Raw genomic sequence first — 55571 nt, 5'->3', positions numbered from 1 at the left:
ACCAGGAAACCCTGCTGATCGACCATAAGAACTGCGAGTTCAAGGCCGCTAGCACGGCCCTTAGCCTGATCGCCAAGTACAATACCCACCTCGACCTGATCAACATGATGTCGCGCCTGGCTCGTGAGGAACTGGTTCACCACGAGCAGGTCCTGCGCCTGATGAAACGTCGGGGCGTGCCGTTGCGTCCGGTTTCGGCAGGGCGCTACGCGTCGGGCCTGCGCCGCGTGGTGAGGGCGCACGAGCCGGTGAAGTTGGTGGATACCCTGGTGGTCGGAGCTTTCATCGAGGCGCGCAGTTGTGAGCGCTTCGCGGCACTGGTGCCGCACCTGGACGAGGAGCTCGGCACCTTCTACCACGGCTTGCTGAACAGCGAGGCGCGTCACTATCAGGGCTACCTGAAGCTCGCCCACCAGTACGGTGAAGAGGCGGACATCGCGCGTGTCGTTGAAAAGGTGCGGGAAGTGGAGGCGCAACTGATCAGTTCGCCAGACATGGAAATGCGCTTCCACAGCGGTATTCCGATGGCCCAGGCAGCCTGAGCCATCGGTCATCCCTTAGGGGCGGCGCCCCAGCAACAACCCGACCACCAGCCCCAGGCCTGCGCTAAGGGCCACGGTCTGCCAGGGGTGACCGCCGATGTAATGTTCCGTGGCCTCCACCACCGGTTGCGCCTTGGCGCCTAGCCTGCTGGTGGCCTGGCGTGCTTGGCGCAGCTTTAGTCCCAGTTGGGCGCGTAAGGTATCGGCCTCTTCGCCTACCAGTGCGGCGCTGTCGTTGAGCAGTTTCTCGGATTCCTCGATCAAGGCCTGCAATTCGCTGAATACCTGGTCCTTGATTTGGTCACTGTCGGCAAGCGTGGCGGATTTCCTGGCCATGAACACATCCTCGTAGGTGGGGTGACTTGTACTGTGGATACCGGCGTGCCGCGAAAGTTGCAGCGGCGTACCGGCTGCCCGCCGCTACAGTGTAAGATAGCGATCATTTTTTCAGCCGCAGGAACCACCCATGAGTTTCAATCTGGCCAACAGAGACTTCGCCGAACGTGCGCAGATCGAGGGGGAAAAGGCCCGGCTGTTCGAGCTCTGGCAGAACAATCTTGGCAAGGCGAAGGCTGAGGCTGGTCGCCTGATCGCCGAGAAGTCCCGGCGCAAGGGCAAGTGGGCCGAGTGGGTGCGCGCGGAACTGGACGGTATGTCGCCGCCCGAGTACGCCAACATGGTGCGCAGTGAAGTCAACAAAATGATGGCGGCAGCCAGCAACAATCGCTGACAACCTTGCCCTCAGTGCTGGCGTACCAGCCATTCCTCACGTGTGATTTCCCAGACTTCCCTGTCCAGCCGGCCACTGACGAAATTGTCCTGGTCGCGGCGCACCAGGCGCATGCCGCCACGCTGCGAGACTCGCCGTGAAGCACCGTTGAGTGCCGCCTTGGGCACACGCATCAGCGGTTTGGCGAGGCTCACGAACCAGAAAGCGTCCACCGCCGCGCACGCTTCGCTGATGTACCCCTGGCCTTGCCATGCAGGCGCCAGCCAGAAGCCTCGGTGGTTGTCCGGCTGGTCCATCAAGCTGATGCTGCCGATCATCGTCTGCGGCGCATCGGCGAGGCAGATCGCCCAGTGCCATTCCTTGCCTGCCGCGACCGCGGGTAGGCAGATATCGCGCAGGTAGCTAAGGGCGCCGTCGTCGGGGTAGGGCCACGGGACCCGGGCGTTGAGGTAGCGCACGACCTCCCAATGGGGGAACAATCGCTGGATGGCTTCGGCGTCGTCAAGGGACAGCGGCCGTAACAACAGGCGAGACGTCTTCAATGTGGGGGCGGGCGTCATCGGTAGGTCCTTTACCTGTGCATGCGTTACCAGTTTGCCGTGCCCGCCTGGGGCAGGTCCAGCTTGCCTTTGTCAGTGAAGCGTACGGTTCCCAGTGGGCCGCCCGCCAGCTTGCCACGCAGCACGTAAGGCAACCCCTGCAGAGACTCCAGCCGGCTCAGGCCATAGGCCTGGCGCAGAAAGGCAAAGGCGGTGATGCTCACCGGCACCATGATCACTTCCTCGTCATAGCGGCCAATATGGCCACGCTGGTCGCTGACACCGGCCGCCAGGGGTTGGTCGTTGACCTCCAGATTCAGGGCGATGCCGTTGAAATCCACCGCCGTGTCGTTGGGGTTCTGCACGCGGATCTTCACCGCCATGCGCAGCTCAAGGTCCTGGCCGGGCAACGGCTCGATGCCGATCACGCTGATGTTCAGCGGGTCGCGGGGCTGGAGCAGGGCGCAGGCGCTCAGGGCGCAGGCCAGCAGCAAGGAAAGGCAGAGTCGCAGGAAGTGGGTGGTCATTGGGGTGGCCTTGGCGGCGAGTGGCCTTTGAGTGTGGCAAATGCGACAGCGCTTGTCAGCGCCGGCGCTGTCGTGGGCAAGCCCGCCCTACAGCGGGGGAAATGCGGCCAGCAGGTCTTGGATGAAGGCGTGCTGCGCTTCGCTGGGCGCCTGGCCGCGATGGCGGGCCAGGGTGAACGGCACCACGAAATCCAGGGTCGGGTCCAGTGGCCGCAGCAGCCCACCGGCCTCCCAGCTTTCGGCGCAGTGGCAGGGCAGGTAACCGATGTGATGGCCCGAGAGGATCAGGGTCAGGGCGCTGTCGATCTGCTCGGCCAGCGCCGAACTGTGCCGGCTCCGGAACGGTTCTCCCTGTTTGAGGAAACGGTACGGGTGGTGCACCTGGTCGGCCTCCAGCAACTGTTCTCGGGTGATGTGCGGCGATGCGAACAACGCGTGACGTTGCCCGCAATACAGCCGCTGGCGTTCTTCGAACAGTGCCTGGTAATCGAACGCCGCCTGCTTACCGGAGAAGTAGCTGATCGCCAGGTCCAGCCGCTGCTCCAACAGCAGGCGCTCCAACTCCGCTGGAGGCGCGCTGACCAGTTCCAGTTGCACGGACTCGTCGCGCTGGCGAAATCGCGCAATAGCATCGGCCAGGCGCAAGGTGATGGTGCTGTCCTGGTTCTCCGCGACGCCGATACGCACCGTGCCCAGCAAGCGCCCGGCCACGCCGTTGGCCTGCTGGCGGAACTGCTCGATCTGCAGTAACAGCTCACGCGCCGCCTTGAGCAGGCGCTCGCCCTTCTCGGTCAGGTGAAAGCCGCCCTTGCCGCGGCTGCACAGGCGATAGCCCAGGCGTGTCTCCAGGCGCGCCATCTGCTGGCTGATGCTCGGCTGGCTCAACCCCAGCACGCCCTGGGCGGCACTGAAACCGCCGGCCTCGACTACAGTGACGAACAGCCGCAGCAGGTGCAGGTCCGGGTCGTGCAATTGTCCGAGCATCACATTGCTCCTGGTGAATGTCAGCTTTGCAAACTTGCCATTTTTGCAATGTAACCCGACAGGCATGCTGGCGGCATCCACCCATTTGCCGAGGTGTCCGTCATGCGTCGAACGCTGTGTCTGCTCAGTCTGGTCCTGGCTTTGCCCGTGCAAGCCGAGGAAAAGGTCGTCAACCTGTACAGTTGGGCCGACTACATCGCCCCGCAAACCTTGGAGCGTTTCGAAAAGGAAACCGGCTACAAGGTGCGCTACGACACCTTCGACACCACCGAGGTGCTGGAGACCAAGCTGTTGACCGGTGCCAGCGGCTACGACGTGGTGGTGCCATCCTCCACGGTACTGGCCAGGGCGCTCAAGGCCGGGGCGTTGCAGGTGCTGGACCCGCAGTCCATGCACGGCTACGGCAACCTCGACGCGGACCTGCTGGCCAAACTCGCCGAGGTCGACCCCGGTAACCGCCATGCCGTCCCCTATACCTGGGGCACGCTGGGCCTTGGGGTGAACGTCGAGGCCGTGCGCCAGCGCCTGGGCGACGTGCCCCTGGACAGTCTCGACCTGCTGTTCAAGCCCGAATACGCCAGCCGCCTGAAGGATTGCGGGATTGCCATGCCCGACTCGCCCCAGGAGGTGATCGGCGTGGCCCTGAATTACCTCGGCAAGGACCCCTACAGTCAGGACAAGGCCGACCTGGACGCCGCTCAGGCGCTGCTGCGTCAGTTGCAACCGTCGATCAGCTACGTTGCCAACGGCCGACAGATCAGCGACCTGGCCAATGGCAGTGTGTGCCTGGCCCTGACCTACAACGGCGACGCCGCCATGGCCGCCGACCAGGCCCGCCGCGCCGGCAAGCCGTTCGAGTTGATCTACCGCATCCCCCGCGAGGGCACCTTGGTCTGGCAGGACAACCTGGTCATTCCCAAGGACGCCCCGCACCCCGAGGCCGCCCGGGCTTTCATCGCGTTCATGCTGCGCCCCGAGTCGGTGGCGGCGCTGACCAACACGTTGTTCTTCGCCAACGCCAACCAGGCCGCGACCGCACTGGTGGACGATGCCGTGCGCAACGACCCGGACATCTACCCTTCGGCCGAGGTGCGCCAGCGCCTGTACGCCGACCGCAGCATGGCGCTGTCCGACCTGCGCCAGCGCAACCGCCTGTGGACCGCGTTCCGTAGCCGGCAATGACCTATAACTCGAAACCAGGAGCAGCACCGTGGAACAAGCCCTGAACAACGACCAGGCCATGACCCGTGACAGCCTCTACGGCACCGCCGCGGAAAGCACCTACGCTGGCATTACCAGTTTCTCGCGGCGCCGTTACAGCCGTGACCTGCGCGGCGTCGATGTGGTGGTCAGCGGCGTGCCGTTCGACACCGCCACCAGCAACCGCCCCGGCGCGCGCTTCGGGCCGCGCGCGATCCGCGCGGCCTCGGTGCTGCAGGCCTGGGCCCGGCACTGGCCGTGGACGTTCGACCCGTTCGATCATCTGGCGGTGATCGACTATGGCGACTGCGCCTTCGACGGCGGTACCCCCGAATCGGTACCGGAGAGCATCGAGGCCCATGCAACGCGCATCCTCGACGCCGATTGCGCGATGCTCACCTTGGGTGGCGACCATTTCATCAGTTACCCGCTGCTCAAGGCGCACGCCCGGCGCCACGGGCCATTGGCGTTGATCCACTTCGACGCGCACAGCGACACCTGGCCGGACGAGGAGGGCAAGCGCATCGACCACGGCACCATGTTCTGGCATGCCGCTCGTGAAGGCCTGGTGGACCCGGCCAGTTCGGTGCAGATCGGCCTGCGCACCACCAATGACGACAGCCAGGGCTTCGCAATCCTCGATGCCCGCCAGGTGCATCGGCAGGGTACCGAGGCGGTGATCGCGGCAATTCGCCAGCGGGTGGGCGAGCGCCCGGTGTACTTGACGTTCGACATCGACTGCCTCGATCCGGCCTACGCCCCCGGTACCGGCACGCCGGTGTGCGGTGGGCTGAGCACGGTGCAAGCGCTGGAGATTCTCGGTGGGCTACGCGGTATCAACCTGGTGGGCATGGACCTGGTGGAGGTCGCGCCGGCCTATGACCATGCCGACATTACCGCGCTGGCCGGGGCGACGCTGGCGATGGAGATGCTGTGCCTGTATGCGGCGCGACACAAGGTGGACAGGGCGGGATGAGGCATTAAGGGGCAAATCGGATCGCCGCACCGCCGCTCCTACAGGTACAGCGTTGCTCCCGAGAACCGTAACATCAGGAATCAACTCCGGCAGCTTTCACGCTTTTGCCGCGAACCTGTCGCGCCTTAGGCTATCCAAAGCTTGGGCGCGACTTTTCGTACCGGAGATAATGATGAATCCTACCCTGCCAATCTTGGCGCTCGGCCTGCTGCTGTGCCTACCCGTGCAGGCGGCGCCCCCCCAGCCCTTGCTCGCCGCCAGTAACAACAATCCCTATAACAGCCCTACCCAGCGCGCCAACCCCAATAGCCGCCAGGGCAGCGTGCCCGCCACCCCGCCGGTGCGCGGACCCTCGACCCAGCCCAACCCCCGCCCGCCGACCCTGGACAACCGCGGGATTGGCAACGGCGACAACCTGCGCCGTCAGCAACAGACCCCTAACCTGGAACCCACCCGGCCCGCGCGCGATTCCCAACGCGCGCCCTGAGTCGCCCACTGGAAGGAAGCCCGCATGACCTCACGCACTTGGTTGACCACCCTGGCCGCCGCCGCGCTGTTTCCACTCATGGCCCAGGCCGCGCAAGAGCGGCAATTGCCCAGCGAGGAGGGGCAATTGACCGTCAGCACCATCGCCGACGGCCTGCGCAACCCCTGGGCCCTGGCCTTCCTGCCGGGCGGCAAGGACATGCTGGTGACCGAGCGCCCAGGCAACCTGCGCATCGTCACCGCCGACGGCAAGGTCGGGCCCCCGCTGGCTGGCGTGCCCAAGGTCTGGGCGCAAGGGCAGGGCGGGTTGCTGGATGTGGTGCTGTCACCGGAGTTCGCCAAAGACCGCACCGTGTACCTGTCGTTCGCCGAGGAGGGCAAGGATGGCAAGGCCGGTACCGCGGTCGGCCGTGGCCAGTTGTCCCAGGACCGCGCGCGGCTGGAGAACTTCGACGTGATCTTCCGCCAGCAGCCCAAGCTTTCCGAAGGCAACCACTTCGGCTCGCGGTTGGTGTTCGACCGTGACGGCTACCTGTTCATCGCCTTGGGCGAGAACAACCAGCGCGCCACTTCCCAGGACCTGGACAAGCTGCAAGGCAAGATCGTGCGCATCCTGCCCGATGGCGAGGTGCCCAAGGACAACCCCTTCGTCGGCCGCGACAACGTGCGCCCGGAGATCTGGTCGTTCGGCCACCGCAACCAGCAGGGCGCGGCGCTCAACCCCTGGACTGGCAAGCTCTGGACCCACGAGCATGGCCCGCGTGGCGGCGACGAGATCAATATCCCGGCGCCGGGCAAGAACTACGGCTGGCCGATCGCGACCCATGGCATCAACTACTCGCTGCTGCCGATCCCCGAGGCCAAGGGCAAGCATGTCGAGGGCATGGTCGACCCGCATCACGTCTGGGAAAAGTCCCCGGCCATCAGTGGTATGGCGTTCTATGACAGCCCGACCTTCAAAGCCTGGGACCACAACCTGTTCATCGGTGCGCTGGCCAGCCAGGAGTTGATTCGTTTGCAACTCGATGGCGACAAGATCGTGCACGAGGAGCGGTTGCTGGGTGAGCTCAAGGCGCGGATCCGCGATGTGCGGGTGGGGCCGGACGGGTACTTGTATGTACTGACCGATGCGACCGATGGCGCGTTGTTGAAAGTGGGGTTGGGGGAGGGGTGAGGTTATCGCTGTCCGGGCCAGCGCTATCGCGGGTGCAAGCCCATACACAGGGACAGCGCCGCTCCGCAAAGAGCGCTGTACCTGTGGGGGGCTTGCCCGCTGGTGTTAGCATGACATTTTGACCCAGCCCCTTTCCCATGCCCCTCGACCCCCAGACCCTCTACCGCCAGGCCCTCGACCAGCAGGGTTTCGTCCCCGACCCCGCGCAGGCCCAGGCGGTGTCGGCCTTGCAGGCCTGCTTCGAGGCGCTGCACACGGCTCGTCCGTCCCAGGGTGTCTACCTCTGGGGCCCGGTCGGTCGTGGCAAGACCTGGTTGATGGATCAGTTTCACCAATGTCTGCGGGTGCCATCCCGGCGCCAGCACTTCCACCACTTCATGGCGTGGGTTCACCAGCGCCTGTTCCAGCTCAGCGGCACCGCCGACCCGCTCGAGGCCTTGGCACGTGAGTTGGCTGGCGCTATCGGTGTGCTGTGCTTCGACGAGCTGTTCGTCAGCGATATCGGAGATGCGATCATCCTGGGTCGGCTGTTCCAGGTCCTGTTCGACCACGGTGTGGTGATCATCGCCACGTCCAACCAGCCGCCAGGGCAACTCTACAGCGACGGCTTCAACCGCCAACGCTTCCTGCCGGCCATCGCCGCCATCGAGCGGCACATGCGGGTGCTGGCGGTGGCAGGGGAGCAGGACCACCGCCTGCACCCTGGTGTCGCGCAGCAGCGCTACTGGTTGGCCGAGCCCGGACGGGCCAGCGCCCTGGCGACGGTCTTCGACCAGCTCAGCCCGAACGAGGCGTGGAGCGAAGAACCGTTGGCTATCGGCTCGCGACAGGTCCAGGTGGTGCGGCGCAGTGCGCACGTGGTGTGGTGCCGCTTCGCCGATCTGTGCGAGCAACCCCTGGCGGCCCTGGAGTTCATGGGCCTGTGCGACCGTTTCGCGGCCGTCCTGATGAGCGGCGTTCCGGCCTTGGGCGGCGAGCAGCGCGCCGGGCGCATCGCCCGCGGCACCGAGGACGCGGCCAGCCGGGTGGTGGCTGGCGACCGCGAGTTGCCGGCGCTTTCACCCAGGGACGACAGCGTGCGGCGCTTCATCGCGCTGGTCGACGAATGCTACGACCGTCGAGTCGCGTTGTACCTGGAAGCCGAGGTTGTGCTGGAAGCGCTCTACACTCAAGGGTATCTGGCGTTCCCGTTCCGACGGACCCTGAGCCGCCTGCGGGAGATGCAACTGCAACGCTTCGCCTGAAGGAGCCGACCATGGAGCCGCTGTCGCAGCATCTGCTGACCCAGGCCTACAACAATGGCTGGGCCAATCACCGCCTGTACAAGGCCTGCCTGCAACTGACCCAGGACGAGTTCGTCGCCCCCCGTTGCAGTTTCTTCCCGTCGATCAAGGCCACCCTCAACCACCTGTTGACGGTGGACTGGTTCTACCTGAATGCGCTGGAGTGCGAACAACGCGGCGAGGCGCCGGACCCGGACGGCGAGCGATTCTTCCTGCCCGAGCAACCGTTCGCCACCTGCACCGACCTGCAGGCACAACAGGCCCAGGCGGATCAGCGGCTGATCGCCTACTGCCGACAGCTGCGCGACGACCAACTGGCGCGCTATGTGAGCATCGTGCGGCCGGGCCGGGTGCAGCGCGAGCAGCGCTTGCGCTTGTTGTCGCACCTGTTCGAGCACCAGATCCATCACCGTGGGCAGGTGCATGCGATGCTCAGCGATACGGCGGTGCGGCCACCGCAACTGGATGAGTTCTTCTGCGAGGAGGAGGCGGGGTTGCGGGCGGATGATTTCGCCGAGTTGGGCTGGACCGAGGGGCAGGTCTGGGGGCGATCGTAGGCTTGCCCCGCGATCGGGCCCCTGATTGCTACAACCAGGCCAGCGTAATCGCCGCCACCACGATGTACCGTCCAGCCTTGGCCAGCGTCACCAACACCACGAACCGCCAGAACGGCTCACGCATGATCCCGGCGATCAGCGTCAGCGGGTCGCCGATCACCGGCATCCAGCTCAGCAGCAGCGACCATTGCCCCCAACGCTGATAGCGCTGCTGGGCCCGCTCCAACTGCGCGGCGCTGAACGGAAACCAGCGCTTGTCGCGCAGATGCTCGATGGCTCGGCCCAGTACCCAGTTGACGATCGAACCCAGCACGTTGCCCAGTGTCGCCACCAGCAACAGCAGCAGCCAGGCGTCCGGGTCGCGCAGCAGCAGGCCGACCAGCACCGCCTCCGATTGCAGTGGCAGCAGGGTGGCGGCGCCGAAGGCGCTGAGGAACAGCGCCCAGAGGCTGAGCATCAGTAGCGCGCGACCACTTCGTCCTTGCCATCATGGGTCAAGCCGATGACCGCGTAGGGGTCCTTGCGCTCACCCATCTCCATGCCTGGCGAGCCGATCGGCATGCCCGGCACGGCAAGGCCCTTGAGGTCGTCGCGCTTGGCCAGTACGCGTATCTGTTCGGCTGGCACGTGGCCCTCGACGAACTTGCCGTCGACTACCCCGGTGTGGCACGACGCCAGGCGCGGCGCCACGCCCAGGCGTTCCTTGACCGCACTCATGTTGGGCTCGACATGGTCGTTGACGGTGAATCCGTTGTCGCGCAGGTGGCTGATCCACTGCTTGCAGCAGCCGCAGTTGGGGTCGCGGTACACGTCGATGACGTCGGCGGCCTGGGCCAGGCCGGTGAAGGCCAGCAGGCCACAGGCGATCAGGTGTTTGCGCAGCATGTTCGAAGTCCTCTAGAAACGCAGGCGGATACCGGCGACAACGCGGGTCTGGGTGCGGTCCTCACCCTCTTCGCGAGCCTGGTCGGCACGACTGCCGTACAAGCGGTTGAAACTGACCCCGACATAGGGCGCGAAGCCTCGGGTGATTTCATAGCGCAGGCGCAGACCGATCTCGCTGTCGGCCAGCCCTGCAGCTTGTTCGCGGCCTGGGTCGTCACGCCCGTACAGGTTGGCTTCGACCTTGGGCTCCAGTATCCAACGGTTGGTCAGCAGCATAGCGTAACTGGCCTCCAGGCGCAGCGCGGTCTGTTGCCGCTCGCCCGCATAGGCCGTGGCCTCCAGCTCCAGGCCATAGAGCGGTGTGCCCTGAATGCCGAAGGCCGCCCAGGTTTGCCCGCTGGCGGGCTTGAAGTCCTGGCGCAGGCCGCCGACCAGCTCCCACCAGGGGTTGATGGCGTGCCCCCAAAGCGCCTGCAGCTCGGCCTCGTGGGTCTTGCCCTGTTCACGCTCGCCCTCGCTGCGCAGCCACAGTCGGTCGATGTCGCCGCCGACCCAGGCGGTGGCGTTCCAGCTCAGCGCGCTGCTGCTATCGAAGTTCTGGTACTCCAGTTGGTCGATCACCACCGCCCAGTTGATCGCCCGGTCATGCACAGAGTGGCCAGGCAGAGGCGCGAAGGCGGCGCGGCGGTCGGCCTCGGTGATCGCCGGCAAGGGCGTGCGCGGCGGTTTGGTGGCGGCCGGTGTGGTGCCGTGGCTCATGCCAGCGTGGTCCATGGGCATGGCACCGTGGCCCATTGCCGCGTGGTCCATCGGCGCCTCGGTCGCAGCGCTGGTCTTCTCGCTGACCAGCAAAACCAGCAGGGTGACGCTGGCCAGTACCCAGCGGCTGTTGAGCTCATTCATCGACCCGTACCTCGCGGAACATGCCGGTCTCCATGTGATAGAGCAAGTGGCAGTGGTAGGCCCAGCGGCCCAGGGCGTCGGCGGTCACCCGGTAGCTGCGGCGGCTGCCGGGCGGAATATCGACGGTGTGCTTGCGCACCAGGAATTGCCCCTGCTCGTCCTCCAGGTCACTCCACATACCGTGCAGGTGGATCGGGTGGGTCATCATGGTGTCGTTGACCAGGGTGATGCGCACGCGCTCGCCGTAGGTCAGCCGCAAGGGCTGGGCATCGCTGAACTTGATGCCGTCGAACGACCACGCGAAGCGCTCCATGTGGCCGGTCAGGTGCAGCTCGATCTCGCGTGAGGGGGCCCGACCGTCGGGGTCCTCGAAGCGGCTGCGCAGGTCGGCATAGGTCAGCACTCGGCGGCCATTGGTGCGCAGGCCGATACCGGGGTCGGCGAGGTTGGGGCGTGGGGCCATGGTCTGCATGTCCACCAGCGGGTTGTCGGTTTCGCTGCTGGGGTGGGCCTGCATAGAAGCCATGCCGGGCATGCTGGCGTGGTTCATCGTGCTGTGGTCCATGCCCGCCATGCCGCCATGGCCCATGTCCTCCATGCTCAGCACCGGGCGGGGGTCGGGGGTGGGGACCGGCGCTTGCATTCCAGGCGCCTGGGCCAGGGTGCCGCGAGCGTAACCGCTGCGATCCATGCTCTGGGCGAACAGGGTATAAGCAGGTTGGTCGCCGACCTCCACCAGCACGTCGTAGGTCTCGGCCACGGCGATGCGCAGCTCGTCCACCTTCACCGGTACCACGGGCAAGCCGTCGGCGGCGATCACCGTGAGCTTCAGGCCTGGGATGCGGAAGTCGAAGTAAGTCATCGCCGAAGCGTTGACCAAGCGCAGGCGCACGGTCTCGCCGGGGCGGAACAGGCAGGTGAAGTTGCCGTCTGGCGGTTGGCCGTTGAGTAGATAGGTGTACGTGGCTGCGCTGATGTCGGCCAGGTCCGTCGGGCTCATGCGCATGCGCGCCCAGGCCATGCGTTCGTCGACGGTGCTACTCCAGCCTTTGTCGGCCACGTCGCTGATGAAGTCGCCAAGGGTGCGCTTGTGCTGGTTGAACGCGTCGGACTGCTTCTTGAGCGTCGTGAGCAGGTCCTGCGGGGCCTCGTCGCTCCAGTCGCTGAACAGCAGCACATGGTCGCGCTGGTAGGTATGCGGCTCCGGCTCGCGCGGCTCGATGACGATGGCGCCGTACACCCCGGCCTGCTCCTGCAGCCCGGAGTGGCTGTGGTACCAGTAGGTGCCGCTCTGGCGCAGGGTGAAGTGGTAGAGGTAGTCGCCGCCCGCGGCGATGCCGGCGAAGCTCAGGCCGGGTACGCCGTCCATGTTGGCTGGCAGGAGGATGCCGTGCCAGTGGATCGAGGTCGGCTCGGCCAGGCGGTTGCGTACGCGCAGGGTCACGCGGTCGCCTTCGCGCCAGCGCAGTACCGGGCCCGGTAGGCTGTTGTTGACGGTCAGGGCGGTGCGTGGGCGGCCAGTGATGTTGATCGGGGTCTGGCCGATGTACAGCTCGAAGTCCTGGCCTTGCAGCGCTTGGCCGCGGCTATGACCCGCGTCGGCGTTGGCCAGTGGGCGCCACAGGCCCAGGCCAGCGAGGGCGGTGGCGGCGCCCAGGCCTTTGACGAAGGTACGGCGAGAGGAGCGAGGGGACATGCTGAGGCCTCTACGGGTGGTGTGTCGGTGCCGGCCCTATCGCGGGGCACTGACATGACACAAAAGACAGTCGCTCCCACGGGGATCCGGGGGGCACTGACGCCAATGCTCACCCGCCACGGCTGTCAGTCACCTGAGGCGTGCATTACAGGTCTGTCAGGTCGCGCATCAGCAGGCCGTACTCCAGGCCCACCTGCTCGGGATGTGGGCATCCCCTGGCGCCACCACGAGGCTGGGTGGCGCGAAGATGAGGCAAAAGGCCCAGGTGCTAAGGCCTCGGCGTGCGGACGGTTGTTGATGTCGATCAAGGCCGTTACGGCACTTTTGCCGGTTCGCCGCGCACTAACCTTTTGAGCCCTCGAGGAAGCCCCATGAATCAAACCGCATTGCAGAACAAGGCGCTGGCAACCCTGCTCGCGCTGGTGACCATCGCCTTCTTCTGGATTCTCCTGCCTTACTACGGCGCCGTGTTCTGGGCCGTGATCCTGGCCATTCTCTTCGCACCGTTGCAGCGCCACCTGGTGGTGCGCCTGGGGCGGCGGCGCAACCTGGCGGCGGGGGTGACCCTGGCCACCTGCCTGCTGATCGCCGTGCTGCCGGTAATCGTCATTGGCGCATTGCTGGTGCAAGAGGGCGCCAGGCTCTACCAGCGTATCGAAAGCGGTCAGTTGGATATCGCCGGCTATATCGAGCGCGGCAAGGACATGCTGCCGGCCTTCGCCCAGCGCGGTTTGGACAACCTGGGCATGGGCAACCTGGATGGCCTGCGCGAGAAGATCACCGAATGGGCGACCCAGGGCAGTCAGTTCCTCGCCGGCCAGGCCTTCAGCTTCGGCCAGGGCACGTTCGAGGTCCTGGTGAGCTTCGGCATCATGCTCTACCTGTTGTTCTTCTTCCTGCGCGAAGGCGCCGAGCTGGCGCGCAAGGTACGCCTGGCGGTGCCGCTGCCGGAGGACCAGAAGCGCCGCTTGCAGTTGAAGTTCAGCCGGGTGGTGCGCGCCACGGTGAAGGGCAACCTGCTGGTGGCGATCACCCAAGGTGCGCTGGGTGGGTTGATCTTCTGGGTGCTGGGCATTCCCAGCGTGCTGGTGTGGGCGGTACTGATGGCGTTTCTTTCACTGCTGCCGGCGGTGGGCGCGGGGATCGTCTGGGCGCCGGTGGCGGCGTATTTCCTGCTGACCGGGGCGATCTGGAAGGGCGTGGTGCTGACGGCGTTCGGCGTGCTGGTGATCGGCCTGGTGGACAACCTGCTGCGGCCGATCCTGGTGGGCAAGGACACACGCATGCCCGACTACCTGATCCTGATTTCGACCTTGGGGGGGCTGGCGGTGTTCGGGCTCAACGGGTTCGTGATCGGGCCGTTGATCGCGGCGTTGTTCGTGTCCAGTTGGACGATCTTCACCGAGACCAAGCCGCAGGTGCAGTTGCCGTGAGGCTGTCACCCGCTCAGGTTCGTCGCAGACGATAGAACTGGAAGAGTTCATCCGTGCCCAGGACACTGCCCAGGCTGCCAGCGACTTGCAGGCCTTGCCGTCGTGCTTCCACTTCCACCTCGAAGAGCACGGGTGTATGCCCGAACAGGATGATCATCCCGCCTGGCTTAACGAGCCTGCAAAGGCCATGGAACAGGGCGACCGCTTCGCGGCGTAGCATCATTTCGGCGTTCAGGAAACGCAGGATCAATACGTCGCAGGACGCAGCGGGTAGGGCTGGCTGGTTGGCGTCGGCGACGGTGAAGTGCAGGTTGTGCCGCTGATGGTGCCGCGTGGCGTGGCTGATCATCGGGGCGCAGCGGTCGGCTCCCAGGCAGCGTGCTTGCGGCAGCGCGCGTGCCAGGGTGCCAATGAATGTGCCGGTTGAACAGGCGGGGTCATGAATCAGCGCGTTGGCTTGCAGGTGCTTCGAGAGCGTTGTGCGACAGACGTTGCGAAAATGCGCTTCCTGCTCGTCCAGGCGGTCGGCCAAGTAAAGCGTATCCTCCCAATACCCGTCGGGCACCGTCAGTTCCCTGGCGCTCTGGTCGAGCACAGGGAAGGGAAAGTGTATCCGGTTGTGCGCAGAGGCGAGGGCCTGGCTGAACACCGCTTGGCGGCATCGCAGTGAGAGAGGGCGATAGCGGCAAGTCAGGTGTTGCGCGGTCAGGCTACTGTCAAGCAAAACGCCAAGCATCATGCGTGGCGTCAGGCGGCTGCCCAGACGTCTGCCGTCGAGGTCCGCAGGTTTGTACCCCAGGTACTCGACCCCGGCGACGCGCAGCAGGAACAGCTCGTTGAGCTGCGGGCCGACGGGAACACGCAGTTGTGCGCTCATGGGCTCAGGCCTCCACCCGTCGAGTAAGGCGAACGCCTCGGGGACCGGGGCAAACAACGTTGCCATTGGTGACCAAGTGGAAGCGTTCCAGGCCGGGCACTATCACGTTGACCAGGCTCAGGCCCTCCCGACCGCTGAACACTTCGCAAACACCTGGCATGTAGCCATGCGCGTGCAAGTCGGTGGTAAGCCGCTCAAGCTGATCGCGGACGGACTTTCCCGTTTCCGGCGCCGACAGGTCGGCACTGGCCTGAGGGCATTCGATCAGCGACATCAGGTCGAGTTGCAGGCAGCGCAGCAGTTTGGGGAAGGGGTGCAACAACCTTTCCTGGTGCGCGAGTACTTTGCGTGCCGCGTCGTCTTGAGCATTCAGTTGCACCTGAACCAATTCACTGACAGCGCGGTGTGCGGCATGCCAGGGGTCCAGGGAGGTACCGGCACCGAACAGCGAACCATGGGGTTTGTCGAGCACATCCATGCGCAAGGCGAGGTAGGTGCGGCTGGCAAATTCGGTACTGATGTCCAGTACATGGATCGGAGCCTGCAGCGTCTGCTCCGCGTGCCGCCAAAGTTGGCCCAGTGGCGTGCCAGCGCTGGGTTTGTCGAGCCAGGTAACGGTGTCCTGATGCTGATGGTAGAAATGACGCAGCAGGAACAGTGACGTCGCGTCTCGCTCCAGGGTCTGGTTTAGTGCATGCAGTACGGCTTCGTCACGCGTCGCGCCAATAGCCGACCCATCGTTGCTGCTGTAGCGCCGCAATGCGCGGTGATCGAAGGTGTCGCCTGGCAGGGGGGCGTCCGCGTAGTTTGGGTGCGTGAGGCCGGTAGGGTAGTCGAACAACCAGTGCCTCTGGAGATCGTGATAGGCCTGGCAGGCCAGAGCCCGGCCAGGCTGTGCCTGTAGCCAAGGCATGAGCAGGTCGTCGTGCAGGGCGGTGTTCGCAGCCAGTGTGTCCGTCAGGCGCAAGTGCTGGCGCCGTGGCAGATGCCTGTCCAGATGATGCTCCAGTGCTTCGTAGTGCGCGCCCACCAAGGCTTGGGCCCGATACCCTTTGCCCCAGCCCTGGCTGGTCTGGTGCGATCCGGAGTACAAGCGGACCTGAGCGACGCCAAGCTCCGCTCCGCGCCAGGTGACTTCTGCGCGCAGCGAGAGTAGTTCGAGCTGCTCGCAGATGCGTTGCCTGGCGGCTTCCAGGGTCAGCTCGCGTTCGGGTTCCAACATAGGGTGCATGTGAACTCCTCGAGGCATGGCGACGGTCAGGTCGCCATGCCGGCGACATCAGTTGCCGTTCAGTTCCTGCTGCTCATGCTCGGCCAGTTGCAGATCATCGATCGCACCGCCTGCGGACTCGTCCAGAGCACTCGCAGCGACCTCTTGATCCAGCTCATTCGCCTTGTTGGAAAGACCACGAAAGTATCCCATGGTGAAACTCCTCTTGTTGTTGAAAGGCAGCGATGCGCTGCCTGCTCAGTATTCGGAGGAAAAAGAGCACCGTTCAATACCTGGCACGCGGGCACCTTTGCGTTTTGTGGGGGGCCAGGGCGAATACTTGAGGTTGCCGCTAAGACGGGGTACTAGTCTTTTTAAATCAAAGAGTTGTGAGTTTTCCAGGACGGCCGGGAAGCGGGCATGTCGCTACTGGGAATGTGAAATACCTACGTGGTGCGTAGGTACCTATGACCGAAAAGGCAGCGTCTTGCGTGCCATGGGCCTGGGTCGCGCCGAGGATGACGACGATTCCCAGGCAACGGGGAGTGTATTCAACCGCTTGGAGGCGCGATGGATGACTGCACCGGGTCTATTCGCCAACAGCCACGCCCCTGCCATGCCGGTGGTTCGAGGACGCGCGCCGTGGGATGGGAGCCGATTACCTGAAACTGTACGACACCCCTGCGTACACCCCGAACCCTTCACCGGGTGTCGAACGGGCGATGTCCTGTCCGCCATCGTCATAGCCCGGCGTCACCGTCGCGGCATAGCGCCGGTTGGTCAGGTTGCGCAGGTCCAGCCAGGTCTGCCAGTCGCGCTTGGGTGAATCCCACCCCAGGCGTGCGCCAAGCAGGGCGTAGGCGTCGGTCTGATAGCTATTGGCATAGTCGACCTGCACCTTGGACGCCAGTTGTGTGTTGACCCCGGCATGGAAACCACTGGGCCAGTCGTAGCGCAGCTCGGCCTGGTAATAGTGCATCGGGATGCCCGGCAGGCGGTTGTCGCCAAAGCGCTCGTCGTCGCGGTAGTGGAAGTCGCTGAAGGTATAGGCCTGGCGCAGGCTCAACTTGCCAGTGCCGGAACGCTCCCACAGGGTGCTGTCCAGCCCGGCCTCGACGCCTTGGTGCACGGTGGCGCTGGCATTGAATTCCTTGGGCAATGCGCCTTGCACGATCTCCACCGCCAGCAGTTCGTGGCGAACCTGGGCGTAGTACCAGGCCAGGTCCCAGCGGCCCAAGGCCGAGTCGCCGCGGGTGCCAAGCTCCAGCGTGGTGGCCGTCTGATTCCGCATCTCTATCGGCTGGGTCGCCTGGGTCGAGCTCCAGATCAGCGACCACGGGTGCGGTGGCTCGACCGAGCGGCTGAGGTTGCCATACACCTGCAACGCGGGGCTGATGTCGTAGCGCAGGCCCAGGCGAGGCGCGTAGTCCCAGTCATGCTGGCTGACCTTGCCACCGTTGGCCGGGTAGCTGACGTCGCTCTCGCGGCGCGTGTAGATCATCGCCAGCCCCGTGGTCAGCCACAGGTCGGGAGCCAGCTCCAGATCGTTGCCGGCGTGCAGCACGGTGTCCGAGCCCTGGTAGCTGAAGTCACGGCTGCGTGCGCCTATGACATCCCGATCACGCACGAACTGCGAGGCGCCGCTGTTGGGCAGGTGTTTGGTGGTGCGCCAGCCGAGGGTGGTCTTGCTGTCGAGGCCGAACAGGGTGTCGCGGCGGAGGTAGTTCAGGGTGCCGCTGACGTCGGTGTAGGCGACCTTCAGGCGCATCGGGCCCTCGCGCAGGTCCATCGGGTAGTCGTGGTAGACCAGGCCGGCTTCCAGGCGCGCGTCGTCGTCGAGGTAGAACGTGGTCTTGTTGCCGACCCAGGTGCTGCCCGGTTGCGGGCGGCTGTCGTCGCGCGCCAGGTAGGCTGGATTGGCGGTGCGTGGGTGGTGCTTGATCTGGTCCTTGGTCAGGCGCCCGGCCAGGTCGTTCTCGGTTTCCCGGTAGCGCAGGTAGAAGCGCGTCTCGAGGTTGGGGTTGAAGCGGTAGCCGACATTGGCGGCGATGCCCTTGGCGCTGCCGCTGCTGTGCGCCTGGTAGCCGTCGTATTCGGCGTCGGTCAGCGCCACGTAGTAGTCGAGGTTGCCCAGCACCTGGCCAGAGCTGATGTGCCGGCGCTGGTAGCCGCGGCTGCCGAGCTCGTAGCGCAGTTGCAGCGGCGCGGCATCGTAGCCGGTGTGGGTGACGTAGTTGAGCGCGCCGCCCAGGGCCAGGGCGCCCCGGTCGAAGCCATTGGCGCCGCGCAGCATTTCGGCGCGGCTCAGCCACAGTGGTTCGAACAGCTCGTAGGGCGTGCCACCCGGGCCGGTCAGCGGCAGGCCGTCGAGCATCGTGTAGACCCCGGAACCGTGGGCACCCGGCGCGCGGTTGATACCCGAGCCGCGGATCGACAGCTTGATGCCGTCGTTGCCCGCCGACTGGGCGAACACGCCGGGTTGGTAGGCCAGCACGTCCTGGTTGCTGGCGACCCGGCCCTGGCCGACCTTGTCCATGTCCACCAGGTTGCTGGCGCCGGGAATGTCGCGCAGCTGTTCGGCGGCGGCGTCCAGTTCGCTTTGCTGCTGGCCGTCGATCAGTACTTGGCTGAGTTCGACGCGGCCAGCGGCATGGGTGGTGCTGGCGACGAGCAGGGCCAGCAGCGAGTAGGGGAGAGTGGAGCGCATGGGCGGGGTTCCAGAGCGGGGGGCGGGAGTCTGACGTTGCAAAGGGCAGACGAAGCACAGCTTTCGTTCTGTACTGTTTTTGCCGCCCATCGCGGGGCAAACCCGCTCTTAGATGATTTCCAGACAAAAAGAAACCCCGCCGAAGCGGGGTTTCTTGTGAAGCTTGAAACCGATCAGCCGATCAGTTGCAGGCCAGCCTGCTGGACCATTTCCAGCAGCGGCTGCGGGTACACACCCAGCACGAAGGCGAGGATGGCGATGGCCAGCAGCATCACGCCGCCGGTACGCTGTTCCCACTTCAGCGGGGCGTCGTGGCGACGCAGGTTCGGCTCGACCAGGTACAGGGTGACCATTACCCGCAGGTAGTAGTACACGCCGATGGCGCTGCCGATCACCAGGGCACCGACCAGCCACCACAGGTGCGACTCGACGCCGGTGGCGATGATGTAGAACTTGCCGATGAAGCCCGCGGTCAGCGGAATACCGGCCAGCGACAGCATCATCACGGTCAGCACCGCGGTCAGGTACGGACGGCGCCAGAACAGGCCGCGGTACTCGTACAGGGCATCGGCGTCACGGCCGCCATATGGCGAGGACATCAGGGTGATCACGCCGAAGGCGCCCAGGCTGGTGATCACGTAGGTCACCAGGTACACGCCCATGGCTTCCAGCGCCAGGCCCTTGCTGGCGATCAGGGCGATCAGCAGGTAGCCGAAGTGGGCGATGGACGAGTAACCCAGCAGACGCTTGAGGTTGCTCTGGGTCAGTGCCAGCAGGTTGCCGACCAGGATCGAAGCCACCGCGATCACCGCCAGGACGGTGCTCAGCACGCCGCTGCTGGCGGCGGGAGAGAGCATGAACAGGCGCACGACCACGGCGAACACCGCGACCTTGCTGGCGGTGGCCAGGAAGGCGGCGACCGGCGCCGGGGCGCCTTCGTAGACGTCCGGGGTCCACAGGTGGAACGGTACCAGCGACAGTTTGAACGCCAGGCCCACCAGCATCATGCCCAGGCCCAGCTGGGCGAGCAGGCTCGGCATCTGGGTGCTGGCCAGGGCCTTGCCGATCAGGTCGAAGCTCAGGCTGCCGGCGTCGGCGTACAGCAGGGCCATGCCGAACAGCAGGAAGGCGGAGCCGGCGGCCGACAGCACCATGTACTTGATGCCGGCTTCCAGCGAGCGCTTGTTGAAGAACGCGTACGCCACCAGTCCATAGACCGGCACCGACAGCAGCTCCAGGCCGATGAACAGGCCGGCCAGGTGGTTGGCGCTGACCAGCACCAGGCCACCGAGGGCCGACATCAGCAGCAGCAGGTACAGCTCTTCACGGTTGCCCGGGTAGCCCTTGGAGCCCTCGCCCAGGTAGGCGTGGGCCAGGGTGACGCAGGCCAACGTGGCGACCAGGATGATCGCCATGTACAGGCAGGCGAACTTGTCGATGGTAATCAGCGGTGTGACCGCCAGCGGCGCGACCTTCAGCGCCGGCAGGATCGACAGCAGGGCCAGGTTCAGGCCCACGGTGGACAGCAGGAAGGTCTGCGAGTGGTTGCGCTTCCAGGCGATCGCCAGCATCACCACCACCGTGGTCACGGTGGTGATGAGCATCGGCGCCAATGCGATGAAGTGTTGAGTGGTGAATTCCATAGCGCTCTTACCGGGCCGAAGCGAGTTGAGTGAAAGCGGAACCGAGCCACTGCTGCACACCGCTCATGGTGGCGGCAGAGGTGTCCAGGAACGGCTGCGGGTACACGCCGAGCACGATCAGCAACACGGCCAGGCCCAGCACCATGATCAGCTCGCGACCGTCCATGCCGGCCAGCACGGTGTCGGCCTTGGCCGGGCCGAAGTAGGCGCGGTGGATCATGATCAGCGAGTAGACCGAGCCGAACACCAGGCCCGTGGTGGCGATCACGGTGATCCATGGCACGTGGGCGAAGCTGCCGATCAGGATCAGGAACTCGCCGACGAAGTTGCCGGTGCCGGGCAGGCCCAGCGAGGCGGCGGCGAAGAACAGGCTGATGGCCGGCAGGTAGGCGATGCGGTGCCACAGACCACCCATTTGACGCATGTCGCGGGTGTGCAGGCGCTCGTACAGCTGGCCGGACAGGATGAACAGCGCGGCGGCCGACAGGCCGTGGGCCAGCATCTGGATCACCGCGCCCTGCAGGGCCTGCTGGCTGCCGGAGTAGATACCGATCAGCACGAAGCCCATGTGCGAGACGCTGGAGAAGGCGATCAGGCGCTTGATGTCGGTTTGCGCGAAGGCCAGGAAGGCGCCGTAGAAGATGCCGATCAGGCCCAGGGTCATGGCGATCGGCGCGAACTCCGCCGAGGCGTTCGGGAACAGCGGCAGGGCGAAGCGCAGCAGGCCGTAGGCCGCGGTCTTCAGCAGGATGCCCGCCAGGTCCACGGAGCCTGCGGTCGGGGCCTGGGCGTGGGCGTCAGGCAGCCAGGAGTGGAACGGCACCACCGGCAGCTTCACCGCGAAGGCGATGAAGAAGCCCAGCATCAGCAGGTACTCGGTGCCGGCCGGCAATTGGGCCTTGAGCAAGTCGCTGTAGTTGAAGGTGATGACGCCGGTGTTGCCGTAGTTCACCAGTACCAGGGCCAGGATCGCCACCAGCATGATCAGGCCGCTGGCCTGGGTGAAGATGAAGAACTTGGTCGCGGCGTAGATCCGGGTCTTCTTGCCATCCGCCGAGCTGTGACCCCAGAGCGCGATGAGGAAGTACATCGGCACCAGCATCATTTCCCAGAAGAAGAAGAACAGGAACAGGTCCAGGGCCAGGAACACACCGACCACGCCACCGAGGATCCACATCAGGTTGAGGTGGAAGAAGCCGACGTGGCGCTGGATCTCTTTCCACGAGCACAGCACCGACAGCACGCCGAGCAGGCCGGTCAGCAGGATCATCAGCAGCGACAGGCCGTCGAGGGCCAGGTGGATGCTGATGCCGAAGCGCTTGATCCACTCGACCTTGTATTCGAGGGTCCAGGCAGGTTCCGCGCCCGGGGCAGGGGCCAGGGTGTAGTCGCCGTTGCCCCACAGCCACAGGCCGATACCGAGCAGCAGGGACATGGTCAGCAGCGCGATCCAGCGTGGCAGGGTGGCGCCGAAGCGCTCACCCAGCCAGCACAGGAGGCCGCCGATGAAGGGGATCAGGATCAGCCAAGGCAAAATCATGACGGGTTCGTTTCCTTTCGCAGAGTCGCAAGGTTCGCGAGGTTCGCACTATTCAGGGTCATACCGCGGCCACTACCACGGCGCCGAGCACCAGTACGGCACCCACGGCGATAGAGGCGGTGTACCAACGCAACTGGCCGGTCTCGGTCTTGCTCATGGCGACGTGGCCGCCACGGGCCATCCGAGGGATCAGGCCGATGCCGCGGTCAACCGGGTCCTTGCGCAGGATGTGGCTGATCAGCAGGTAAGGTTTGACGAACAGCTTGTCGTAGATCCAATCGAAGCCCCAGGCGGCGAACCACCAGGCCGACAGGACGCGACCGATGCCACTGTTGGCGATCGCGGTGACCAGACGACGCTTGCCCAGGAACAGAACCGCCGCCAGCAGGATACCGGCGATGGCGATGGCGCCCGAGGCGATTTCCAGCGAGTGCTTGGCTTCGCCACCGGCGTGGCCGGCGCTTTCAGGCAGCACACCGGCCAGCGGTGGGTGGATCCAGGCGCCGACGAAGGTCGACAGCACGATCAGCACGCCCAGTGGCAGCCAGTGGCTGATGCCGTGGCCAGCGTGGGCTTCGGTCTTCGCTTCGCCGTGGAAGGCGATGAAGATCAGGCGGAAGGTGTACAGCGAGGTCATGAACGCACCCACCAGGCCCGCGTACAGCAGGTTGGTGTTGCCGCTGGCGAAGGCTTCCCAGAGGATCTCGTCCTTGGAGTAGAAGCCCACGGTCAGGATCGGCAGGGCCGCCAGGGCAGCGCCACCGACCACGAAGCTGGCGTAGGCCAGCGGCAGCTTCTTCCACAGGCCGCCCATCTTGAAGATGTTCTGCTCGTGGTGGCAGGCGACGATCACCGCACCGGAGGCCAGGAACAGCAGGGCCTTGAAGAAGGCGTGGGTCATCAGGTGGAAGATCGCCGCATCCCAGGCGCCAACGCCCAGGGCCAGGAACATGTAGCCGATCTGGCTCATGGTCGAGTAGGCGAGGATACGCTTGATGTCGGTCTGCACCAGCGCGGCGAAGCCGGCCAGTACCAGGGTGACGCCACCGACCACGCCGACCAGGTGCAGGATGTCCGGCGCCAGGGTGAACAGGCCGTGGGTACGGGCGATCAGGTAGACGCCCGCGGTCACCATGGTCGCGGCGTGGATCAGTGCCGAAACCGGGGTCGGGCCGGCCATCGCGTCGGCCAGCCAGGTCTGCAGCGGCAACTGGGCGGATTTACCGACCGCGCCACCGAGCAGCATCAGGGTGGCCAGGACCATCCAGGTGTCGCCGGCCTGGAACTTCTGCGGTGCCAGCACCAGCAGTTCCTGCACGTTCAGGGTACCCAGCTGGACGAACAGGATGAACAGGCCGATGGCCATGAACACGTCGCCGATGCGGGTGACGATGAAGGCCTTCAGTGCCGCGTTACCGTTGTTGCGGTTGCTGTAGTAGAAACCGATCAACAGGTAGGAGCACAGGCCCACGCCTTCCCAGCCGAAGTAGATGAACAGCAGATTATCGCCCAGGATCAGGAACAGCATGCTGGCGATGAACAGGTTGGTGTACGAGAAGAAGCGCGAGTAGCCCGCTTCGCCGCGCATGTACCAGGAGGCGAACAGGTGGATCAGGAAGCCCACGCCGGTGACCACGCCGAGCATGGTGACCGACAGGCCGTCCAGGTACAGGGTGAAGTTCGGCGCGAAGCCGTCCACCGACATCCACTGCCACAGCAACTGGCTGTACGCGCCGCCTTCAGGCGGGGCGACGTTGAATTGCCAGATGACGTAGGCGGCCGTGGCGGCCGAGAGGCCGACCGAGCCGACGCCGATCAGCGCGGACAGGTTCTCCGAGAACCGCCCACGCGAGAACGACAGCAGCAGGAAGCCGATCAGGGGGAAGACGAAAGTCAGGAAGAGAAGGTTCATCCGCGCATCTCACTGGCAGCATCGATGTCGAGAGTGTGGAAGCGGCGATACAGCTGCAGCAGGATCGCCAGGCCAATGCTGGCCTCGGCGGCTGCCAGGCTGATCACCAGAATGAACATCACCTGGCCGTCGGGTTGCACCCAACGGGCACCGGCGACGATGAACGCCAGGGCAGCGGCGTTCATCATGACTTCCAGGCTCATGAGCACGAAGAGAATGTTGCGGCGGACCATCAGGCCAACCAGACCTAAGCAGAACAGGATGCCGGCGACCGCCAGACCATGCTCGAGAGGGATAGCACCCATGATTTACTCCTTCGCCTCGTTGCGGCCCAGGTGGAAGGCGGTGACGGCCGCGGCCAGCAGCAGCATCGAGGCCAGCTCGACCACCAGCAGGTAGGGGCCGAACAGGCTGATGCCGACGGCCTTGGCGTCGACGGTGGTGCCGCTGATGCCGGCGCCGCTCGGGGCGACGAACAGCACGTACAGCAGCTCCAGCAGCAGCAGGGCGGCGAGGATCACCGGCCCCGCCCAGATGCCTGGCTTGAGCCAGCCGCGTTCCTGGGCGACCGAAGCCGGCCCGAGGTTGAGCATCATCACCACGAAGACGAACAGCACCATGATGGCGCCAGCGTAGGCGATCACTTCCAGGGCGCCGGCGAACGGCGCACCCAGGGCGAAGAAGATCATCGCCACGGAAATCAGCGAAATGATCAGGTAGAGCAGGGCGTGCACGGGGTTGGTGCCGGTCACCACGCGAAGGGTGGAGACCACGGCGATCCCGGATGCGAAGTAGAAAGCGAATTCCATCTTTCTGTCCTTATGGGAGCAAGCTCTTCACGTTGATCGGCTCGGCTTCGTTCTGCGCGGAGCCTTTCGGCTTGCCAGCGATCGCCATACCCGCAACACGGTAGAAGTTGTAGTCAGGGTTCTTGCCGGGGCCGGAGATCAGCAGATCTTCTTTCTCGTACACCAGGTCCTGACGCTTGAACTCGGCCATTTCGAAATCCGGGGTCAACTGGATCGCGGTGGTCGGGCACGCCTCTTCACACAGGCCGCAGAAGATGCAGCGCGAGAAGTTGATGCGGAAGAACTCCGGGTACCAGCGGCCGTCCTCGGTCTCGGCCTTCTGCAGCGAGATGCAGCCGACCGGGCAGGCCACCGCGCAGAGGTTGCACGCCACGCAGCGCTCCTCGCCGTCGGGGTCGCGGGTGAGGACGATACGGCCGCGGTAGCGCGGCGGCAGGTACACGGGCTCTTCGGGGTATTGCAGGGTGTCGCGCTTGCGGAACCCGTGGGAGAACACCATCACCAGGCTGCGCAGCTGGGTGCCGGTGCCCTTAACGATGTCGCCGATATATTTGAACATGGGTCAAATCCTCACTGGGCCGCGACGGCTGGCGTGTTGTAGAGCACAACCGCAGCGGTCACCAGCAAATTGATCAGGGTCAGCGGCAGACAGAACTTCCAGCTGAAGTCCATCACCTGGTCATAGCGTGGGCGCGGGATCGAGGCGCGCAGCAGGATGAACAGCATGATGAAGAACGCGGTCTTCAGGGCGAACCACAGGAACGGTACCTGTGGCAGCAGGCCGAACGGGCCGTGCCAGCCGCCGAAGAACAGGGTCACCAGCAGCGCCGAGACCAGGATGATGCCGATGTACTCACCGACGAAGAACATGCCCCATTTCATGCCGGCGTATTCGATGTGGTAGCCGTCGGCCAGTTCCTGTTCCGCTTCCGGCTGGTCGAACGGGTGACGGTGGGTCACGGCGACGCCAGCGATGAAGAAGGTGCAGAAGCCGAAGAACTGCGGAATGATGAACCACAGGTTCTGGGCCTGGTATTCAACGATGTCGCGCATGTTGAACGAGCCCACCTGCACCACCACGCCCATCAGCGCCAGGCCCAGGAACACCTCGTACGACACGGTCTGCGCCGAGGCCCGCAGGCTGCCGAGCAGGGCGTACTTGTTGTTCGACGACCAGCCAGCGAACAGCACCGCGTAGACCGACAGACCGGCCATGGCGAAGAAGAACAGCAGGCCGATGTTCAGGTCGGCGACGCCCCACACCGGGGTGATCGGGATGACCACGAAGGCGATCAGCAGGGCGCTCATGGCCACGACGGGCGCCAGGGTGAAGATCATGCGGTCGACGAAGGGTGGGTTCCAGTCTTCCTTGAAGAACATCTTCAGCATGTCGGCGGCGATCTGGAACATGCCGAACGGGCCGACACGGTTCGGACCGTAGCGGTCTTGCCACCAGCCCAGCAGGCGGCGCTCGACGAAGCTGAGCAGCGCGCCGCAGACCACCACCGCGAGCAGGACCACGATGGCCCGGACCACGGTGAGGATCACATCGATCACTTCGGGGGTGAACCAGCTCATTGTGCTGCCTCCTGCAGGCCTTCGACGGTGGCACCGAAGATGGCGGGCGGGATGCCGGCCAGGCCTTTCGGCAGGGCGACCAGGCCTGCGCCCAGTTCCTCGTTGATACGCAGCGGCAGGCGCAGCGACACACCGGCCACGTTCAGGCTGAGCAGGGCACCGTCGTTGACGCCCAGGCGGTCCGCCTCGGACTTGGCCAGGGCCACGTAGGCGGCCGGGATGCGCTCTTGCACCGGGGCGGCGCGGGAGGAGCTCTCCTCGCTGCCGAACAGGTGGAAGAACGGCACGGCGGTCCAGGTGCCACGGGCCGGGTTGAAAGCACCCGGGATGGCGCTGAACCACTCCAGGCGATCGCCCTGGGACTCGATCAGGCGGATGCCTGGGTCGCCGGCGCGCAGGTGGCCGCCGACCTCGTCCTGGAACTTGTTCCAGGCTTGCGGCGAGTTCCAGCCCGGCGACCAGGCGAACGGCACCTGCTGGCGCGGTTCGGCCGAGCCCGAGTAGCCTTCCATGGAGAAGGCGAAGGCGGTGTCCTTGTCTTGCGGGGTACGTGGCTCGTGCACGCTGATATTGGCGCGCATGGCGGTGCGGCCGGAGTAGCGCAGTGGCTCACGGGCGAGCTTCATGCCCTTGATGCGGAAGGCCGCGCTGGGCGCCGCGTTGACGATGCCGGCCAGTTGCGGGGCGGCTTCGGCGCAGGCGCTGGTGACGTGGTCCAGTTGCGTCCAGTCGACCGGCTTGTTCAGCAGGGTGGCACGCAGGGCGTGCATCCAGCGCCAGCCTTCGTGGACTTGGATGCTGCTGTCCAGGTACTGCGGGTCGAACACCTGGAAGAAGCGCTGGGCGCGGCCTTCCTGGCTGACCAGGGTACCGTCGCCTTCGGCGAACGAGGCGGCCGGCAGCACCAGGTGGGCGCGGTCGGTGGTCGGGGTCTTGGAGTGGTCGGCGACGATCACTACCTTGGCCGCAGCCAGGGCAGCGTCGACCTTGGCGGCCGGCAGGCGGGCGTACAGGTCGTTCTCCAGCACCACGATGGCGTCGGCTTTGCCGCTGATGACCGCGTCCAGCGCGGCATCGGCGGATTCGCCGCCCATCATGGCCAGGCCGATGCTGTTGGCTTCCGGCACCACCAGGCTCAGCGAGCCGTTCTTCTCGCGCAGCTTCAGGGCCTTGGCGATGTTGGCGGCGGCTTCGATCAGGGCCGGGTCGGCCAGGGAAGTACCGGCGACCACCAGTGGGCGCTGGGCCGCGACCAGGGCGTCGGCGATGCGTTGGGCCAAGGCTTGCGCGTCCTGGTCCAGGCCGGCGACGGCCGGGGCGCTCGGATCGATGGCGTGGGCCACGGCGAAACCAATGCGCGCCAGGTCGGCAGGGGCGGCGTGCACGCACTCTTCGGCAACGTCGTCGAGCTTGGTTTCTGCCAGCGAGGCGATGAACAGCGGGTACAGCGCGTGCTGGCCGATGTTCTTCACCGCAGCGTCGAGCCACGGTTGCACGCGCAGGGCGTCGGCCATGGCTTCAGCCTTGCCCTTGGTGGCCTGGCGCACGGCCAGGGCGACACGGGCGGCGGTCTGGGTGAGGTCTTCGCCGAGGACGAACACGGCGTCGTGGTCCTCGATGTCACGCAGGGTCGGCACCGGCAGCGGGCTGTTGTTCAGCACGCTCAGGGCCAGGCGCACGCGGGCCAGCTCACCGGCTTCCATACCCGAGTGGAAGTACTCGGCGCTGACCAGTTCGCGCAGGCCGTAGTTGCTTTCGAGGCTGGCGCGGGGCGAGCCGATGCCGACGATGGTGCGGCCGCGCAGCAGGTCGGCGGCCTTGTCCAGTGCGGCGTCCAGGCTCAGCTTGGTGCCATCGGCGAGGATCGGCTGGCGTGGGCGGTCGGCGCGGTTGACGTAGCCGTAGCCGAAGCGGCCGCGGTCACACAGGAAGTACTGGTTCACCGAGCCGTTGAAACGGTTCTCGATGCGGCGCAGTTCGCCGTAGCGCTCGCCGGGGCTGATGTTGCAGCCGCTGGAGCAACCGTGGCAGATGCTCGGGGCGAACTGCATGTCCCACTTGCGGTTGTAGCGCTCGGAGTGGGTCTTGTCGGTGAACACGCCGGTCGGGCAGACCTCGGTGAGGTTGCCGGAGAACTCGCTTTCCAGCACGCCGTCTTCAACGCGACCGAAGTACACGTTGTCGTGGGCGCCGTATACGCCCAGGTCGGTGCCGCCCGCGTAGTCCTTGTAGTAGCGCACGCAGCGGTAGCAGGCGATGCAGCGGTTCATCTCGTGGGCGATGAACGGGCCGAGGTCCTGGTTCTGGTGGGTACGCTTGGTGAAACGGTAGCGGCGCTCGTTGTGGCCGGTCATTACCGTCATGTCCTGCAGGTGGCAGTGACCGCCTTCCTCGCACACCGGGCAGTCGTGCGGGTGGTTGGTCATCAGCCATTCGACGACGCTGGCGCGGAACGCCTTGGACTCTTCATCGTCGATGGAGATCCAGGTGCCGTCGGAGGCAGGGGTCATGCAGGACATGACGATGCGACCGCGCGTGTCGTTCTCGTCGGTGTACTGCTTGACCGCGCATTGCCGGCAGGCGCCGACGCTTCCGAGCGCCGGGTGCCAGCAGAAATAGGGGATGTCGAGGCCGAGCGACAGACAAGCCTGTAACAGGTTGTCCGCACCGTTGACTTCGAGCGCTTTGCCGTCTACGTGGATAGTGGCCATGGTTCAAAGTTCTTCGTTGGCCCGCGTGAGCAGGCGTGGCTAATGGAAATCGGTGAGCCTGCGGCCGGCCGCGAATCGTTCGGGCCGGCCTGCAGGCTGGCGGGTGGCACGGACCACCCGCGTTTCATCTTGTTATGCGCCGACCGTAATCGGCTTGGCCAAGTTCGGGCGCAGGGTGTCGGCAGCGCTTGCTGGCGCGACACCGGCCTCGAACTCGGACCGGAAGTACTTGATGGCGCTGCCCAGAGGCTCCACGGCACCCGGTGCGTGAGCACAGAAGGTGCGGCCTGGGCCGAGGAAGTTGACCAGACCCAGCAGGGTCTCGATGTCTTCGGCGCGGCCTTGGCCTTTCTCCAGGGCGCGCAGCATCTTCACGCTCCACGGCAAGCCGTCGCGGCAGGGGGTGCACCAGCCGCACGATTCGCGGGCGAAGAACTCTTCCATGTTGCGCAGCAGCGAAACCATGCTGATGCTGTCGTCGACCGCCATGGCCAGGCCCGTACCCATGCGGGTGCCGACCTTGGCGATGCCACCGGCGTACATCTGCGCATCCAGGTGTTCTGGCAGCAGGAAACCGGTGCCGGCACCGCCGGGTTGCCAGCACTTGAGCTTGAAGCCGTCGCGCATGCCACCGGCGTAGTCTTCGAACAGCTCGCGGGCGGTTACGCCGAACGGCAATTCCCACAGGCCCGGGTTCTTCACCTTGCCGGAGAAGCCCATCAGCTTGGTGCCATGGTCCTCGCTGCCTTCGCGGGCCAGCGACTTGTACCAGTCGTTGCCGTTGGCGACGATGGCCGGGACGTTGCACAGGGTCTCGACGTTGTTCACGCAGGTCGGCTTGCCCCACACGCCGACGGCGGCAGGGAAGGGCGGCTTGGAGCGTGGGTTGGCGCGGCGGCCTTCCAGCGAGTTGATCAGCGCGGTTTCCTCACCGCAGATGTAGCGGCCGGCACCGGTGTGCACGAACAGCTCGAAGTCGAAACCAGAGCCGAGGATGTTCTTGCCCAACAGGCCTGCGGCCTTGGCTTCATCGATGGCGCGATTGAGGTTCTTCGCCGCGGTGGTGTACTCGCCGCGCAGGAAGATGTAGCCACGGTAGGCCTTCAGCGCGCGGGCGCTGATCAGCATGCCCTCGACCAGCAGATGGGGCTGTTGCTCCATCAGCATGCGGTCTTTCCAGGTGTTGGGCTCCATTTCGTCCGCGTTGCACAGCAGGTAGCGGATGTTCATGGACTCGTCTTTGGGCATCAGGCCCCACTTCACGCCAGTGGGGAAGCCTGCGCCGCCACGGCCCTTGAGGCCGGAGTCCTTGACGCTCTGCACGATGTCATCGGCGGACATGTCGGCCAGGGCCTTGCGAGCCGCGGCGTAGCCGTTCTTGGACTCGTACTCGGCCAGCCAGACCGGCTCGCCGTCGTCACGCAGGCGCCAGGTCAGCGGGTGGGTTTCAGCCGAACGCGCGATGCGGTTGGCCGGGCCGAAGGAAGTGATGGTCATACGTAACCCTCCAGCAGCTTGGAGACGCCAGCAGGCAGCACGTCGCCAAAGGTGTCGTCGTCGATCATCAGGGCCGGGGCCTTGTCGCAGTTGCCCAGGCAGCACACCGGCAGCAGGGTGAAGCGCCCGTCCGCGGTGGTTTGGCCGAGGCCAATGCCCAGCTCGCTCTGGATCTGGCTGACGACCGACTCATGGCCGCCGATGTAGCAGACCATGCTGTCGCAGACGCGGATGATGTGGCGACCGACCGGCTGGCGGAAGATCTGGCTGTAGAAGGTGGCCACGCCCTCGACGTCGCTGGCGGGGATGCCCAGCACTTCGCCGATCGCGTAGATGGCGCCGTCCGGCACCCAGCCGCGTTCCTTCTGGACGATCTTCAAGGCTTCGATGGACGCCGCGCGCGGGTCCTCGTAGTGATGCATCTCGTGCTCGATGGCCGAGCGCTCGGTTTCGCTCAGGGCGAAACGGTCGGTTTGGATAAGCGTGCTGTTCATGCTTAGCGGTCCACGTCAGCCATAACGAAGTCGATACTGCCCAGGTACGCGATGAGGTCGGCGACCATGCTGCCTTTGATCACCGAAGGGATCTGCTGCAGGTGCGGGTAGCTCGGGGTACGGATCCGGGTGCGGTAGCTCATGGTGCCGCCATCGCTCGTCAGGTAGTAACTGTTGATGCCCTTGGTCGCCTCGATCATCTGGAACGACTCGTTGGCCGGCATGACCGGGCCCCACGAGACTTGCAGGAAGTGGGTGATCAGGGTCTCGATGTGCTGCAGGGTGCGCTCTTTCGGTGGCGGCGTGGTCAGCGGGTGGTCCGCCTTGTACGGGCCTTCCGGCATGTTGCGCAGGCACTGGTCGATGATGCGGATACTCTGGCGCATCTCCTCGACGCGGACCATGCAGCGATCGTAGGCATCGCCGTTGTGGGCCAGCGGTACTTCGAACTCGAAGTTCTCGTAGCCGGAGTAGGGGCGGGCTTTACGCAGGTCGAAGTCGCAACCGGTGGAACGCAGGCCCGCACCGGTGGTGCCCCACGACAGGGCTTCCTGGGTGTTGTACGCGGCGACGCCGATGGTACGGCCCTTGAGGATGCTGTTCTGCAGGGCGGCCTTGGTGTATTCGTCCAGGCGCTTGGGCAGCCACTCGACGAAGTCCTTGACCAGCTTGTCCCAGCCGCGCGGCAGGTCGTGGGCGACGCCCCCGATGCGGTACCAGGCCGGGTGCAGGCGGAAACCGGTGATCGCCTCGATCACGGTGTAGGCGCGCTGGCGGTCGGTGAAGGTGAAGAACACCGGGGTCATGGCGCCCACGTCCTGGATATAGGTACCCAGGAACAGCAGGTGGCTGGTGATGCGGAAGAATTCGGCGAGCATCACGCGGATGGTGTCGACCTTCTGCGGCACCTGGATGCCGGCCAGCTTCTCGACCGCCAGTACGTACGGCAGGTTGTTCATCACCCCGCCGAGGTAATCGATGCGGTCGGTGTAGGGGATGAAGCTGTGCCACGACTGGCGCTCGGCCATCTTCTCGGCGCCACGGTGGTGGTAGCCGATGTCCGGGACGCAGTCGACGATCTCTTCGCCGTCCAGTTGCAGGACGATACGGAAGGCGCCGTGGGCGGATGGGTGGTTCGGGCCGAGGTTGAGGAACATGTAGTCCTCGTTGGCACCGTGGCGCTTCATGCCCCAGGCTTCGGGGTTGAAGCGCGCCGATTCTTCTTCCAGCTGCTGCTTGGCGAGGTTCAGGCTGTAGGGGTCGAACTCGGTGGCGCGTGCCGGGAAGTCCTTGCGCAGCGGGTGGCCTTCCCAGGTCGGCGGCATGAGGATGCGCGACAGGTGCGGGTGGCCGGCGAAGTCGATACCGAACATGTCCCAGACTTCGCGCTCGTACCAGTTGGCGTTGGGCCAGATACCGGTGACCGAAGGCAGGTTCAGGTCGCCTTCGCTGAGCGCGACCTTGATCATCACGTCGCTGTTACGCTCGACCGACAGCAGGTGGTAGAACACGCTGAAGTCGGCGGCCGGCAGGCCACGGCGCTGGGTGCGCAGGCGCTCGTCGACGCCGTGCAGGTCGTACAGCATGCTGTACGGCTTGGCGACGTTGCGCAGGAACGTGAGGATGTCTTTGAGCTGGGCGCGGTTCACCCACAGTACCGGCATGCCGGTGCGGGTTTCCTGGGCGACGAAAGCGTCGGCGCCAAAACGGTTGTGCAGTTCGACGACCACATCCTGGTCGTCAGCCTTGTAAGGCGGAATATAAATAGCGGTGTCCGCTGTCATGGTCTCGGTCGCTTTGAGTCAACGTAGAGAATGAAGCCAGGCCGCCGGCTCCTTCGGGAGCGGGCGGCAGGTCGCTGGATCAGACTTCGTCGGGGCTGCGCAGGTTGGTTACCGCGATACGCTGTTCGCGACGCAGGTCTTTCTGGGCGGGCATCTCGGCACGGTAAATGCCTTGATCACCGACGACCCAGGAAAGCGGGCGTCGCTCCTGGCCGATCGACTCCTGCAGCAGCATCAGGCCCTGCAGGAAGGCTTCGGGGCGAGGCGGGCAGCCAGGCACGTACACGTCCACGGGGAGGAACTTGTCGACCCCTTGAACGACCGAGTAAATGTCGTACATGCCACCGGAGTTGGCGCACGAACCCATGGAGATGACCCACTTGGGTTCGAGCATCTGCTCGTACAGGCGCTGGATGATCGGCGCCATCTTGATGAAGCAGGTACCGGCGACGACCATGAAGTCGGCCTGGCGCGGCGAGGCCCGAATGACTTCGGCGCCGAAGCGCGCGATGTCGTGGGGCGCCGTGAAGGCCGTGGTCATCTCCACGTAGCAGCAGGACAGGCCGAAGTTGTACGGCCAGAGGGAGTTCTTGCGACCCCAGTTGACCGCGCCACGCAGCACATCTTCGAGCTTGCCCATGAAGATGTTCTTGTGGACCTGGTCCTCTAGCAGCTGATCGGTGACGGTTTCCCGGTCACCGACAGGATACTGCTCGTTGGGCGCATCCGGATCGATTCTGGTGAGATTGTATTGCATGCCAAAGCCTCATTGTTTCAGCTTCGCTTGCCGCTTGCGGCGACCTTCGGGAGCCCAATCAAGTGCCCCGACGCGCCAAAGGTAGACAAGACCTGCCAACAGAATTGCTATGAAAACGAGTGCTTCGACGAATCCGGTCCAGCCGCTTTCGCGGACGGACACAGACCATGCAAAGAGAAAGAGGGCTTCGATATCGAAGATCACGAACAGCATCGCGACCAGATAGAATTTGGCGGACAGGCGCAGGCGGGCGCTGCCGACGGGCAGCATGCCGGATTCGAAGGGTTCGTTCTTGGCGCGGCCCCAGGCCTTGCTACCGAGCAGGCTGGACAGGCCGAGCATGAAGGCACACAGGCCGACGACACCCAGGAGGAAGATGGCAAGGCCCCAGTTGTGGGCGATCAGTCCTACCGAATCGGACATGCTAGAAATCCTTATACAGAGACCCAGCTCTGCAGTCTGAAATAAGTAGAGCGGCGACCTGCGTCGCAGATGCAGTGACCAAATGTCGCAGCTGAATCAATCGCGCTGATTTTATGGGTAAACCCTTTCCAAGTAAAATTTCTATGGCAAATTTATTCGTAGGATTAAGAACAAAAATCTTTCGTAAATGGCTGAAACCCTTGAGCTTCGGGCATTGCGCGTGGTTTTGTTAATTATGTTTCTTGCTTCGCGTAACGACCCGCTAAGTTCGTAATGATAATTAATATCATCTAACCCGCGCCGCGCTCTTTTACTCTTCCTGCTCCTTGGATAGTTCGTTTCAGCGTGCACTGCTTGCCAATGAGAAAAACTCTCGTTCTAGCAGTTGCGTGGTGCATTCGCAGCGCTCTGGATCAATGTTTCCGTGCTTTCACGGGTATTCGCCGAGGCGGCGATCAGCCACTGGCCGAGCCAATAGGCCAGGATGATCACGTAGGGGGCTGCGGCGAATGGGCTGACGAAGCGGTCGATACCAATGAGGCTGTCGGAGAACACGAAGGCGCAAGCTCCCAGGCCGGCCATGCCGCCGCAGGCCAGGGCACGCCAGAGCATGGCGGTGATTGCCAGGGCGTAGAGCGCCACAGGTAGCAGCAGCGGCCCAAGGCCGTGGCTGGCGAGCAGGGCGAACAATGCGCTACCGATCAGCAGCGACAGCGTCAGTGCCGCAAGGGCGGGGCGCAAAGTCTTGTCACAGTAACTGCGTAGATAGGCCAGGTGGGCACATAGGAAGGCGGCCAGGCCGAAGACGAAGAGGTCGTGCGGTATCGCCAGCAGGAGGTCGCCCAGCACCGAGAAGACCAGGCCGATGACGATCCAGTGCCGGTAGGGCGTTGCGCGGGCGTGGTGCAGCCAGGCGATCAGCGTCAGCACGGGAATGGGTTTGGCCAGCAGGGCGAGCAGCACGTTGCCGGTGGCCTGTGCATATAGATAGAGGGCGGCGGCGATCAGGGCCAGGACGAGCAGATGGCGTGGACGGGGCATGGGCGGTCCTTGCTGCTGGGCTGGCATAAGCATAGACCTGATCTGGGTATTTGCCCTGTCGGATGTGGCCCTGTCACGGGCCGCTCCAGAAAAACGAAGGCCTGGGGCTCTCGCGAACCCCGGGCCTTATCAACAACCCACCGTTATCAGTGGAACTGCTCTTCCTCGGTCGAGCCGGTCAGTGCGGTCACCGACGAGGCGCCACCTTGGATCACGGTGGTCATGTCGTCGAAGTAGCCGGTACCGACTTCCTGCTGGTGCGCCACGAAGGTGTAGCCCTTGCTGGCGTCGGCGAACTCCTGTTCCTGCAGCTTGACGTAGGCGGTCATGTCGTTGCGGGCATAGTCGTGCGCCAGGTTGAACATGCCGTGCCACATGTTGTGGATGCCGGCCAGGGTAATGAACTGGTGCTTGTAGCCCATCGCCGACAGCTCGCGCTGGAACTTGGCGATGGTGGCGTCGTCCAGGTTCTTCTTCCAGTTGAAGGACGGCGAGCAGTTGTACGACAGCAACTGGTCCGGGTACTCCTTCTTGATCGCTTCGGCGAAGCGGCGGGCTTCGTCCAGGTCTGGCTTGGCAGTTTCGCACCAGATCAGGTCGGCATACGGGGCGTACGCCAGGCCGCGGGCAATGGCCTGGTCGAGGCCGGCGCGTACCTTGTAGAAGCCTTCACGGGTGCGCTCGCCGATCACGAATGGCTGGTCGTACGGGTCGCAGTCGCTGGTCAGCAGGTCGGCGGCGTTGGCGTCGGTGCGGGCCAGGATGATGGTCGGCACGCCGGAAACGTCAGCGGCCAGGCGCGCGGCCACCAGCTTCTGCACGGCTTCCTGGGTGGGTACCAGGACCTTGCCGCCCATGTGGCCGCATTTTTTCACCGAGGCCAGTTGGTCTTCGAAGTGCACGCCGGCGGCGCCCGCTTCGATCATGTTCTTCATCAGCTCATAGGCGTTCAGCACGCCGCCGAAACCGGCTTCGGCGTCGGCCACGATCGGGGCGAAGTAGTCAATGTAGCCGTCGTCGCCTGGGTTCTTGCCGGCTTTCCATTGGATCTGGTCGGCGCGGCGGAAGGCGTTGTTGATGCGCTTGACCACGGTCGGTACGGAGTCGACCGGGTACAGCGACTGGTCAGGGTACATGGACTCTGCCGAGTTGTTGTCGGCGGCCACTTGCCAGCCGGACAGGTAGATGGCCTGGATGCCGGCCTTCACCTGCTGCACCGCCTGGCCGCCGGTCAGGGCGCCCATGCAGTTGACGAAATCTTTCTCGGGGCGGAAGGACGGGTGAGCGCCTTCGGTGACCAGCTTCCACAGTTTCTCGGCACCCAGGCGGGCCAGGGTGTGCTCCGGCTGCAGGGAGCCACGCAGGCGAACGACATCGGCGGCGGTGTAGGTACGGGTCACGCCTTTCCAGCGCGGGTTCTCGGCCCAGTCTTTCTCGAGGGCTGCAATTTGCTGTTCGCGTGTCAGTGCCATGGAAATAAAACCTCGTCGCATCAGTCTTGGTGAAGTAAGTGCTGGTGCTCGGCACGCGGATCAGAAGCCTTGGCGGCTGTCTTGCCCGGTGGAATGGCGGCGGCGAACGAGGAGGCTCGAAGGGGAAGGGGGTGCAGTGCGGGCGACATGCGGCGACAGTTCGGCTCGTGGATGCCTAGCTGTGACGCGACAGGGCTTGCCTTGTGACTGCGGTGATGCGCTTCCGTCCCTCGGGACAACTTCTTCGTTGCAGTCGCAATCCCATCGAACCGCCTTGTGGGCCGTATAGACACGAGATGCCTCCAAGGGTGGAAGGCGTGCATCTCGAAGGCCCTTGCCAAGGCCTCTGATTAGCGGGAGCGAGGCCATCATGCCCTTGGGAAAAAGTGCCTGTCAAATGTTTTGTAGTGATTTTTTTGTCTTACTACATCTTTGGTCTAATGCGACTCTGTGGTCAGTTTCGAGGCCTTGGGTCGAGGCCTCTAATTGCCTGGGATCAGTCCAGAAGGTCGACTTTCACCCGTAATGCCATGTTTTCACCGCGCTGGGTGCTGTAACTCAGGGCGGAGGCGCTGCGTTCGGCTTGGCTCTGCTGGTTGTACCCGGCCAGGGTGATCCACTCGCCCAGCCTGCCGGTGACTGTCGTGTCGGTGCTCTGCACTTTCACTACATCCGGGCGTTCGCTACTCATTCGGTCGTTATTGGTGCTTATTTGCAGACGAACCGTATCGCCGCTCAGGCTCGGCGTAACGTAGAAGCCTTGGGTCACGTTGCGGTATTCGGTGTCGCTCTGAACGCGTCCATAACCGTCGGTGGAGGTGCTGGTGATGGGCACGCTCTGGCCGACCTGGATCAAAGCCGGTTGGCCCTCGCTGGCCTGCACCTGTTGCAGCCCGCCCTCGCGGTTGCTGGTGCCATAGCGGATCACCCGGGCGTTGCCGCGGTTGTCCTGGAAGTTGCTGTCGTTGTTGTCGACGCTGATCAGCAGGCGCTTGGGCGCGGTGTCCAACTGCTGCAGCAGGGCGCGCAGGTCGTCGATGCGTTCGGGGCTGGCGTTGACGATCAGCTTGTTCTCGAAGGCGCTGACGCTGCCGTCCTTGCCGATGAAGGACTGGGCGGCGGGCAGCAGCTCCGCGCTGCTGCGGTGTTGCAGCGGCACGACCTCGGTGGAGGCCTGGACGGTGAGGCTGGTCGCCAGCAGCAGGGCGGCGATGAGGGGGCGTAGCGGCATGTCCGTGTTCTCCGCAGGTGGAATGAACATGATGGCAAATTTGTCAGCATTGTGCCGGGTGTGGATCACAGGGATTTGAATTTGCCATGGCCCTGCGCAGAGGAGCTTGCGGTGCGATCGGGACGCAGGCGGGCCGGAGCAGGCTGCGCTGAACCTTTGATTGGCTCCGGCAGTCGCAGCAAAAAGGCCCGACCGGAACGCGCCCATGAAGCGCCAGCTCATCCTGCTCCTACTCCTCGCCCAAGGCGTGCATGCCCAGGACGCCCTGCGCATCCAGCACCTGCAACGCTGCGCCGACGTGCTGGCCGACACCCCGCAGCGCTGGTGCCTGCGCACCCAAGGCATGGGCGCGGCGATGCCGCAGGTGTGGCTCGGTGGAAGCCGTCTTCCCGACCGGGCGATCGAACGCGACGCCGATACCCTCATGCTTACCCTGGAGACGCCCGAGCAACGCAGCGCGCCGTTGTGGTTGCAGGCCGGGGAGCAGAAAAGCAACCCCGTGTGGCTCACCCGCCAGCGCAGCCATGTGGTCGCTGCCGGCCCCGAGGCGGTGGCGAAGAACATGGATGGCCTGACCACCTACCTCGACCTGGTCAGCCTGTTGATCGAGGAAAAACACGACGGCCTCCAGGAGGCGCGGCGCATCGCCGAGAAGTACGGCGCCACGCTGGTCGGCGCTATCCCCCCGCTGAACGTCTACCAGCTGCGCCTGCCGGTGCGCGACTTGGTGCAGCGTGATGCGCTGGTGCTGCGCATAGGCAGCGAAACCAGCGTGGACGCGGTGGTCATCGAAGAGTCTGCCCCTGAGCGCGGCGAGGAGGGCGCGGGCCGAGCCGAAAAGGCCCTCAGCCAGGCGGACGAATGGGCCGCCAACCGTTTCATGGACGCCCTCTACTACTACCAGCGGCGCGTGTCGGCCTCGGCCGTGCCGGTACAGCCGGTGCGCATCGGCGTGATCGAGCGCGAGGTGGACTTCGACGCGCCAGCCTTCAGCGCTTACCGGGGTGCTTGCCTGCCCAGGGCTACCTGTCTCTATGGCCGTGATGGCGATCGCGCGCAGGGGCATGGCAGCCATGTGGCCGGAATATTGGCGGCACGTGGCGAAGGCGTGGCGGGCGGTTTTCTCACGGGGCTGGGCCCGGCCAGCCCGGGTTTCGAGGTGATTGTCGAGCGCAACAGCGATGCCGGTATCACCGCCAATATCGCCGCATCGGTGAACCTGGTCGAGGACGGCGTGCGGGTGCTGAACTGGAGCTGGGGCCTCCACCGTGTAGGCGCTCGGGATGTGGCGGGCGACGAAGTCGATTCGTTAGTGCGCTCGGGCCTGGCCATGAGTGGTTACGAGGAGCTGCTGGAGGAATTCTTCCTCTGGCTGCGAGCCAAGCACCCGGATGTGGTGGTGGTCAATTCGGCGGGCAATGGCGCCTCCTGGTCGGGTACCGACGAGTACCGCCTGCCGTCGTCGTTCGTCACCGAGCAGTTGCTGGTGGTCGGCGGCCACCAGCGCAGTGGCCAGGACACGCCGGTGGACGACCCGCGCCACGTGGTCAAGCGTCGTAGCTCGAACATCGATATGCGCGTGGACATCAGCGCCGCCGCGTGCATCCAGCCGACGCAGGCCGATGAACCCCACTGCGGTACCTCCTATGCCACGCCGCTGGTGGCCGCGACAGTAGCGGCAATGCTGTCGATCAACCCGCAACTGACCCCTGAGCAGCTGCGTACCTTATTGCGCCGCAGTGCATTGACCCTGGGCCCGGAGCAGGACTTCGAAGCCATGGACGCCGAGGACCTGACCGCGCCGATCCTGCCTTCGGAGCGTAACGGTCGGCTAAACCACCCGGACCTCGGCCGCTCGGCACGGTTGGACATGCAGCGCGCCCTGGACCTGGCCGTGCAGAGCCGCGAGCGGGTACGTTGAGTCGAGCCGTGCTCGCCGCTGTCGGACATTTTCCGTAACATCGCGCTCCCATTCGAAACGTCGCTTCCTACTCTGTAGGTGCTGGATACCGCAAATCCATGAAACCCGCCCGACTTCGCGCCGACCTGCTCGCAGGCCTGACCACCTCCTTCGCGCTGGTGCCCGAGTGCATCGCCTTCGCCCTGGTGGCCCACCTCAACCCGCTGATGGGCCTGTACGGCGCCTTCATCATTTGTACCCTGACCGCTTTGTTCGGTGGTCGCCCGGGGATGATCTCCGGCGCGGCCGGCTCGATGGCGGTGGTGATCGTCGCCCTGGTGGTGCAGCACGGTGCCCAATACCTGCTGGCCACGGTGCTGCTCGGCGGCATGCTGATGATCCTGTTCGGCGCCTTGCGCCTGGGCAAGCTGGTGCGTCTGGTGCCGCATCCCGTGATGCTGGGCTTCGTCAATGGCCTGGCCATCGTCATCGCCCTGGCGCAGCTTGAGCACTTCAAGGACGGTGAGCGCTGGCTGACGGGTACATCGCTGTACCTGATGATGGGGCTGGTGGCGCTGACCATGCTGGTGGTCTACGCGCTGCCGAAACTTACCCGCGCGGTGCCGCCGGCGCTGGTGGCGATCTTGGGCGTGGGGCTGTTGGTGTTCCTGCTCGACCTGCCCACGCGTACCCTCGGCGACATGGCCCACATCGCCGGCGGCCTGCCGCAACTGGCCTGGCCAGACGTGCCGTGGAACCTGGAAACCCTGAAAGTCATCGCCCCCTACGCGCTGCTGATGGCCATGGTCGGTCTGCTGGAAACCCTGCTGACCCTCAACCTTACCGACGAGATCACCGAGAGCCGTGGCTACCCTGATCGCGAGTGCGTGGCCCTGGGCGCGGCCAACATGGTCTCGGGCCTGTGTGGCGGCATGGGCGGTTGCGCGATGATCGGCCAGACCGTGATCAATCTCAGTTCCAATGGCCGTGGGCGTTTGTCGGGTGCAGTGGCCGGGGTGATGATCCTGCTGTTCATTCTGTTCCTGTCGCCGATGATCGAGCGCATTCCGCTGGCGGCGTTGGTGGGGGTGATGTTCGTGGTGGCGCAGCAGACCTTTGCCTGGGCTTCGTTGCGGGTGCTGCACAAGGTGCCGGTGAGCGACGTACTGGCGATCATCGCGGTAACCGTGGTGACGGTGTTCACCGACCTGGCGACGGCGGTGCTGTTCGGGATCGTCATCGCTGCGGTGAACTTCGCCTGGCAGCATGCCCGGGAGTTGTATGCCGACAGCCATGAGGACGGCGAGGGGGTCAAGCATTACCAGGTGCATGGCACGCTGTTCTTCGCCTCCACCACGCCGTTTCTCGAGCAGTTCGACCCGGCCGGTGATCCGGCCAGCGTGATGCTGGACTGCAAGCACCTGAGCTTCGTCGATTATTCGGCGATCGCGGCGTTGCAGACCTTGCGCGAGCGGTATTCCCGGGTGGGCAAGCACCTGCGCGTGGTGCACCTGTCGGAGCGCTGCAAGAAGCTGTTGCGGCGGGCGGGGGAGCAGCATTGAGGTTCAGTGCTGGATGAGTCGACGTCATCGCGGGGCAAGCCCGTTCCCACAGGCACCCTGCTGATGCCGAAACCAGCGGGGTACCGTGGGGCTTGCCCCGCGATAGCGCCGGCCCAAGCGCAAACGATGCCGGGGGCTATTCCCCCCGGTTCTTCTTCACGATCGCATCGGCAATGCTCGCCGGCGCCTCGGCATAGCGGGTGAACTCCATCGAGAAGCTCGCCCGCCCCTGGGTCATCGAGCGCATCGACGTGGCATAGCCGAACATCTCGCCCAACGGCACTTCGGCACGGATCACCTTGCCGGCGGGCGTCTCGTCACCGTCCTGGATCATCCCGCGGCGCCGGCTCAGGTCGCCGAGGATATCGCCCTGGTATTCTTCCGGCGTCACCACCTCGACCTTCATCACCGGCTCCAGCAGCACCGCGCCGCCTTTTTGCGACAGCTGCTTGGTGGCCATGGATGCGGCGATCTTGTAGGCCATCTCGTTGGAGTCGACGTCGTGGTACGAGCCGTCGTACACCGCCGCTTTCAGGCTGATCAGCGGGTAGCCGGCGAGCACGCCGTTCTTCATCTGCTCCTCGATGCCTTTCTGGATCGCCGGGATGTACTCGCGCGGCACCACGCCGCCGACGACTTCGTTGATGAACTCCAGGCCTTCCTTGCCCTCGTCGCCCGGGGCGAAGCGGATCCAGCAGTGGCCATACTGGCCGCGCCCGCCGGACTGGCGCACGAAGCGGCCTTCGATCTCGCAGGTGTTGCGGATCTTCTCGCGGTACGCCACCTGCGGCTTGCCGATGTTGGCCTCGACATTGAACTCACGGCGCATGCGGTCGACGATGATGTCCAGGTGCAGCTCGCCCATGCCGGAGATGATCGTCTGGCCGGTCTCTTCGTCGGTCTTGACCCGGAACGAGGGGTCTTCCTGGGCCAGCTTGCCCAGGGCGATGCCCATCTTCTCCTGGTCGCCCTTGGTCTTGGGTTCCACCGCCACGGAGATCACCGGGTCGGGGAAGTCCATGCGCTCGAGGATGATCGGCTTGTCGAGGTCGCACAGGGTGTCGCCGGTGGTCACGTCCTTCATGCCGATCAAGGCGGCGATGTCGCCGGCGCACACGTCCTTGATCTCGGCGCGTTGGTTGGCGTGCATCTGCACCATGCGGCCGATGCGCTCCTTCTTGCCCTTGACCGAGTTGAGCACCGCGTTGCCTGAGCTGAGCACCCCGGAATAGACGCGGGCGAAGGTGAGGGTGCCGACGAAGGGGTCGGTGGCGATCTTGAAGGCCAGCGCCGAGAACGGCTCGTGGTCGTCGGCGTGGCGTTCCAGGTGCTTGTTCTCGTCGTCCGGGTCGGTGCCCTTGATCGCGGGGATTTCGCTGGGCGCGGGCAGGTAGTCGATCACCGCGTCGAGCATCAGCGGCACGCCCTTGTTCTTGAACGACGAGCCGAGGATGGTCGGCACGATCTCGTTGGCGATCGTGCGCTGGCGCAGCGCGGCCTTGATTTCATCGACGCTCAGTTCTTCGCCTTCGAGAAACTTCAAGGTCAGTTCGTCATTGGCTTCGGCGGCGGCTTCGACCATGTGTGCGCGCCATTCGTCTGCCAGGGCCTGCAATTCGGCGGGGATATCCTCCTCGCGGTAACTGGTGCCCTGGTCGCCCTCGTTCCAGTAGATGGCCTTCATCTTCACCAGGTCGATCTGGCCGATGAAGTTTTCCTCTGCTCCGATGGCCAGCTGGATCGGCACAGGGTGATGGCCCAGGCGCTGGTCGATCTGCTTGACCACGCGCAGGAAATCGGCGCCCTGGCGGTCCATCTTGTTGATGTAGGCCAGGCGCGGCACATGGTACTTGTTGGCCTGGCGCCACACCGTCTCGGACTGCGGCTCGACCCCGTCGGCGCCACTGAACACCACCACCGCGCCATCGAGCACGCGCAGCGAGCGCTCCACCTCGATGGTGAAGTCGACGTGGCCGGGGGTATCGATGATGTTGAAGCGGTACTTGTCGGCGAATTGCTTGGTCGAGCCTTGCCAGAAGGCCGTGGTCGCCGCCGAGGTGATGGTGATGCCGCGCTCCTGCTCCTGGGCCATCCAGTCCATGGTCGCGGCGCCGTCGTGCACCTCGCCCATCTTGTGGTTGACCCCGGTGTAGAACAGGATGCGTTCGGTGGTGGTGGTCTTGCCGGCGTCCACATGGGCGACGATGCCGATGTTGCGGTACAGCTCGATGGGGGTTGTGCGGGCCATGGTCGGGTCACCTGCAGGTGAGGATTCTCCCACGTTAGCAGACCGGGAGAATCCTGCCGCACCGCCTGGCTGTCAGTCGGCCTGGGCCTGCAACTGCCAGGTGCCGTCCATCTCGCGGGCCAGGCCGCTGGCTGGCAACAGGGCCAGCAGGCGCTCGTGCAGGGCGCTTTCGGTGAAGGTCTTGACGGTGGCCAGGTCCAGTTCGCCTACGACCCGCAGCTCGCCCTTGGTGTAGGACAGCCAAGCCTTCTTCAGTGCCTGCAGCACGTCGCTGCCTGCGGTGTTGGAGAAGCGTCGATGTACTTGGCGGCCTTCCAGCTCGAAGGTATGGCGGTGGCTGTAGCTGCTTTCGTCGCCGCCCAGCTCGACGCAGCGGTGGCAGCGGCACGGGCCGTCGCCGAAGGCGTTGCGCAGGTAGGTGTTGAAGTCCACGACGGGCTTGAGGGTCAGGCGTTTGTCGACCTCGAACAGGTCGGCGATCAGGGGTTCTTCGGCGCTCACTCGGTGTCCTCGTGTGGTATGGCGTGCTTCGGCGGGCACCCTAACAGATCGGGGCGGGGGAGGCCATGCAGAGGGGTGTCTGTTCGGGCCGCCCGCTCCTGCAGCGACCCCGCCGCCCGTCGGAGCGCTGGGGGCCCTATAGGTGCGGGCTTGACCCGCGATAGGGCCGCTAGAGACAACACCCCTGCGCTGCCGTACCCTATGCCCCCCACAACTCCCCATCGAGGCCACCCGCTTGAGCAAGTACCCCTACACCGCCACCGTGACCATTAGCGCCGAAGACCGTGGCGGTGACGCCGAGGCATCGGAAAACCCCGGCATGCGCGTAGGCCTCGAAGCGGTGACTGAAACCCTGAAGAAGGTGCATTTCGTCGGTACCCTCGCGGCCCCCGAGAAATCAGCTACGCACATCTGCGTGACACTGGAGAACGGCCTGACCTACTACGGTCCGATCGTCAACGGCCACGCCGAACTAGAAGGCGGCTGGATCGCTTTCGAATCCGACATGCTCACCCCCGAGGAACTGGGCCTGTAAGGTTCAGTTCAGCTCCCCCAGGCACTGCTCGAGGATATCCAGCCCTTCCTCGAACACCGCCGGCTCGATGGTCAGGGGTGCCAGCAGACGAATGATGTGCCGCGCCTTGCCGCTGGGCATCAACAGCAGCCCACGGGCCCGCGCTGCCTCCAGCACCTTTGCCAGTTGCCCCGGTGCCGGGCTGCCATCGCTATTGACCAGTTCGATGCCGCGCATGGCGCCCACGCCGGTCAGCCGTCCCAGTGCCGGGGTCAGTCCGCTGGCCTTCCAGCGCGCATGACGGGCGACTATCGCCTGCTCCTGGCGCTCACCCCAGGTGGCGAGGTTTTCATCGCTCATCTGCGCCAGGCTGGCCAATGCCGCGGCACAGGCGATCGGGTTGCCCGAGTAGGTGCCGCCCAGGCCGCCTTTGGGCAGCGCGTCGAGCAGCTCGCGGCGCCCGACCACAGCACCCAGCGGCATGCCGCCGGCGATGCTCTTGGCCAGCAATAGCAGGTCCGGCTCGATGCCCAGGCGCGGGAAGGCGAAGCGCTGACCGGTGCGGCCGAAGCCCGACTGGATCTCGTCGATGATGATCAGGATCCCGTGGTCGTCGCAGAAGCGCCGCAGGGCCTGGGCGAAGTAGGGGTCCAGGGCGAGGAAGCCGCCTTCACCCTGAACCGGTTCGAGAATGAACGCAGCCACGTCCTCCACCGCCAGCTCCACGCTGAACAGGCGCTCCAGGGCCTTGAGCGCCTGTTCGCAAGTGACGCCGGTGTCGGCGCTGGGGTAGGGCAGGTGATACACCGGGCCGGGCAGCTCACCGACCCGCTGCTTGTAAGGCGCGACCTTGCCGTTGAGGTTCAGGGTTGCCAGGGTGCGGCCATGGAAGGCACCGTCGAAGGCGATGATGGCGCGCTTGCCGGTGGCACCGCGCGCCACCTTCAGGGCGTTCTCCGCCGCTTCCGCGCCGCTGTTGGTCAGCATGCCCGCCAGCGGGTAGCTGACTGGCACGAACGCGGTCAGGCGCTGCATCAGCGTCAGGTACGGGCCATGGGGCGCAGCGTTGAAGGCGTAGTGGGTCAGGCGTGCGGCCTGGGCCTGGATCGCCTCGACCACTGCCGGGTTGCAGTGCCCCAGGTTGAGCACGCCAATGCCGCCGACGAAGTCGATGTAGCGCTTGCCGTCGGTGTCCCAGACTTCGGCATTGCGGCCATGGGAAAGTGTGATCGGGTGAACGATGGCGATGGACTGGCTGATGCTTTCCTGGTTCATGGACACGCGGGCCTTAGTGTTCGAGTTTGTCGTCAATCGAAGCGTGCCGCGGGGTTGTTTCGCAAACGAATTATTGGATTGGTTTCATTCCTAGGATTCGTGAAGTTCGTGCCGGCCCTACCAACTTGCCCTCGTCCAGTTGCCTTGGCCGAAGAAGACGGCGATGTCGGCCTTGGCCTGCACCAAAGCGAACGGCTCCAGTTCGTTGCGGATGTCCAGGTGGATGCCCGGGTTCGATGAGCAGCATCTCGGTCTCGTCGCCGTAGCCGAGGATGGGGCGGCTGGAGAAAGAGCATTTCCTCTAGCTCAGCTGGCGGGCCGCGGCACTGGAAACAGTGCAGGGCAGTGATGGAGGGTATCAGGCGTCTGGACATGGCGGGTGTGTACCGAGCCCAATAGGAAGAAGTTCATTCCAGCTCGGAATCATGCGCGTCGAAAAGGTCGTTTGTCCCGTATTGGCGTACTATCCCTGTGCTGCCTTCCCATTCGAACAAGCACAGGAAGCGTATGAACGAGCACGCACTTTCCCTTCAGGAACTGGCCGCCCCCGAAGGCACCTGCTACGGCTGCGGCTGTTCCCACCCCAGTGGCCTGCATATCCGCAGCCACTGGGACACCGACGGCATCCACCTGATCAGCCGCCACTCGCCCGATAGCGGTTTCATCGGCTGGCCGGGCCTGGTTTATGGCGGCCTGCTGGCGATGTTGGTCGACTGTCACTCCAACTGGACCGCGATGGCCTATCACTACCGCGCCGAAGGCCGCGAGCCGGGCAGCCTGCCACGCATCGACTGCGTTACCGGCACCCTCAACCTGACCTACCTCAACCCCACGCCCATGGGGGTCGAGTTGCTGCTCAAGGCGCGGGTGGAAGGCGCGGTGGGGCGCAAGAGCCGGGTGCTTTGCGAAGTCTGGGCGGGGGATGTGCTGACGGTCAGCGCCGATTCGGTATTCGTGCGAGTGGACACCGAAAGACTCAAGCAAAAGGCCCATGGGCTGGTGTGACGATAGGGCGGTGGGCGGCATAGGCTGCCCTATCGCGGATCGTACACACTGTCGAAATTTCCTACCTGCTAGCTCAGACAATTCCTATGTGAGCTGCCGATTCCTGAGACTAGTCTGGCGTCGTTTTCACAAAAGGCTGTCTCTGATGTTCATCGCTTCCTACTCACGGTCCCCGCTTTCGGACGTTTGATACGGCCGGACCCTAAGAGCATCACCGACTTTCCCACTCTTTTGACCATCACCGTGCGGATACGGCGGGAGCCCTGTGTCCGCGAGTTGCCAACGCACTGAGGAGTCCTTTCATGCGTGCCCGATTCACTTCCAAGTACCTGCCGTTCGCCGGCCTGCTGTTGACGCTGGTCGGTTGCGCCAGCGTCGTCATTCCCAGCGAGCAGATCGAGCTGACCCGCACCGCCGTCAACCGCGCGGTGGCCGCCGATGCCACGCAATACGCCCCGCTGGAGATGCGTGCCGCCCAGGAAAAACTCCAGGCCATGGAGCGTTCGCTCGGCGAGCAGAACATTGCCAAGGTGCGCACCCTGGCCGAACAGGCCGAAGCCGACGCCCGCCTGGCTGAACGCAAGGCGCTGGCAAGCAAGACCCAAGAGCAGTTGGAGAACGCCCGCAAGGGTATCGCAGTGCTCAAGCAGGAAATGCTCGATGCGCCGGACGCCCCTCCCGCTGTGACCACGATCTGAGGACTCGACCATGATGAAATCCCGTCTTCTGCCCGGCCTGTCAGCCGTGGCCTTGGTGCTTGTCGGCTGCGGCACCACCCCCGAGAACCCGGCGCTGTTGCAGGCCCGCGAAGCCTACACGGTGCTGCAGGCCAAACCCGAGGCCAGCCGTATCGCCGCCCTGGAGACCCAGGACGCCTACCGCGCCTTGGGCCAGGCCGAGCAGGCCTCGCTGAAGGACCGCAAAGGCGCCGACGTCGAGCAACTGGCCTACCTGGCCAATCGAAGGATCGAAACTGCCGAACAGACGATCGTGCTGCGCCTGGCCGAGGCGGGGTTGCACGGTATCGAGGCCCAGCGCACCCAGGCGCGGCTAGATGTACGCACGGCCCAGCTGAAGGCGCTGCAAGCGCTCAAGGCCAAGCAGACCGAGCGTGGCACCGTGGTCACCTTTGGTGATGTGCTGTTCGACACCGGTCGCGCCGAACTGCGTGCTGGTAGTGCCCGGATGATCCAGCAGTTGGCCGAGTACCTGCATGCCAATCCAGAGCGCAAGGTACTGGTCGAAGGCTTCACCGACTCCACCGGGGGGGATGCCCTCAACCAACGGCTGTCCGAAAGCCGTGCCGCTTCGGTGGCCAATGCCCTGCGACGACAGGGTGTGGGGCTGGAGCGGATCACCACCGCCGGCTATGGCAAGGAGTACCCGGTGGCGACCAACAACGATGCGCGGTCGCGTCAGCTCAACCGGCGTGTCGAAGTGGTCATCTCCCGCGCCGCGGAGGCCGTCGCGCCGCGCTTCTGAGTCAAGCCGTGGCGCGCTCACCGAGCGCGCCACTTCTTTGTCATTGGTCAAGTGCCTGGGCAATCCCCTAGAGTGGGGGCTTCCTTGCAAACCCGGGACCGACCATGACCGATCTTTCCGCATTCCCCATTACCCGCAAGTGGCCCGCGCAGCACCCCGAGCACCTGCAACTGTACTCGTTGGCGACCCCAAACGGCGTCAAGGTGTCGATCATGCTCGAAGAGATCGGCCTGCCCTACGAAGCGCACAAGGTCAGCTTCGACAGCAATGACCAGCTCACCCCCGAATTCATCTCCCTCAGCGTCAACAACAAGATCCCCGCCATCCTCGACCCCAACGGCCCGGGCGGCCAGGCGTTGCCGTTGTTCGAGTCGGGGGCGATCCTGCAGTACCTGGCCGAGAAGTCCGGCAAGCTGCTGAGTGCTGACCCGGCGACCCGGTACCAGACCCTGCAATGGTTGATGTTCCAGATGGGCGGTATCGGGCCGATGTTCGGCCAGGTCGGTTTCTTCCACTTCTTCGCCGGCAAGGACTACGAGGACAAGCGCCCTCGCGATCGCTACGTCAACGAATCCAAGCGCCTGCTGGGCGTGCTCGACCGGCATTTGGTCGGGCGTGAGTGGGTGGTGGGTGAATACAGCATCGCCGACATCGCCATCTTCCCGTGGGTGCGCAACCTGGTGGAGCGCTACAACGCCCGGGAGCTTGTGGGGTTCGATGAGTTCAAGGAGGTGCAGCGGGTGCTGGCGGCGTTCCTGGAGCGCCCGGCGGTGCAGCGCGGGCTGAAGATCCCGGGCTGATTCCACACTGCATTAGCTTGGGCACTGTATTACCTGTAGGGGCGGGCCCTACGAGAGCGTAGGTGAATTCACCAGCGCATCGCGGGGCAAGCTACTCCTACAAGGACGCTGTTGTTTTCAGAAGAGGTGGTTCAACAACCAATACAGGCACCCCGCCAGCAGCATCGCCGCCGGCAAGGTCAATACCCAGGCCATCAGCAGGTTCAGCAGCGTCCGCCGCTGGATCCCCGAGCCATTGGCGACCATGGTCCCGGCCACCCCCGACGACAGCACGTGGGTCGTCGACACCGGCAGCCCGAACATGTCCGCCGCGCCGATGGTGCACATCGCCACCACCTCCGCCGAGGCACCCTGGGCGTAGCTCAGGTGGGTCTTGCCGATCTTCTCGCCGACCGTCACCACGATGCGCCGCCAGCCAACCATGGTGCCCAAGCCCAGGGCGATGGCCACGGCGACCTTGACCCACAGCGGGATGTAGCGGGTGGCGTCGTCCAGCTGTTTCTTGAACAACTGCACATGGCTGCGGGTGTCGGCATCGAAGGCGACCGACTGGTGCTTGTCGATCAGGCGGATGGCCTCGCTGGTCAGGTACATGTCGTTGCGCACGTTGGCCATCGCCTCAGCCGGCACGCGGTTGAGCGAGCCATAGCCCTTGACCTCCTCGCCGATCATCCCGGTCAGCGCGGCCAGCGCCGGCAGCAACTGCGGGCTGGCCTTGGGCTCGGCAATGAATGCGGTGAGGGTCTGGCGCGCAGATGCGGTCAATGGCTCGGGCGCGACGCGCACCAAGGCCTGACGGGTCACCTCGGCCACTGCGGAGAACTGCAACGCCTGCTCGCTGGGCATGGTCTTGTTCAGCGCGTAGGCCATCGGCAGGGTGCCCACCAGGATCAGCATGATCAGGCCCATGCCTTTCTGTCCGTCGTTGGAGCCGTGGGCGAACGACACACCGGTGCAGGTGAGGATCAGCAGGCCACGGATCCACCACGGGGGTGGAGTCTGGCCCTGGGGCGCCTGGTACAGCTCGCGGCGCTTGACCAGCAGGCGCAGGGCGAGCAGCAGCAGGGCGGCGCAGGCGAAGCCGATCAGTGGCGAGAACAGCAGGGCGTAGCCGATCTTGCTGACCTGGCTCCAGTCCACCCCGCTGGTGCCCTCGCGGCCATGCATCAGCGCGTTGGCCACGCCCACCCCGATGATCGAGCCGATCAGTGTGTGCGAGGACGAGGCCGGCAAACCCAGCCACCAGGTACCGAGGTTCCAGATGATCGCCGCCAGCAGCAAAGCGAAGACCATGGCGAAGCCCGCGCCGGAGCCGACCTGGAGGATGAGTTCCACCGGTAGCAGGGCGATGATGCCGAAGGCCACTGCGCCACTGGAAAGCAGCACACCGAGGAAATTGCACAACCCCGACCAGACCACCGCTACCGATGCTGGCAACGAGTGGGTGTAGATCACTGTGGCCACGGCATTGGCGGTGTCGTGGAAGCCGTTGACGAACTCGAAGCCCAGGGCGATCAGCAGGGCCAGGCCCAAGAGCAGGAATGGCGTCACCGTAGTCACTGTCGTGCCACTGGCGCTGACGTCCTGCTGCAGGCTCCAGCCGGTGTAGGCCAGGCCGGCCAGCAACAGGCCGATGAATAGCGTGAGGGTGGCGCGGCCAGGGCGGTGCGCCAGTTGCGGCCTGGGGTCGTTGCGCGGCAGGTCGGGCTGGCCGGCCAGGGATGGAATTGCCATCGGAGCTCCGAGGGAAGCGGGCGGGGTTGCCGTGGACACAGAGCTTAGAAACAATTCGTTACCAAGGCGTGACCTCGGTCAATGCAAGCCCTAGGCTGAACGAGAGAGATTGTCGCAGGCATGCAGGCCTTGCCACGAAGTCGCGCCTACCGAGAACGCCGCCATGCATGACCTGAAGCTCACCCCCGCCAGCAATGACCACCTCACCTTCGCCCGCGACCTTACGCGCCGGGCAATGTTGCCGTATTACCGTGAGTTCGACCTGCTGTGGATCGAAGAAGCATTCGACCAGGCCTGGGGCTGGCGTGAGCAATGGTTGGTGGAGGAGGGGGGCAGGGTGTTGGGTTTCTGCAGCCTCAGCCAGGACCGACAAGCCCTGTTCATCCGTGAACTGCACCTGCTACCCGAGCACCGGGGGCGCGGGGTGGGGAGCTGGGTGTTGAGCCAACTGGCTGTTTGGACGGCACAGCGGCGCTTACCACTGCTACGTCTCATGGTGTTCAGGAGCAACCCTGCGCGGCAGTTGTACCGGCGTTGTGGTTTCGTCGAGATGGGCGAGGACGAGTGCTTCGTGCGCATGCAGCGCGTCATAGGCGATAACCAATCCATGTGACGACTTGTCTGCACAGGAGCAGATAGGTAGCCGTATAGTGGCTTGCTTAAATTGGATCCAATGTGCATAGTGCGACCTGGCGCTACTGCCATTCACCTGGGTGCTGGATGCACCCGATCGGAGTTGTCGAAAGAGGAAGGGAGTCGCATGAAAGGATTCGGTCCGCGTCTACGTGAAGAGCGCGAGCGCCTGGGCCTGACCCAGCGGGTGTTCGGCGACATCGGTGGCGTCGAGCCCAATGCCCAGGGCAAGTACGAAAGCGGCGAACGCACACCGCGCATCGACTACTTGGCCTCGCTGGCAGCCAAGGGGGTGGATGCCTTGTATGTGATCAGTGGCCTGCGCACACCTGCGCCGTTGGAGAGTCTCAGTGCCGAGGAAGGGCATCTGCTCGGCGCCCTGCGCCGGTTGACATCGGCCGACCAGGCTGCGGTCTGGCACCTGATCAGCCGCCTCGCCGGGGAGGCTGAGGTACGTGAAACGCCGCGCCTGCAGCGAGTGGGCCGGCAGGCATATTTCAATGACGCTTTGCGCTAGGTTAGCCATGAAAAATTTTGTTAAGGTGGCCGGATCCAATCGCCCCATGACGAGGTGTCTGCTTGATTAGGGTCCTAGTGGTCGATGATCACGATCTGGTGCGTACCGGCATCACGCGCATGCTCGCCGATATCGACGGGCTGCAGGTGGTCGGCGAGGCGGACTCGGGCGAAGCCGCACTCAAGCTGGCCCGCGAGCTCAAGCCGGATGTCGTGCTGATGGACGTGAAGATGCCAGGGATCGGCGGGCTGGAAGCCACACGCAAACTGTTGCGCAGTCACCCGGACACCAAGGTGGTGGCCGTGACCGTGTGCGAGGAAGACCCGTTCCCCACCCGGCTCATGCAAGCCGGTGCGGCCGGCTACCTGACCAAGGGCGCGGGGCTCGATGAAATGGTCCAGGCCATCCGCCTGGCCTTCGCCGGGCAGCGCTACATCAGCCCGCAGATCGCCCAGCAGCTGGCGCTCAAGTCGTTCCAGCCGCAGGGCTCGCCGTTCGACGCCCTGTCGGAGCGGGAAATCCAGATCGCCCTGATGATCGTCGGCTGCCAAAAGGTGCAGATCATCTCCGACAAGTTGTGTCTGTCCCCCAAGACCGTCAATACTTACCGTTATCGGATCTTCGAAAAACTCTCGGTCACCAGCGACGTCGAACTGACGCTGCTGGCCGTCCGCCACGGTATGGTCGACGCCAGTCTCTAAATGTCCCCAATCTTTGATGCCAGCGCGTTCCTGGCGACCTGCAGCGGTCGCCCGGGCGTCTACCGGATGTTCGACGCCGAGTCCCGGCTGCTGTACGTGGGCAAGGCGAAGAACCTCAAGAAACGCCTGACCAGCTATTTCCGCAAGACCGGCCTGGCGCCCAAGACCGCCGCGCTGGTGGCGCGCATCGCCCAGGTCGAGACCACCATCACCGCCAACGAAACCGAGGCGCTGCTGCTGGAGCAGACGCTCATCAAGGAATGGCGGCCGCCCTACAACATCCTGTTGCGCGACGATAAGTCCTACCCATACGTATTCCTGTCTGACGGTGATTTCCCACGCCTGGGCATTCACCGCGGCGCCAAGAAGGCCAAGGGCCGCTACTTCGGCCCCTATCCCAGTGCCGGGGCCATCCGTGAGAGCCTGGGCCTGTTGCAGAAGGCCTTTTCGGTGCGCCAGTGCGAGGACAGTTATTACGCCAACCGCACCCGCCCGTGTCTGCAATACCAGATCAAGCGCTGCAAGGGACCCTGCGTGGGGTTGGTGACGCCCGAGGAGTACGCCGAGGACGTGCGCCACTCGGTGATGTTCCTCGAGGGCCGCAGCCAGCAGTTGGGCAACGAGCTCAATGCCGAGATGGAAACGGCCGCCATGGCCCTGAACTTCGAGAAGGCCGCCGAGCTGCGCGATCAGATCGCCCTGCTGCGTAGGGTCCAGGATCAGCAATACATGGAGGGCGGCTCCGGCGACGTCGACGTCATCGCCGCCTTCGTCAACCCCGGTGGTGCCTGCGTGCACCTGATCAGCGTGCGCGGCGGGCGGGTGCTGGGCAGCAAGAACTTCTTCCCGCAGGTGGGTATCGAGGAGGAGGTGGCCGAAGTCATGGCCGCGTTCTTGTCCCAGTATTACCTGGGCAACGCCGAGCGCGAGTTGCCCGGCGAGCTGATCGTCAACGTGGTGCACGAAGACTTCGAAGCCCTCGTCGAAGCCGTGCAGACCTTGCGCGGCCGCGAGCTGACCATTAGCCACCGGGTGCGTGGCACCCGCGCGCGCTGGCAGCAACTGGCGGTGACCAATGCCGAACAGGCCCTCAATGCCCGTCTGGCCAACCGCCAGCACATGGCCGCGCGCTTCGACGCCCTGGCCCAGGTTCTCGGCCTGCCGGAAGTCCCCCAGCGCCTGGAGTGCTACGACATCAGCCACTCCAGCGGCGAGGCCACTGTGGCCAGTTGCGTGGTGTTCGGCCCTGAGGGTCCGCTCAAGTCCGACTACCGCCGCTTCAACATCGAAGGCGTGACCGCCGGCGACGACTATGCTGCCATGCACCAGGCGCTGATGCGCCGCTACGGGCGGATCAAGGATGGCGAGGGCAAGCTGCCCGACGTGCTGCTGGTGGACGGCGGCAAGGGCCAGTTGAACATGGCCCGCGACGTGATGCAGGAGCTGGGCCTGAGCGACCTGACCCTGCTCGGCGTGGCCAAGGGTGTGACCCGCAAGGCCGGCTTCGAGACCCTCTACCTCAACGACGCCGCCCATGAGTTCACCCTCAAGGGCGATTCCCCGGCGCTGCACCTGATCCAGCAGATCCGCGACGAAGCCCACCGTTTCGCCATCACCGGCCACCGCGCCCGCCGCGGCAAGGCGCGGCGCACCTCCAGCCTGGAGGATGTTGCAGGGGTAGGGCCCAAGCGCCGCCGCGACCTGCTGAAACATTTCGGCGGCCTGCAGGAGCTCAACCGCGCCAGTGTCGACGAAATCGCCAAGGCCCCTGGTATCAGTAAAAAGCTTGCCGAGTCGATTTATGCCAGCCTGCATAGCGAGTAGAATGCCGGGTTCAACTCGCAGCCAGTCGTACCGATGAATATTCCAAACCTGCTCACCGTTCTACGCGTCCTGCTCATCCCGATCTTCATTCTGCTGTTCTACGTGCCGTACCACTGGAGTTACCTGGCCGCCAGCAGTGTGTTCGCCATCGCCGCCGCGACCGACTGGCTCGACGGCTACCTGGCCCGTCGGCTGCAGCAAAGCACGCCGTTCGGCGCCTTCCTCGACCCCGTGGCCGACAAGCTGATGGTCGCCGTGGCCCTGGTGCTGCTGGTGCAGGTGCACGCCAACTTCTGGCTGACCCTGCCGGCGGCGGTGATCATCGGCCGCGAGATCGTGGTCTCGGCCCTGCGCGAGTGGATGGCCGAGCTGGGGGCGAGGGCGCACGTTGCGGTGTCCAACCTCGGCAAGTGGAAGACCGCCGCGCAAATGCTGGCGTTGGTGATCCTGTTGGCCAACCCGCCGGTGATGGGCTTCTGGGTGATCCTCGGCTATGCGCTGCTGTTGGTTGCTGCGGGGCTGACGCTGTTGTCGATGGTGCATTACCTGCTGGCTGCCTGGCCGCACCTTCGCGAAGGGTCGGAGCAGAAATAAAACTTTTTTGAATCAAGGGGTTGACGTTTTTGGGCAGATCGCTAGAATGGCAACCCATAACGACGCGGGAATAGCTCAGTTGGTAGAGCACGACCTTGCCAAGGTCGGGGTCGCGAGTTCGAGTCTCGTTTCCCGCTCCAAATTCGATCTGCAGTGCGTCGCTGCAATCAACAAAAAAGAGGCCTTTACAGGCTGTGTGAAAACACGCTGATAGGCCCTATACCAAACGCCCCGACTTGTTCGGGGTGTTTGTTTTTGTGCTGAAAAGGGCTCTTCAGCCCATCAGTTGCATCATTTTCTTGGTACCCAGTACGCTGATCGCCCGCTTGAGGTTGTATGCCGTCACGGCCAGGGCCATTTCGGCTCTCGTCCCTTGGAGTTGCCGTAGCAGGAACCGCTCGTTCCCAAATAGGTATTGTTTGAGATTGCCAAACGGGTGTTCCACGATGGATCTGCGCCGCTCCATCATCTCTGGATGCAGTTGCATCCGCTGCGCCATGCGCTCAAAGGCTTCCTCATGAGCGTGACGCGAGACATCGCGGCGCTTAGCCGTCGTGCATTGGGCTTTCAGCGCACACCCGGCGCAGTGTAAGCGCTCCATAAACCCCACATTCAAAGCGCTCACCTGATTGTCGATGCTTGCTCCCGATTTCTTTCAGGAGCCCGCACGCCATGATGCG

General features: G+C 64.7%; 53 protein-coding genes, 1 tRNA gene and 2 pseudogenes (1 of these 56 running past the window's edge). 22 read left to right on the top strand and 34 right to left on the bottom strand.

Translation table 11 applies throughout. The annotated features are described in order from the left end of the window. Nucleotides 1–542, top strand: partial view of a tRNA-(ms[2]io[6]A)-hydroxylase gene (locus P0Y43_RS23710; RefSeq protein WP_275639688.1) — the 3' portion only. 76 nt of this gene lie to the left of the window's left edge; 542 of the gene's 618 nt are visible here — the last part of the coding sequence; the start codon falls outside the window, past its left edge; it ends in the stop codon at nucleotides 540–542. 15 nt (nucleotides 543–557) lie between these two features. Here P0Y43_RS23710 and P0Y43_RS23705 read toward each other — a convergent pair whose 3' ends face one another. Further along, nucleotides 558–878: a DUF883 family protein gene (locus tag P0Y43_RS23705; RefSeq protein WP_275639687.1), complete on the bottom strand. Its 321-nt coding sequence runs from the start codon at nucleotides 876–878 to the stop codon at nucleotides 558–560. A 130-nt stretch (nucleotides 879–1008) separates the two neighbouring features. On the opposite strand from P0Y43_RS23705, the gene P0Y43_RS23700 reads away from it, so the two are divergent. Beyond that, a complete protein-coding gene (locus P0Y43_RS23700; protein WP_275639686.1) occupies nucleotides 1009–1272 on the top strand; it encodes a hypothetical protein in 264 nt (87 codons plus the stop codon). 11 nt (nucleotides 1273–1283) lie between these two features. Here P0Y43_RS23700 and P0Y43_RS23695 read toward each other — a convergent pair whose 3' ends face one another. The 3 genes from P0Y43_RS23695 to P0Y43_RS23685 form a co-directional block, all read right to left on the bottom strand. After that, nucleotides 1284–1832, bottom strand: a complete 549-nt coding sequence (locus P0Y43_RS23695; RefSeq protein ID WP_275639685.1) for a GNAT family N-acetyltransferase — start codon at nucleotides 1830–1832, stop codon at nucleotides 1284–1286. A gap of 26 nt (nucleotides 1833–1858) precedes the next feature. After that, nucleotides 1859–2338, bottom strand: coding sequence for an LEA type 2 family protein (locus tag P0Y43_RS23690; protein ID WP_275639684.1), 480 nt, complete (start codon nucleotides 2336–2338; stop codon nucleotides 1859–1861). A gap of 87 nt (nucleotides 2339–2425) precedes the next feature. After that, on the bottom strand, nucleotides 2426–3322 hold the full coding sequence (locus tag P0Y43_RS23685; protein WP_275639683.1) for a LysR family transcriptional regulator: 897 nt from the start codon (nucleotides 3320–3322) through the stop codon (nucleotides 2426–2428). Nucleotides 3323–3424: 102 nt separating this feature from the next. Here P0Y43_RS23685 and P0Y43_RS23680 point away from each other — a divergent pair, with 102 nt between their 5' ends. The 6 genes from P0Y43_RS23680 (at nucleotide 3425) to P0Y43_RS23655 (ending at nucleotide 8998) form a co-directional block, all read left to right on the top strand. Beyond that, a complete protein-coding gene (locus tag P0Y43_RS23680) occupies nucleotides 3425–4504 on the top strand; it encodes an extracellular solute-binding protein (RefSeq protein ID WP_275639682.1) in 1080 nt (359 codons plus the stop codon). Nucleotides 4505–4532: 28 nt separating this feature from the next. After that, the gene (gene speB, locus P0Y43_RS23675; RefSeq protein WP_275639681.1) at nucleotides 4533–5498 is read left to right on the top strand and encodes an agmatinase; all 966 of its coding nucleotides are present in this window, start codon (nucleotides 4533–4535) and stop codon (nucleotides 5496–5498) included. Between the two features lie 172 nt (nucleotides 5499–5670). Then, entirely contained in the window at nucleotides 5671–5985 is a 315-nt protein-coding gene (locus tag P0Y43_RS23670; protein ID WP_275639680.1) for a hypothetical protein, read from the top strand. A 24-nt stretch (nucleotides 5986–6009) separates the two neighbouring features. After that, nucleotides 6010–7158 (top strand): PQQ-dependent sugar dehydrogenase, encoded by a 1149-nt coding sequence (locus P0Y43_RS23665; RefSeq protein WP_275639679.1) that lies wholly within the window; start codon nucleotides 6010–6012, stop codon nucleotides 7156–7158. Nucleotides 7159–7295: 137 nt separating this feature from the next. Continuing rightward, nucleotides 7296–8402 carry a cell division protein ZapE gene (gene zapE / locus P0Y43_RS23660; RefSeq protein WP_275639678.1) on the top strand — a complete coding sequence of 369 codons (1107 nt, stop codon included), beginning with the start codon at nucleotides 7296–7298 and terminating at the stop codon, nucleotides 8400–8402. An 11-nt stretch (nucleotides 8403–8413) separates the two neighbouring features. Next, nucleotides 8414–8998, top strand: a complete 585-nt coding sequence (locus P0Y43_RS23655) for a DinB family protein (RefSeq protein ID WP_275639677.1) — start codon at nucleotides 8414–8416, stop codon at nucleotides 8996–8998. A 28-nt stretch (nucleotides 8999–9026) separates the two neighbouring features. Here P0Y43_RS23655 and P0Y43_RS23650 read toward each other — a convergent pair whose 3' ends face one another. Genes P0Y43_RS23650 through P0Y43_RS23635 form a run of 4 tightly spaced genes read right to left on the bottom strand, consistent with a single transcriptional unit; the run spans nucleotide 9027 to nucleotide 12482 of the window. Then, nucleotides 9027–9455 (bottom strand): YqaA family protein, encoded by a 429-nt coding sequence (locus P0Y43_RS23650; RefSeq protein WP_275639676.1) that lies wholly within the window; start codon nucleotides 9453–9455, stop codon nucleotides 9027–9029. Continuing rightward, nucleotides 9455–9883, bottom strand: coding sequence for a DUF411 domain-containing protein (locus tag P0Y43_RS23645; RefSeq protein WP_275639675.1), 429 nt, complete (start codon nucleotides 9881–9883; stop codon nucleotides 9455–9457). Before P0Y43_RS23645 ends, P0Y43_RS23650 begins: the two co-directional genes overlap by 1 nt. 12 nt (nucleotides 9884–9895) lie before the next feature. After that, entirely contained in the window at nucleotides 9896–10786 is an 891-nt protein-coding gene (locus P0Y43_RS23640; RefSeq protein ID WP_275639674.1) for a copper resistance protein B, read from the bottom strand. Beyond that, nucleotides 10779–12482 (bottom strand): copper resistance system multicopper oxidase, encoded by a 1704-nt coding sequence (locus P0Y43_RS23635; protein WP_275639673.1) that lies wholly within the window; start codon nucleotides 12480–12482, stop codon nucleotides 10779–10781. Before P0Y43_RS23635 ends, P0Y43_RS23640 begins: the two co-directional genes overlap by 8 nt. Before the next feature lie 371 nt (nucleotides 12483–12853). On the opposite strand from P0Y43_RS23635, the gene P0Y43_RS23630 reads away from it, so the two are divergent. Next, nucleotides 12854–13915, top strand: coding sequence for an AI-2E family transporter (locus tag P0Y43_RS23630; RefSeq protein WP_275639672.1), 1062 nt, complete (start codon nucleotides 12854–12856; stop codon nucleotides 13913–13915). Between the two features lie 13 nt (nucleotides 13916–13928). Here P0Y43_RS23630 and P0Y43_RS23625 read toward each other — a convergent pair whose 3' ends face one another. The 20 genes from P0Y43_RS23625 to P0Y43_RS23530 form a co-directional block, all read right to left on the bottom strand. Further along, the gene (locus tag P0Y43_RS23625; RefSeq protein WP_275639671.1) at nucleotides 13929–14792 is read right to left on the bottom strand and encodes a class I SAM-dependent methyltransferase; all 864 of its coding nucleotides are present in this window, start codon (nucleotides 14790–14792) and stop codon (nucleotides 13929–13931) included. Nucleotides 14793–14796: 4 nt separating this feature from the next. Beyond that, entirely contained in the window at nucleotides 14797–16014 is a 1218-nt protein-coding gene (locus P0Y43_RS23620) for a YcaO-like family protein (RefSeq protein WP_275639670.1), read from the bottom strand. Nucleotides 16015–16071: 57 nt separating this feature from the next. Further along, on the bottom strand, nucleotides 16072–16215 hold the full coding sequence (locus P0Y43_RS23615) for a hypothetical protein (protein ID WP_275639669.1): 144 nt from the start codon (nucleotides 16213–16215) through the stop codon (nucleotides 16072–16074). 445 nt (nucleotides 16216–16660) lie between these two features. Beyond that, entirely contained in the window at nucleotides 16661–18709 is a 2049-nt protein-coding gene (locus tag P0Y43_RS23610; RefSeq protein ID WP_275639668.1) for a TonB-dependent receptor family protein, read from the bottom strand. Between the two features lie 173 nt (nucleotides 18710–18882). After that, on the bottom strand, nucleotides 18883–20352 hold the full coding sequence (gene nuoN, locus P0Y43_RS23605) for an NADH-quinone oxidoreductase subunit NuoN (protein WP_275639667.1): 1470 nt from the start codon (nucleotides 20350–20352) through the stop codon (nucleotides 18883–18885). Between the two features lie 7 nt (nucleotides 20353–20359). Next, nucleotides 20360–21892 (bottom strand): NADH-quinone oxidoreductase subunit M, encoded by a 1533-nt coding sequence (gene nuoM / locus P0Y43_RS23600; protein WP_275639666.1) that lies wholly within the window; start codon nucleotides 21890–21892, stop codon nucleotides 20360–20362. Nucleotides 21893–21950: 58 nt separating this feature from the next. Continuing rightward, entirely contained in the window at nucleotides 21951–23804 is a 1854-nt protein-coding gene (nuoL, locus tag P0Y43_RS23595; RefSeq protein WP_275639665.1) for an NADH-quinone oxidoreductase subunit L, read from the bottom strand. Continuing rightward, nucleotides 23801–24109, bottom strand: a complete 309-nt coding sequence (gene nuoK / locus P0Y43_RS23590; protein WP_023631349.1) for an NADH-quinone oxidoreductase subunit NuoK — start codon at nucleotides 24107–24109, stop codon at nucleotides 23801–23803. The genes nuoL and nuoK overlap by 4 nt, the downstream gene beginning before the upstream one ends. Before the next feature lie 3 nt (nucleotides 24110–24112). Then, nucleotides 24113–24613 carry an NADH-quinone oxidoreductase subunit J gene (nuoJ, locus tag P0Y43_RS23585; protein ID WP_275639664.1) on the bottom strand — a complete coding sequence of 167 codons (501 nt, stop codon included), beginning with the start codon at nucleotides 24611–24613 and terminating at the stop codon, nucleotides 24113–24115. Between the two features lie 10 nt (nucleotides 24614–24623). Further along, nucleotides 24624–25172, bottom strand: a complete 549-nt coding sequence (nuoI, locus tag P0Y43_RS23580) for an NADH-quinone oxidoreductase subunit NuoI (RefSeq protein WP_011534620.1) — start codon at nucleotides 25170–25172, stop codon at nucleotides 24624–24626. Nucleotides 25173–25183: 11 nt separating this feature from the next. Then, complete coding sequence (gene nuoH / locus P0Y43_RS23575) at nucleotides 25184–26191, bottom strand: NADH-quinone oxidoreductase subunit NuoH (protein WP_275639663.1); 1008 nt, start codon at nucleotides 26189–26191, stop codon at nucleotides 25184–25186. Then, nucleotides 26188–28902 (bottom strand): NADH-quinone oxidoreductase subunit NuoG, encoded by a 2715-nt coding sequence (gene nuoG, locus P0Y43_RS23570; RefSeq protein WP_275639662.1) that lies wholly within the window; start codon nucleotides 28900–28902, stop codon nucleotides 26188–26190. Before nuoG ends, nuoH begins: the two co-directional genes overlap by 4 nt. A gap of 132 nt (nucleotides 28903–29034) precedes the next feature. Beyond that, nucleotides 29035–30399: an NADH-quinone oxidoreductase subunit NuoF gene (gene nuoF / locus P0Y43_RS23565; protein ID WP_275639661.1), complete on the bottom strand. Its 1365-nt coding sequence runs from the start codon at nucleotides 30397–30399 to the stop codon at nucleotides 29035–29037. Next, nucleotides 30396–30893 (bottom strand): NADH-quinone oxidoreductase subunit NuoE, encoded by a 498-nt coding sequence (nuoE, locus tag P0Y43_RS23560; protein ID WP_275639660.1) that lies wholly within the window; start codon nucleotides 30891–30893, stop codon nucleotides 30396–30398. Before nuoE ends, nuoF begins: the two co-directional genes overlap by 4 nt. A gap of 2 nt (nucleotides 30894–30895) precedes the next feature. After that, nucleotides 30896–32677 (bottom strand): NADH-quinone oxidoreductase subunit C/D, encoded by a 1782-nt coding sequence (nuoC, locus tag P0Y43_RS23555; protein ID WP_275639659.1) that lies wholly within the window; start codon nucleotides 32675–32677, stop codon nucleotides 30896–30898. Nucleotides 32678–32756: 79 nt separating this feature from the next. Then, nucleotides 32757–33434: a NuoB/complex I 20 kDa subunit family protein gene (locus P0Y43_RS23550; protein WP_275639658.1), complete on the bottom strand. Its 678-nt coding sequence runs from the start codon at nucleotides 33432–33434 to the stop codon at nucleotides 32757–32759. A gap of 9 nt (nucleotides 33435–33443) precedes the next feature. Next, on the bottom strand, nucleotides 33444–33857 hold the full coding sequence (locus tag P0Y43_RS23545) for an NADH-quinone oxidoreductase subunit A (RefSeq protein WP_275639657.1): 414 nt from the start codon (nucleotides 33855–33857) through the stop codon (nucleotides 33444–33446). Nucleotides 33858–34235: 378 nt separating this feature from the next. Beyond that, complete coding sequence (locus P0Y43_RS23540; protein WP_275639656.1) at nucleotides 34236–34898, bottom strand: lysoplasmalogenase; 663 nt, start codon at nucleotides 34896–34898, stop codon at nucleotides 34236–34238. 146 nt (nucleotides 34899–35044) lie between these two features. After that, on the bottom strand, nucleotides 35045–36370 hold the full coding sequence (gene aceA, locus P0Y43_RS23535) for an isocitrate lyase (protein ID WP_275639655.1): 1326 nt from the start codon (nucleotides 36368–36370) through the stop codon (nucleotides 35045–35047). Between the two features lie 496 nt (nucleotides 36371–36866). Beyond that, nucleotides 36867–37601 (bottom strand): secretin N-terminal domain-containing protein, encoded by a 735-nt coding sequence (locus P0Y43_RS23530; protein WP_275639654.1) that lies wholly within the window; start codon nucleotides 37599–37601, stop codon nucleotides 36867–36869. Between the two features lie 205 nt (nucleotides 37602–37806). Between P0Y43_RS23530 and P0Y43_RS23525 the strand changes: the two genes are divergently transcribed. Further along, nucleotides 37807–39522, top strand: a complete 1716-nt coding sequence (locus P0Y43_RS23525; RefSeq protein WP_275639653.1) for a S8/S53 family peptidase — start codon at nucleotides 37807–37809, stop codon at nucleotides 39520–39522. 98 nt (nucleotides 39523–39620) lie between these two features. Continuing rightward, nucleotides 39621–41063, top strand: coding sequence for a SulP family inorganic anion transporter (locus tag P0Y43_RS23520; protein ID WP_275639652.1), 1443 nt, complete (start codon nucleotides 39621–39623; stop codon nucleotides 41061–41063). A 136-nt stretch (nucleotides 41064–41199) separates the two neighbouring features. Here the strand turns inward: P0Y43_RS23520 and fusA are convergent, their stop codons facing one another. Both fusA and P0Y43_RS23510 read right to left on the bottom strand, forming a co-directional pair. Next, the gene (gene fusA / locus P0Y43_RS23515) at nucleotides 41200–43311 is read right to left on the bottom strand and encodes an elongation factor G (RefSeq protein WP_275639651.1); all 2112 of its coding nucleotides are present in this window, start codon (nucleotides 43309–43311) and stop codon (nucleotides 41200–41202) included. 72 nt (nucleotides 43312–43383) lie between these two features. Further along, nucleotides 43384–43812 (bottom strand): hypothetical protein, encoded by a 429-nt coding sequence (locus P0Y43_RS23510; RefSeq protein WP_275639650.1) that lies wholly within the window; start codon nucleotides 43810–43812, stop codon nucleotides 43384–43386. A gap of 235 nt (nucleotides 43813–44047) precedes the next feature. On the opposite strand from P0Y43_RS23510, the gene P0Y43_RS23505 reads away from it, so the two are divergent. After that, nucleotides 44048–44347, top strand: a complete 300-nt coding sequence (locus P0Y43_RS23505) for a hypothetical protein (RefSeq protein WP_275639649.1) — start codon at nucleotides 44048–44050, stop codon at nucleotides 44345–44347. Between the two features lie 3 nt (nucleotides 44348–44350). Here the strand turns inward: P0Y43_RS23505 and P0Y43_RS23500 are convergent, their stop codons facing one another. Both P0Y43_RS23500 and P0Y43_RS27180 read right to left on the bottom strand, forming a co-directional pair. Continuing rightward, nucleotides 44351–45601 carry a 2-aminoadipate transaminase gene (locus P0Y43_RS23500; protein ID WP_275639648.1) on the bottom strand — a complete coding sequence of 417 codons (1251 nt, stop codon included), beginning with the start codon at nucleotides 45599–45601 and terminating at the stop codon, nucleotides 44351–44353. Between the two features lie 123 nt (nucleotides 45602–45724). Continuing rightward, nucleotides 45725–45832: pseudogene (locus P0Y43_RS27180) on the bottom strand (LysR family transcriptional regulator); the annotation flags it as partial. Between the two features lie 276 nt (nucleotides 45833–46108). Here P0Y43_RS27180 and P0Y43_RS23490 point away from each other — a divergent pair. The 4 genes from P0Y43_RS23490 (at nucleotide 46109) to P0Y43_RS23475 (ending at nucleotide 48888) form a co-directional block, all read left to right on the top strand. Further along, nucleotides 46109–46606, top strand: coding sequence for a PaaI family thioesterase (locus tag P0Y43_RS23490; protein ID WP_275639647.1), 498 nt, complete (start codon nucleotides 46109–46111; stop codon nucleotides 46604–46606). Nucleotides 46607–46908: 302 nt separating this feature from the next. Continuing rightward, on the top strand, nucleotides 46909–47304 hold the full coding sequence (locus P0Y43_RS23485) for a DUF4398 domain-containing protein (RefSeq protein WP_275639646.1): 396 nt from the start codon (nucleotides 46909–46911) through the stop codon (nucleotides 47302–47304). A 10-nt stretch (nucleotides 47305–47314) separates the two neighbouring features. Further along, complete coding sequence (locus P0Y43_RS23480) at nucleotides 47315–48088, top strand: OmpA family protein (RefSeq protein ID WP_275639645.1); 774 nt, start codon at nucleotides 47315–47317, stop codon at nucleotides 48086–48088. Nucleotides 48089–48192: 104 nt separating this feature from the next. Beyond that, nucleotides 48193–48888 (top strand): glutathione S-transferase N-terminal domain-containing protein, encoded by a 696-nt coding sequence (locus P0Y43_RS23475; protein ID WP_275639644.1) that lies wholly within the window; start codon nucleotides 48193–48195, stop codon nucleotides 48886–48888. A gap of 117 nt (nucleotides 48889–49005) precedes the next feature. Here the strand turns inward: P0Y43_RS23475 and P0Y43_RS23470 are convergent, their stop codons facing one another. After that, nucleotides 49006–50622, bottom strand: coding sequence for an inorganic phosphate transporter (locus P0Y43_RS23470; RefSeq protein WP_275639643.1), 1617 nt, complete (start codon nucleotides 50620–50622; stop codon nucleotides 49006–49008). A 163-nt stretch (nucleotides 50623–50785) separates the two neighbouring features. Here P0Y43_RS23470 and P0Y43_RS23465 point away from each other — a divergent pair, with 163 nt between their 5' ends. The 6 genes from P0Y43_RS23465 (at nucleotide 50786) to P0Y43_RS23440 (ending at nucleotide 55031) form a co-directional block, all read left to right on the top strand. Continuing rightward, nucleotides 50786–51235, top strand: coding sequence for a GNAT family N-acetyltransferase (locus P0Y43_RS23465; RefSeq protein ID WP_275639642.1), 450 nt, complete (start codon nucleotides 50786–50788; stop codon nucleotides 51233–51235). Nucleotides 51236–51382: 147 nt separating this feature from the next. Continuing rightward, on the top strand, nucleotides 51383–51772 hold the full coding sequence (locus P0Y43_RS23460; protein ID WP_275639641.1) for a helix-turn-helix domain-containing protein: 390 nt from the start codon (nucleotides 51383–51385) through the stop codon (nucleotides 51770–51772). Nucleotides 51773–51834: 62 nt separating this feature from the next. Continuing rightward, nucleotides 51835–52473, top strand: coding sequence for a response regulator transcription factor GacA (gacA, locus tag P0Y43_RS23455; RefSeq protein ID WP_275639640.1), 639 nt, complete (start codon nucleotides 51835–51837; stop codon nucleotides 52471–52473). Beyond that, entirely contained in the window at nucleotides 52474–54297 is a 1824-nt protein-coding gene (gene uvrC, locus P0Y43_RS23450; RefSeq protein ID WP_275639639.1) for an excinuclease ABC subunit UvrC, read from the top strand. Between the two features lie 33 nt (nucleotides 54298–54330). Continuing rightward, entirely contained in the window at nucleotides 54331–54891 is a 561-nt protein-coding gene (pgsA, locus tag P0Y43_RS23445; RefSeq protein WP_275639638.1) for a CDP-diacylglycerol--glycerol-3-phosphate 3-phosphatidyltransferase, read from the top strand. Between the two features lie 64 nt (nucleotides 54892–54955). After that, nucleotides 54956–55031 (top strand) — tRNA-Gly (locus P0Y43_RS23440). Between the two features lie 134 nt (nucleotides 55032–55165). Here the strand turns inward: P0Y43_RS23440 and P0Y43_RS23435 are convergent. After that, a pseudogene (locus P0Y43_RS23435) lies at nucleotides 55166–55477 on the bottom strand (transposase); the annotation flags it as partial. Nucleotides 55478–55571: the final 94 nt, after the last annotated feature.

This window comes from Pseudomonas entomophila (assembly GCF_029193575.1).
GTDB classification, from domain to species: Bacteria; Pseudomonadota; Gammaproteobacteria; order Pseudomonadales; family Pseudomonadaceae; genus Aquipseudomonas; species Aquipseudomonas entomophila_G.
Note: the sequence above shows the minus strand (reverse complement) of the source record. Positions and strands in the feature narration are given on the sequence as shown.

Bases quoted from the DNA above. Each gene is read 5' to 3' on its own strand.
- P0Y43_RS23705 (WP_275639687.1), bottom strand. From the start codon at position 878: ATGGCCAGGAAATCCGCCACGCTTGCCGACAGTGACCAAATCAAGGAC.
- P0Y43_RS23700 (WP_275639686.1), top strand. From the start codon at position 1,009: ATGAGTTTCAATCTGGCCAACAGAGACTTCGCCGAACGTGCGCAGATC.
- P0Y43_RS23695 (WP_275639685.1), bottom strand. From the start codon at position 1,832: ATGACGCCCGCCCCCACATTGAAGACGTCTCGCCTGTTGTTACGGCCG.
- P0Y43_RS23690 (WP_275639684.1), bottom strand. From the start codon at position 2,338: ATGACCACCCACTTCCTGCGACTCTGCCTTTCCTTGCTGCTGGCCTGC.
- P0Y43_RS23685 (WP_275639683.1), bottom strand. From the start codon at position 3,322: ATGCTCGGACAATTGCACGACCCGGACCTGCACCTGCTGCGGCTGTTC.
- P0Y43_RS23680 (WP_275639682.1), top strand. From the start codon at position 3,425: ATGCGTCGAACGCTGTGTCTGCTCAGTCTGGTCCTGGCTTTGCCCGTG.
- P0Y43_RS23670 (WP_275639680.1), top strand. From the start codon at position 5,671: ATGAATCCTACCCTGCCAATCTTGGCGCTCGGCCTGCTGCTGTGCCTA.
- P0Y43_RS23665 (WP_275639679.1), top strand. From the start codon at position 6,010: ATGACCTCACGCACTTGGTTGACCACCCTGGCCGCCGCCGCGCTGTTT.
- zapE (WP_275639678.1), top strand. From the start codon at position 7,296: ATGCCCCTCGACCCCCAGACCCTCTACCGCCAGGCCCTCGACCAGCAG.
- P0Y43_RS23655 (WP_275639677.1), top strand. From the start codon at position 8,414: ATGGAGCCGCTGTCGCAGCATCTGCTGACCCAGGCCTACAACAATGGC.
- P0Y43_RS23650 (WP_275639676.1), bottom strand. From the start codon at position 9,455: ATGCTCAGCCTCTGGGCGCTGTTCCTCAGCGCCTTCGGCGCCGCCACC.
- P0Y43_RS23645 (WP_275639675.1), bottom strand. From the start codon at position 9,883: ATGCTGCGCAAACACCTGATCGCCTGTGGCCTGCTGGCCTTCACCGGC.
- P0Y43_RS23640 (WP_275639674.1), bottom strand. From the start codon at position 10,786: ATGAATGAGCTCAACAGCCGCTGGGTACTGGCCAGCGTCACCCTGCTG.
- P0Y43_RS23635 (WP_275639673.1), bottom strand. From the start codon at position 12,482: ATGTCCCCTCGCTCCTCTCGCCGTACCTTCGTCAAAGGCCTGGGCGCC.
- P0Y43_RS23630 (WP_275639672.1), top strand. From the start codon at position 12,854: ATGAATCAAACCGCATTGCAGAACAAGGCGCTGGCAACCCTGCTCGCG.
- P0Y43_RS23625 (WP_275639671.1), bottom strand. From the start codon at position 14,792: ATGAGCGCACAACTGCGTGTTCCCGTCGGCCCGCAGCTCAACGAGCTG.
- P0Y43_RS23620 (WP_275639670.1), bottom strand. From the start codon at position 16,014: ATGTTGGAACCCGAACGCGAGCTGACCCTGGAAGCCGCCAGGCAACGC.
- P0Y43_RS23615 (WP_275639669.1), bottom strand. From the start codon at position 16,215: ATGGGATACTTTCGTGGTCTTTCCAACAAGGCGAATGAGCTGGATCAA.
- P0Y43_RS23610 (WP_275639668.1), bottom strand. From the start codon at position 18,709: ATGCGCTCCACTCTCCCCTACTCGCTGCTGGCCCTGCTCGTCGCCAGC.
- nuoN (WP_275639667.1), bottom strand. From the start codon at position 20,352: ATGGAATTCACCACTCAACACTTCATCGCATTGGCGCCGATGCTCATC.
- nuoM (WP_275639666.1), bottom strand. From the start codon at position 21,892: ATGATTTTGCCTTGGCTGATCCTGATCCCCTTCATCGGCGGCCTCCTG.
- nuoL (WP_275639665.1), bottom strand. From the start codon at position 23,804: ATGAACCTTCTCTTCCTGACTTTCGTCTTCCCCCTGATCGGCTTCCTG.
- nuoK (WP_023631349.1), bottom strand. From the start codon at position 24,109: ATGGGTGCTATCCCTCTCGAGCATGGTCTGGCGGTCGCCGGCATCCTG.
- nuoJ (WP_275639664.1), bottom strand. From the start codon at position 24,613: ATGGAATTCGCTTTCTACTTCGCATCCGGGATCGCCGTGGTCTCCACC.
- nuoI (WP_011534620.1), bottom strand. From the start codon at position 25,172: ATGTTCAAATATATCGGCGACATCGTTAAGGGCACCGGCACCCAGCTG.
- nuoH (WP_275639663.1), bottom strand. From the start codon at position 26,191: ATGAGCTGGTTCACCCCCGAAGTGATCGATGTGATCCTCACCGTGGTC.
- nuoG (WP_275639662.1), bottom strand. From the start codon at position 28,902: ATGGCCACTATCCACGTAGACGGCAAAGCGCTCGAAGTCAACGGTGCG.
- nuoF (WP_275639661.1), bottom strand. From the start codon at position 30,399: ATGACCATCACTTCCTTCGGCCCGGCCAACCGCATCGCGCGTTCGGCT.
- nuoE (WP_275639660.1), bottom strand. From the start codon at position 30,893: ATGAACAGCACGCTTATCCAAACCGACCGTTTCGCCCTGAGCGAAACC.
- nuoC (WP_275639659.1), bottom strand. From the start codon at position 32,677: ATGACAGCGGACACCGCTATTTATATTCCGCCTTACAAGGCTGACGAC.
- P0Y43_RS23550 (WP_275639658.1), bottom strand. From the start codon at position 33,434: ATGCAATACAATCTCACCAGAATCGATCCGGATGCGCCCAACGAGCAG.
- P0Y43_RS23545 (WP_275639657.1), bottom strand. From the start codon at position 33,857: ATGTCCGATTCGGTAGGACTGATCGCCCACAACTGGGGCCTTGCCATC.
- P0Y43_RS23540 (WP_275639656.1), bottom strand. From the start codon at position 34,898: ATGCCCCGTCCACGCCATCTGCTCGTCCTGGCCCTGATCGCCGCCGCC.
- aceA (WP_275639655.1), bottom strand. From the start codon at position 36,370: ATGGCACTGACACGCGAACAGCAAATTGCAGCCCTCGAGAAAGACTGG.
- P0Y43_RS23530 (WP_275639654.1), bottom strand. From the start codon at position 37,601: ATGCCGCTACGCCCCCTCATCGCCGCCCTGCTGCTGGCGACCAGCCTC.
- P0Y43_RS23525 (WP_275639653.1), top strand. From the start codon at position 37,807: ATGAAGCGCCAGCTCATCCTGCTCCTACTCCTCGCCCAAGGCGTGCAT.
- P0Y43_RS23520 (WP_275639652.1), top strand. From the start codon at position 39,621: ATGAAACCCGCCCGACTTCGCGCCGACCTGCTCGCAGGCCTGACCACC.
- fusA (WP_275639651.1), bottom strand. From the start codon at position 43,311: ATGGCCCGCACAACCCCCATCGAGCTGTACCGCAACATCGGCATCGTC.
- P0Y43_RS23500 (WP_275639648.1), bottom strand. From the start codon at position 45,601: ATGAACCAGGAAAGCATCAGCCAGTCCATCGCCATCGTTCACCCGATC.
- P0Y43_RS23490 (WP_275639647.1), top strand. From the start codon at position 46,109: ATGAACGAGCACGCACTTTCCCTTCAGGAACTGGCCGCCCCCGAAGGC.
- P0Y43_RS23485 (WP_275639646.1), top strand. From the start codon at position 46,909: ATGCGTGCCCGATTCACTTCCAAGTACCTGCCGTTCGCCGGCCTGCTG.
- P0Y43_RS23480 (WP_275639645.1), top strand. From the start codon at position 47,315: ATGATGAAATCCCGTCTTCTGCCCGGCCTGTCAGCCGTGGCCTTGGTG.
- P0Y43_RS23475 (WP_275639644.1), top strand. From the start codon at position 48,193: ATGACCGATCTTTCCGCATTCCCCATTACCCGCAAGTGGCCCGCGCAG.
- P0Y43_RS23470 (WP_275639643.1), bottom strand. From the start codon at position 50,622: ATGGCAATTCCATCCCTGGCCGGCCAGCCCGACCTGCCGCGCAACGAC.
- P0Y43_RS23465 (WP_275639642.1), top strand. From the start codon at position 50,786: ATGCATGACCTGAAGCTCACCCCCGCCAGCAATGACCACCTCACCTTC.
- P0Y43_RS23460 (WP_275639641.1), top strand. From the start codon at position 51,383: ATGAAAGGATTCGGTCCGCGTCTACGTGAAGAGCGCGAGCGCCTGGGC.
- uvrC (WP_275639639.1), top strand. From the start codon at position 52,474: ATGTCCCCAATCTTTGATGCCAGCGCGTTCCTGGCGACCTGCAGCGGT.
- pgsA (WP_275639638.1), top strand. From the start codon at position 54,331: ATGAATATTCCAAACCTGCTCACCGTTCTACGCGTCCTGCTCATCCCG.